The 57,671-nt window shown below is 56.4% G+C and carries 45 protein-coding genes and 1 riboswitch (1 of these 46 only partly in view); of the genes, 27 read left to right on the top strand and 18 right to left on the bottom strand.

Annotated features, from left to right (window positions below):
- Positions 1 to 13: 13 nt before the first annotated feature.
- The gene (locus tag AB1L30_RS17480) at positions 14 to 448 is read right to left on the bottom strand and encodes a response regulator (protein WP_367014691.1); all 435 of its coding nucleotides are present in this window, start codon (positions 446 to 448) and stop codon (positions 14 to 16) included.
- A 180-nt stretch (positions 449 to 628) separates the two neighbouring features.
- Positions 629 to 1,705, bottom strand: coding sequence for an ATP-binding protein (locus tag AB1L30_RS17475; RefSeq protein ID WP_367014690.1), 1,077 nt, complete (start codon positions 1,703 to 1,705; stop codon positions 629 to 631).
- Between the two features lie 588 nt (positions 1,706 to 2,293).
- On the opposite strand from AB1L30_RS17475, the gene AB1L30_RS17470 reads away from it, so the two are divergent.
- From AB1L30_RS17470 to AB1L30_RS17460, 3 genes are read left to right on the top strand one after another with little or no spacing between them, the layout of a single operon-like run.
- Entirely contained in the window at positions 2,294 to 3,904 is a 1,611-nt protein-coding gene (locus AB1L30_RS17470) for a hybrid sensor histidine kinase/response regulator (protein WP_367014689.1), read from the top strand.
- A gap of 30 nt (positions 3,905 to 3,934) precedes the next feature.
- Complete coding sequence (locus AB1L30_RS17465) at positions 3,935 to 4,321, top strand: response regulator (protein WP_367014688.1); 387 nt, start codon at positions 3,935 to 3,937, stop codon at positions 4,319 to 4,321.
- A 49-nt stretch (positions 4,322 to 4,370) separates the two neighbouring features.
- Positions 4,371 to 5,264, top strand: a complete 894-nt coding sequence (locus tag AB1L30_RS17460) for a response regulator (RefSeq protein WP_367014687.1) — start codon at positions 4,371 to 4,373, stop codon at positions 5,262 to 5,264.
- An 81-nt stretch (positions 5,265 to 5,345) separates the two neighbouring features.
- Here the strand turns inward: AB1L30_RS17460 and AB1L30_RS17455 are convergent, their stop codons facing one another.
- Positions 5,346 to 5,675, bottom strand: a complete 330-nt coding sequence (locus AB1L30_RS17455; protein ID WP_367014686.1) for a metalloregulator ArsR/SmtB family transcription factor — start codon at positions 5,673 to 5,675, stop codon at positions 5,346 to 5,348.
- Between the two features lie 457 nt (positions 5,676 to 6,132).
- Between AB1L30_RS17455 and AB1L30_RS17450 the strand changes: the two genes are divergently transcribed.
- The 5 genes from AB1L30_RS17450 (at position 6,133) to AB1L30_RS17430 (ending at position 11,909) form a co-directional block, all read left to right on the top strand.
- Positions 6,133 to 7,071 carry an SgcJ/EcaC family oxidoreductase gene (locus AB1L30_RS17450; protein ID WP_367014685.1) on the top strand — a complete coding sequence of 313 codons (939 nt, stop codon included), beginning with the start codon at positions 6,133 to 6,135 and terminating at the stop codon, positions 7,069 to 7,071.
- Between the two features lie 48 nt (positions 7,072 to 7,119).
- Positions 7,120 to 8,850, top strand: coding sequence for a hypothetical protein (locus AB1L30_RS17445; RefSeq protein ID WP_367014684.1), 1,731 nt, complete (start codon positions 7,120 to 7,122; stop codon positions 8,848 to 8,850).
- Positions 8,851 to 8,912: 62 nt separating this feature from the next.
- Positions 8,913 to 9,803, top strand: a complete 891-nt coding sequence (locus AB1L30_RS17440) for an ADP-ribosylglycohydrolase family protein (protein WP_367014683.1) — start codon at positions 8,913 to 8,915, stop codon at positions 9,801 to 9,803.
- A gap of 64 nt (positions 9,804 to 9,867) precedes the next feature.
- Positions 9,868 to 11,124: a hypothetical protein gene (locus AB1L30_RS17435; RefSeq protein WP_367014682.1), complete on the top strand. Its 1,257-nt coding sequence runs from the start codon at positions 9,868 to 9,870 to the stop codon at positions 11,122 to 11,124.
- 80 nt (positions 11,125 to 11,204) lie between these two features.
- Positions 11,205 to 11,909: a tetratricopeptide repeat protein gene (locus AB1L30_RS17430; protein WP_367014681.1), complete on the top strand. Its 705-nt coding sequence runs from the start codon at positions 11,205 to 11,207 to the stop codon at positions 11,907 to 11,909.
- Between the two features lies 1 nt (position 11,910).
- On the opposite strand, the gene AB1L30_RS17425 is transcribed toward AB1L30_RS17430, so the two are convergent.
- Positions 11,911 to 12,918: a hypothetical protein gene (locus AB1L30_RS17425; RefSeq protein ID WP_367014680.1), complete on the bottom strand. Its 1,008-nt coding sequence runs from the start codon at positions 12,916 to 12,918 to the stop codon at positions 11,911 to 11,913.
- Between the two features lie 174 nt (positions 12,919 to 13,092).
- On the opposite strand from AB1L30_RS17425, the gene AB1L30_RS17420 reads away from it, so the two are divergent.
- The 3 genes from AB1L30_RS17420 (at position 13,093) to AB1L30_RS17410 (ending at position 17,238) form a co-directional block, all read left to right on the top strand.
- Complete coding sequence (locus tag AB1L30_RS17420) at positions 13,093 to 13,851, top strand: ATP-binding cassette domain-containing protein (RefSeq protein ID WP_367014679.1); 759 nt, start codon at positions 13,093 to 13,095, stop codon at positions 13,849 to 13,851.
- Positions 13,848 to 15,584 (top strand): hypothetical protein, encoded by a 1,737-nt coding sequence (locus tag AB1L30_RS17415; protein WP_367014678.1) that lies wholly within the window; start codon positions 13,848 to 13,850, stop codon positions 15,582 to 15,584. The genes AB1L30_RS17420 and AB1L30_RS17415 overlap by 4 nt, the downstream gene beginning before the upstream one ends.
- Positions 15,585 to 15,672: 88 nt before the next feature.
- Positions 15,673 to 17,238, top strand: coding sequence for a choice-of-anchor I family protein (locus AB1L30_RS17410; protein WP_367014677.1), 1,566 nt, complete (start codon positions 15,673 to 15,675; stop codon positions 17,236 to 17,238).
- An 87-nt stretch (positions 17,239 to 17,325) separates the two neighbouring features.
- Here the strand turns inward: AB1L30_RS17410 and AB1L30_RS17405 are convergent, their stop codons facing one another.
- The 5 genes from AB1L30_RS17405 to AB1L30_RS17385 form a co-directional block, all read right to left on the bottom strand.
- A complete protein-coding gene (locus AB1L30_RS17405) occupies positions 17,326 to 18,939 on the bottom strand; it encodes a DEAD/DEAH box helicase (protein ID WP_367014676.1) in 1,614 nt (537 codons plus the stop codon).
- 384 nt (positions 18,940 to 19,323) lie between these two features.
- Entirely contained in the window at positions 19,324 to 20,082 is a 759-nt protein-coding gene (locus AB1L30_RS17400; RefSeq protein WP_367014675.1) for a phosphate ABC transporter ATP-binding protein, read from the bottom strand.
- On the bottom strand, positions 20,079 to 20,933 hold the full coding sequence (gene pstA, locus AB1L30_RS17395) for a phosphate ABC transporter permease PstA (RefSeq protein WP_367014674.1): 855 nt from the start codon (positions 20,931 to 20,933) through the stop codon (positions 20,079 to 20,081). The genes AB1L30_RS17400 and pstA overlap by 4 nt, the downstream gene beginning before the upstream one ends.
- Positions 20,926 to 21,777, bottom strand: coding sequence for a phosphate ABC transporter permease subunit PstC (gene pstC / locus AB1L30_RS17390; RefSeq protein ID WP_367014673.1), 852 nt, complete (start codon positions 21,775 to 21,777; stop codon positions 20,926 to 20,928). The genes pstA and pstC overlap by 8 nt, the downstream gene beginning before the upstream one ends.
- Complete coding sequence (locus tag AB1L30_RS17385) at positions 21,758 to 22,579, bottom strand: phosphate ABC transporter substrate-binding protein (RefSeq protein WP_367014672.1); 822 nt, start codon at positions 22,577 to 22,579, stop codon at positions 21,758 to 21,760. The genes pstC and AB1L30_RS17385 overlap by 20 nt, the downstream gene beginning before the upstream one ends.
- A 278-nt stretch (positions 22,580 to 22,857) precedes the next feature.
- Between AB1L30_RS17385 and AB1L30_RS17380 the strand changes: the two genes are divergently transcribed.
- Complete coding sequence (locus tag AB1L30_RS17380; RefSeq protein WP_367014671.1) at positions 22,858 to 25,395, top strand: LamG domain-containing protein; 2,538 nt, start codon at positions 22,858 to 22,860, stop codon at positions 25,393 to 25,395.
- A gap of 12 nt (positions 25,396 to 25,407) precedes the next feature.
- Here the strand turns inward: AB1L30_RS17380 and AB1L30_RS17375 are convergent, their stop codons facing one another.
- Positions 25,408 to 26,349: a DUF1731 domain-containing protein gene (locus AB1L30_RS17375; RefSeq protein WP_367014670.1), complete on the bottom strand. Its 942-nt coding sequence runs from the start codon at positions 26,347 to 26,349 to the stop codon at positions 25,408 to 25,410.
- Between the two features lie 153 nt (positions 26,350 to 26,502).
- Here AB1L30_RS17375 and AB1L30_RS17370 point away from each other — a divergent pair, with 153 nt between their 5' ends.
- Positions 26,503 to 27,216, top strand: coding sequence for an MBL fold metallo-hydrolase (locus AB1L30_RS17370; RefSeq protein ID WP_367014669.1), 714 nt, complete (start codon positions 26,503 to 26,505; stop codon positions 27,214 to 27,216).
- Here the strand turns inward: AB1L30_RS17370 and AB1L30_RS17365 are convergent.
- On the bottom strand, positions 27,207 to 28,559 hold the full coding sequence (locus tag AB1L30_RS17365; protein WP_367014668.1) for a sugar porter family MFS transporter: 1,353 nt from the start codon (positions 28,557 to 28,559) through the stop codon (positions 27,207 to 27,209). The genes AB1L30_RS17370 and AB1L30_RS17365 overlap by 10 nt on opposite strands.
- 236 nt (positions 28,560 to 28,795) lie before the next feature.
- Here AB1L30_RS17365 and AB1L30_RS17360 point away from each other — a divergent pair, with 236 nt between their 5' ends.
- The 4 genes from AB1L30_RS17360 to AB1L30_RS17345 all read left to right on the top strand — a co-directional run bounded on the left by AB1L30_RS17360 (position 28,796) and on the right by AB1L30_RS17345 (position 33,087).
- Positions 28,796 to 30,121, top strand: a complete 1,326-nt coding sequence (locus tag AB1L30_RS17360) for a UDP-glucose/GDP-mannose dehydrogenase family protein (RefSeq protein WP_367014667.1) — start codon at positions 28,796 to 28,798, stop codon at positions 30,119 to 30,121.
- Between the two features lie 42 nt (positions 30,122 to 30,163).
- Positions 30,164 to 31,132, top strand: coding sequence for a UDP-glucuronic acid decarboxylase family protein (locus AB1L30_RS17355; protein ID WP_367014666.1), 969 nt, complete (start codon positions 30,164 to 30,166; stop codon positions 31,130 to 31,132).
- Between the two features lie 17 nt (positions 31,133 to 31,149).
- A riboswitch (guanidine-III (ykkC-III) riboswitch) is annotated at positions 31,150 to 31,211 on the top strand.
- A 46-nt stretch (positions 31,212 to 31,257) separates the two neighbouring features.
- The gene (locus AB1L30_RS17350) at positions 31,258 to 31,581 is read left to right on the top strand and encodes a multidrug efflux SMR transporter (RefSeq protein ID WP_367014665.1); all 324 of its coding nucleotides are present in this window, start codon (positions 31,258 to 31,260) and stop codon (positions 31,579 to 31,581) included.
- 114 nt (positions 31,582 to 31,695) lie between these two features.
- Positions 31,696 to 33,087, top strand: coding sequence for an alkaline phosphatase PhoX (locus AB1L30_RS17345; protein ID WP_367014664.1), 1,392 nt, complete (start codon positions 31,696 to 31,698; stop codon positions 33,085 to 33,087).
- 85 nt (positions 33,088 to 33,172) lie between these two features.
- Here the strand turns inward: AB1L30_RS17345 and AB1L30_RS17340 are convergent, their stop codons facing one another.
- The 4 genes from AB1L30_RS17340 to AB1L30_RS17325 all read right to left on the bottom strand — a co-directional run bounded on the left by AB1L30_RS17340 (position 33,173) and on the right by AB1L30_RS17325 (position 36,621).
- Positions 33,173 to 33,997: a hypothetical protein gene (locus tag AB1L30_RS17340; protein ID WP_367014663.1), complete on the bottom strand. Its 825-nt coding sequence runs from the start codon at positions 33,995 to 33,997 to the stop codon at positions 33,173 to 33,175.
- 36 nt (positions 33,998 to 34,033) lie between these two features.
- Positions 34,034 to 34,846 (bottom strand): hypothetical protein, encoded by an 813-nt coding sequence (locus AB1L30_RS17335; RefSeq protein WP_367014662.1) that lies wholly within the window; start codon positions 34,844 to 34,846, stop codon positions 34,034 to 34,036.
- 93 nt (positions 34,847 to 34,939) lie between these two features.
- Positions 34,940 to 35,806: a hypothetical protein gene (locus tag AB1L30_RS17330; protein ID WP_367014661.1), complete on the bottom strand. Its 867-nt coding sequence runs from the start codon at positions 35,804 to 35,806 to the stop codon at positions 34,940 to 34,942.
- Positions 35,806 to 36,621: a hypothetical protein gene (locus AB1L30_RS17325; RefSeq protein ID WP_367014660.1), complete on the bottom strand. Its 816-nt coding sequence runs from the start codon at positions 36,619 to 36,621 to the stop codon at positions 35,806 to 35,808. Before AB1L30_RS17325 ends, AB1L30_RS17330 begins: the two co-directional genes overlap by 1 nt.
- Before the next feature lie 185 nt (positions 36,622 to 36,806).
- Here AB1L30_RS17325 and AB1L30_RS17320 point away from each other — a divergent pair, with 185 nt between their 5' ends.
- On the top strand, positions 36,807 to 38,408 hold the full coding sequence (locus tag AB1L30_RS17320) for a glycine--tRNA ligase (protein ID WP_367014816.1): 1,602 nt from the start codon (positions 36,807 to 36,809) through the stop codon (positions 38,406 to 38,408).
- Between the two features lie 83 nt (positions 38,409 to 38,491).
- Here AB1L30_RS17320 and AB1L30_RS17315 read toward each other — a convergent pair whose 3' ends face one another.
- A complete protein-coding gene (locus AB1L30_RS17315; RefSeq protein WP_367014659.1) occupies positions 38,492 to 40,741 on the bottom strand; it encodes a diguanylate cyclase in 2,250 nt (749 codons plus the stop codon).
- 267 nt (positions 40,742 to 41,008) lie between these two features.
- Here AB1L30_RS17315 and AB1L30_RS17310 point away from each other — a divergent pair, with 267 nt between their 5' ends.
- The 4 genes from AB1L30_RS17310 (at position 41,009) to AB1L30_RS17295 (ending at position 46,969) form a co-directional block, all read left to right on the top strand.
- Positions 41,009 to 41,869: a fumarylacetoacetate hydrolase family protein gene (locus AB1L30_RS17310; protein WP_367014658.1), complete on the top strand. Its 861-nt coding sequence runs from the start codon at positions 41,009 to 41,011 to the stop codon at positions 41,867 to 41,869.
- A 323-nt stretch (positions 41,870 to 42,192) separates the two neighbouring features.
- The gene (locus tag AB1L30_RS17305) at positions 42,193 to 44,001 is read left to right on the top strand and encodes a hypothetical protein (RefSeq protein ID WP_367014657.1); all 1,809 of its coding nucleotides are present in this window, start codon (positions 42,193 to 42,195) and stop codon (positions 43,999 to 44,001) included.
- Positions 44,002 to 44,147: 146 nt separating this feature from the next.
- Positions 44,148 to 45,740, top strand: coding sequence for a glutamate--tRNA ligase (gene gltX / locus AB1L30_RS17300; RefSeq protein WP_367014656.1), 1,593 nt, complete (start codon positions 44,148 to 44,150; stop codon positions 45,738 to 45,740).
- An 8-nt stretch (positions 45,741 to 45,748) separates the two neighbouring features.
- Positions 45,749 to 46,969, top strand: a complete 1,221-nt coding sequence (locus AB1L30_RS17295; protein WP_367014655.1) for a class I SAM-dependent rRNA methyltransferase — start codon at positions 45,749 to 45,751, stop codon at positions 46,967 to 46,969.
- A 10-nt stretch (positions 46,970 to 46,979) separates the two neighbouring features.
- Here AB1L30_RS17295 and AB1L30_RS17290 read toward each other — a convergent pair whose 3' ends face one another.
- A complete protein-coding gene (locus tag AB1L30_RS17290; RefSeq protein ID WP_367014654.1) occupies positions 46,980 to 47,768 on the bottom strand; it encodes a hypothetical protein in 789 nt (262 codons plus the stop codon).
- A 307-nt stretch (positions 47,769 to 48,075) separates the two neighbouring features.
- Between AB1L30_RS17290 and AB1L30_RS17285 the strand changes: the two genes are divergently transcribed.
- Positions 48,076 to 49,023 carry an isoaspartyl peptidase/L-asparaginase gene (locus tag AB1L30_RS17285; protein WP_367014653.1) on the top strand — a complete coding sequence of 316 codons (948 nt, stop codon included), beginning with the start codon at positions 48,076 to 48,078 and terminating at the stop codon, positions 49,021 to 49,023.
- On the opposite strand, the gene AB1L30_RS17280 is transcribed toward AB1L30_RS17285, so the two are convergent.
- Positions 49,020 to 51,977 carry a hypothetical protein gene (locus AB1L30_RS17280; RefSeq protein WP_367014652.1) on the bottom strand — a complete coding sequence of 986 codons (2,958 nt, stop codon included), beginning with the start codon at positions 51,975 to 51,977 and terminating at the stop codon, positions 49,020 to 49,022. The genes AB1L30_RS17285 and AB1L30_RS17280 overlap by 4 nt on opposite strands.
- A 243-nt stretch (positions 51,978 to 52,220) precedes the next feature.
- Between AB1L30_RS17280 and AB1L30_RS17275 the strand changes: the two genes are divergently transcribed.
- The 4 genes from AB1L30_RS17275 to alaS all read left to right on the top strand — a co-directional run.
- Entirely contained in the window at positions 52,221 to 53,123 is a 903-nt protein-coding gene (locus tag AB1L30_RS17275; protein ID WP_367014651.1) for a PfkB family carbohydrate kinase, read from the top strand.
- A 32-nt stretch (positions 53,124 to 53,155) separates the two neighbouring features.
- On the top strand, positions 53,156 to 53,728 hold the full coding sequence (thpR, locus tag AB1L30_RS17270; RefSeq protein WP_367014650.1) for an RNA 2',3'-cyclic phosphodiesterase: 573 nt from the start codon (positions 53,156 to 53,158) through the stop codon (positions 53,726 to 53,728).
- Between the two features lie 269 nt (positions 53,729 to 53,997).
- Positions 53,998 to 55,143, top strand: coding sequence for a recombinase RecA (gene recA / locus AB1L30_RS17265; protein ID WP_367014649.1), 1,146 nt, complete (start codon positions 53,998 to 54,000; stop codon positions 55,141 to 55,143).
- A gap of 258 nt (positions 55,144 to 55,401) precedes the next feature.
- Positions 55,402 to 57,671: the 5' portion of an alanine--tRNA ligase gene (gene alaS, locus AB1L30_RS17260; RefSeq protein WP_367014648.1), read on the top strand. The gene runs 547 nt beyond the window's last position; only the first 2,270 of its 2,817 coding nucleotides appear in the window; it begins with the start codon at positions 55,402 to 55,404; its stop codon lies off the right edge, out of view.

Here is a 57,671-nt window from a genome sequence, read left to right as displayed (position 1 = left end):
GGTGCTAGCCTGACTACCGCTCCGGTGGAAATTCGATATATCGCCAATACAGTTTCAACATGTTGAGGTGTTCGATAAACGGCTCACCGAACTTGCCTTTTTTCAAATAGCCAGCAACGTGCTTTTCATAAGCCTGCAGTACATCACGATCGTCGTCTGAAGTCGAAAGAACGAAGACGATACTGTCGTGCAGCTTCGAGTCGTCTCGCAGTTCATGCAGGAACTCGATGCCGTTCATTCGCGGCATATTGAGGTCTAGCAGGATCAAATAAGGCCGCAATAGCCGGCCTTCTGCTGTTTCTCCACGCAAGATCTCCAGCGCTTCGATTCCGTCGCGTGCCCTGACCATGGGGTTTGCAATGCGCTGCTTGTCGATGGCACGGCGAATGACGTCCGCATCGACGTCGTCGTCATCGACGAGCAGAATTCGCACCTGATGAGAAACCATGCCGACTCCTGTGGGGAAAAAATGGGTGCTTTCGCTTGCGATATCGTTGCAAAGCCTGGGGGGCAACGGCAAGAGGGGTAAATGTATATCTATGTGCTGTGTGTTTATCGGAAAACTATTATGTCCGATGCGCATTTCTATCGCCAATTGCGCGAAGCTCGCTAGTAGCCGCGCAATTATTTACGAAGTTGAGACGGTATCCGGAAACGACACATACAGAGTCGTCCCCTCGCCCTGCTTCGATCTTGCCCAGATCTTACCTTGGTGTTGGTCGACAATCTTGCGACAAGTTGCCAGACCAATGCCAGAGCCCTCGAATTCCCGCTGAGAATGTAAGCGTTTGAACGGAGCAAAAATCGTATCGATGTCTTTCTCAGCGATTCCTATACCATTATCGGCGATTTCGATTGTCCACTGCGAGGATTCATGCATCGCATTGATACGGATTTCGGGAACTCGCTTATCCCTAAATTTGATCGCGTTGGAGACCAGGTTCTGAAACAGCAGGATCAGCATGACTTCATCCCCCATGATCGAGGGCATTTCGCCTACGGTGACCTGCGCATTGGCTTCCTGAATTACGACTTCCAGGTTTTGTATCGCCGCTGCGACGACTTGTTGAAGGGAAACCTCGCGTAGCGGTGTCTCGGAAGAGCCATGCCGGGCATAGTCAATCAAGTTCTTCACCAGCGATTGCAAACGCGTCGCATTGGTGGCGATCATCTCCAAGTGCGTCGCTGACTTCTCATTCAACGAGCCTTCCAAGTCTTCCTGCAGAAACTCGGAGAGCTGCGCAATCCGCCGCAGGGGCGCTTGCAGATCATGCGCGGCCATGTGGGCGAAATCCCGCAGTTCTTTCTGCTGAGCCAAAAGATTACGGGTCATCGTCACTTTCTCGATCGCGTTGTGCAAGGCACGGTGGACTGTCTCGGCGGTCAGGGCGTCTTTCACCAGGTAATCCTGGGCACCAAGCTTCAGCCCTTCGACAGCAACTTGCTCGTTGCCATAGCCTGAAATGGCGATGATCGGAATGTCCATCTGAAGCTCGCGAATTCGTCGCAAGACGCTCCATTCAGCGGAATCTTCCAGGCGATAGTCGAGGAAGAGACAGTCGTATTCATGGTTCTGGAGTAGTCGAAGAGCTTCTGCGCCACTCGAAGCAAAGCTTACCTCGAATCCCTCTGGACAAGCTTGCCCCAACATTGCTTTGAGGACTCGCGCATCGGCGACGCTATCGTCGATAATCAGAAAGTGCATAGGGTCTCGGAGGAATGAGAGTGGAGGGGCACGGTACCTCGGTCTTGCTGATAACAGCATCTTCCGTGAGTCAGCAACCTGGTCAGGCACTCACTTCCCTAGAGCATATCGATTCCCCCATAGGTGACAAACAATTGAGTCGTCGATTTCAGAATCATTTGCTGGTGAATTATTCACTTCGAGCGAAAAGGTTCTCATCGAAGGGATCTCCCATGGGCGTTATCACGTCTAGAAATCATGGGCGCAAATTGTCCCCACTTCTGGTCGTCCGGCGACCATGCTGACTAAGGAAGTTCGTCGGTATGTGACGAGTCTGACGGTTCCCAAGCCCTCGGAAGCATGGTTGTTGTGCGCAAATCCGCAAACTCTTTTCGGCAAACTTCGACCAGATGAAAGCGGCGTAGGGTGTAGGTAGAGGCATTCATTGCAGGCAACCAATCCCAATACCATCTTGGGAAACAAGCCAGTTTACTTACCGTCTCAAGCGGACGCCTGCAAGCAATCCAATCATGAGATCGACGAGCTTTTCACAGGCTCGTTTCAAAGGGCGATTGTCCTTCTGACAACGATCTCGGTGTGAAAAGGGGCATGGCAATGGATTTGGAAAATCGAGTCTTCCATCTACTGGTCTTGGAAGACGATCTCGCTGATCAAGAGTTGATCGAACGACACTTTGTGCGATCACGTCACAATTTCCAACTGACTTGGGCAACCAAGTTGGCCGAGGCCTTGGCTCATCTGAAAGAGCAGCCTTTCGATGCGATTGTTTCGGACGTGAATGTTCCTGACAGTAGCGGTTTCGAAACGATTGCCCGACTTCGTGAGCATTGCGGTCAATCCGCCATCTTCGTGCTGACTTCGCAGGAAGACAATGATGTCGAAGACGAAATCTTCGGGGCAGGGGCCCAAGATTACCGCGGCAAAGAAGAACTGTCGAGCAACTCGCTGGGGCGTGCCGTGGTGCATGCTATCCAGCGACAAGAGCAAGTTAATCAAAACAAACGCCTGGTGCGTCGACTGAAACGCAATCGCATGCAGATGAACCTGCAGGCACAACAGCTCAAGCGAAAAAATCGCCGCCTATCGAAGCTCTATCGCACCACGCGCGAGTTCGTCGACAACGTGTCGCATGATCTTCGTACACCGCTGACGGTGATCAAAGACTACGTTTCGATCGTCCGCGATGGCATGGCTGGTCCGATCGGAGAAGAACAAAAGAAACTGCTCGGCAAAGTTGCCATTCGAGCCGACGACTTGAATCACATGGTCGACGACATCCTCGACGCCAGCAAGCTGGAAGCAGGTTTGCTGGGGGCGTGGCGTCGCACGGCGAGTGTTGCGCAAATCATCGATCATGCCTCCTGCGGATTACGCGAGCGCGCTTCGATTAAAGGGGTGGAACTGGTAATCGATTGCCCGCAGAACCTGCCCGAGGCGTATTGCGACTGCGAAAAAGCGGTTCGCGTGATCAACAACCTGGCGATCAATGCGATCAAGCATTCCAACGCCGGGCAATCGGTGACGATCTGGGCCAAATATTGCCCGATCGAAGGGGAGATCAGCATTGGCATCACCGATCATGGACCGGGGATCGAACCCGAGTCACTGCAATGCATCTTCGACCGGTTCGAGCAATTGGACGACAACGTATCGACGACCGTGCAGGGATTTGGGCTGGGACTGAACATCGCCCAACGGCTGACGCTCATCAATCTCGGCAAGCTGAGTGTCGAAAGCAAAGTGGGCGAGGGGAGCACATTCTCGTTCACCGTTCCGTTGGCCGATCCATCCGAAGTGTTCTCGCGTTGGCTCGATATCCGCAGCGATTCTAATCTTCCGCTGAAAGCCATCGAAATCGCCGTCGGCGATATGGTCACGGACAACGATGCCGACGACTTCGATCGCTTCGTGAACTGTTTGCTACGTCGACAAGACATCTTGTTCCGGGTTTCCAAACGCCATTGGCTGTTGGTGTTGGCAATTCCTGAGAATGACATGGTGCACTGGGAAGAGCGTGCCCAACGCGATTTTGTGCGGTTCAATCGGAACCGACCGCAAGGACCGCTGCCAGGATTTACCCGGCGACTGGTGCGGCAATGGGCCTCGAAGAGTTCGGCTCGGAAGATCCTGGGCGATTTCGATCATATTCTGCGTGAAGAGTTTGAAATGCCGGAGTATCACCAGTTGGCCGCTCACTAAATTTGAATCTCTTTCATGGGGCAAACAGAGATGGATGATTCAAGAAAAATTCTGATCGTCGACGACGAACACGACATTCGCGAAGGAGTTTCTTACCGACTTCGAGCTGCCGGCTACGCGACGCTTTCGGCTGAGAATGGCATAGAGGGAATTGCGTCGGCCCGGTTGCATCGACCCGATGCGATTTTGCTGGATGTTCAGATGCCAGAGAAGGATGGCATCGAGACCTTACGAGAAATGCGACGAGACACGGAAATCAGTTCCATCCCGATTGTCATGCTTTCGGCCAGTTTGCGTGACGAACTCCGTGCCTTGGATGCGGGTGCCCGTTTCTTTGTGCAAAAGCCTTACGACGGATCACAACTACTTTTCGCATTGGAAGCAGCCCTATCACCTGTCATGGTCGGAAGCGACTGACCTTCGATTCTTCCCCCGCCGATTGACCCACCTTGAGGAGACACCCACGATGAAATCGATCCTGATTGCGGACGATAACTGCGATGTCGTCGATATTTTAAAACGACGTTGCGAGAAACTTGGGCTGAACGTTGTGACGGCCGACAACGCGATGGACGCATTGAAACTTGCCGACTCGGTTCGACCGGAAGCGATCATTCTCGACATCCATATGCCGCAGGGAAATGGCCTGACGGTTGCCGAGATGCTGTCCAACCACGAACAACTGCAGTCTGTTCCGGTCATTATTTTAACCGGTAGCTCGTCGGAAGAGATTATCAAGCGATGCCATCAACTTTGTGCCTACTACATTCCCAAATCAACCGATATCTGGCGTCACATCGAGCCAGTCTTGTGTGAACTTTTAGAAATCAATGAGGATCCGATGGACGTTCCTGAAATGCCGAGTGATCAGAAGCTTTCCGAGTCGCTGGCAATCCTGGACCGCGTGTTTGCGATCCTGGGTGTTGAAGTCAACGACAGCCCTCAGCCTGCAGAAGGAAGCGAGCCCGTCGTCGAACAAAACACCCCGTGGGTGCTGACGATCGAAGACGACGAAGACGTTGCCATAGCGCTGAAGATGCGGCTGAAAGAAGTTGGCATCATTGCCGTGCATGCCGCGGAGGGAACGGCCGGTTATCGCAGTGCGTTCATGTCGGCCCCCAGCGCGATCATTCTCGACTACGAACTGCCACGCGGCAACGGCGACTACGTCTTGCGACGTTTGAAAGAATCGCCGGTCACCAGTTCGATTCCGGTCATCGTGTTGACCGGCCGCAAGGAACCGTTCATCGAACGGCAGATGCGAAGCATGGGAGCGAATGCCTTCTTTACGAAGCCGTTCCAGTGGGGACGGATCAAGCAAACGCTCGAAGATCTATTGCCGGCCGGCATGGTGCACTAACTTGGGGGCTGCTTTCCGAGTGGCTTGGAAACGGGCCACTCGGAGAGCACTACAAGTCGTGGCTGATACGCAAGAACGAAACTAGTTCCGCAGGTCGATCCGGCAGCAGCCGAAGTCGAGCGAAGAACTCGCGGCACGCGATTTCTTCTGGAAGTCGCAGTTTAACTGATAATAGATATGCCGTCCTTCGCGCTGCGTGCTGACCAGGTCGGCATGAAATAGCACCCGCAAGTGATGCGAGACGTTGGCCATCTCCATCTCGAGCAGCAGTGCCAGGTCAGAAACGCTCAACGGACCGGCCTGAAGTGCTTTCACAATCTGCAGCCGAATCGGATCGCCGAGCGCTTTCAGGTAGGTGGCGCATTCGGAGACGTCAGGAACGTCTGCCGAATGTTCGTTTTCCGTGGTCATCACCCTCCCTTAGCAGCCCAGCGTCGTGTCTTTGGCATTCGTAAAGCTCAGGCCTCATTATTCTCGCTGGCTTAGGGACCCGCAAGGTGAAGTCCCCTGGTCGGACCAAGTCGGTCTGGCCGAGGAAGCAGGTGGTTTGCGAAAAGCTGGCAAGTTCCACCTGACATCAAATTGCGGGATTTTCTGCCCCGATCCTTTGCGCAGCAAGCGAATCAAGCGGCTGTGATCGGACTGTCCGGCCGTCGGATATCAGGCAGTTGGTAACGATTTTGGCTCTCTAGAATGCCCGTTTCTTCAAGATTTCTCGTTTGGTTTGCTTGACTTTCGCAACTTCGGTGAAGTCATCATTTCTTTCCCTTCTTTGTAGCAGTGGCAAAAAATCGACTTCTATACTTCAGGGAGGCACCTCCGCCTCAGCGGCTTAGCAAACTACTTTATCAGGTCGGGGGACCGTCGGATGAATTTGTTTTCCTGGGGGCCAACCGCCCGTTGTTATGGTGCGCTGTTGGCGTGCTGCTGCGCTATGAGCCTGGCGAATGCAGTTCTCGCCGAAGAACCCGCTTCGCCACCGAGCGAGTTGGAAACGAACCTGAAGGCTTCGCTCGATCAGCTTCAAGCAGCCTTCAACTCGCACGATGCCCAAGCTGTTGCTTCGCTCTGGGAACAAGAAGGCATCCATCGCCAGGCAACCACCGGCGATCAAATCAAGGGGCGCGACGCCATTCTCAAGGCGTACACCGAATTATTTCAAAGCGAACCCAACGCCAGGCTGATCATCACGCTCAATGCCGTTCGCGAAGTTTCGCCCACGGTGGCCGACGTGAAGTGCTCGACCCAGTTGATGCACTCGGACCGCAGCATTAGCTACTCGAGATTTTCGGCTGTGCTGGTCAAGCAAGGCGACAAGTGGCTGTTGGACCATGTCGAAGAATTCGACGTCGCTTTGCCGGTGGAAACGTCTGCCGGAGCGCTCTCGAAGCTAGGCTGGCTGGTCGGTGTCTGGAGTGATACCGTCAAAGACGCCCATGTCAGCAGTAAGGTGCGCTGGGTTGGCGGTGGCAACTTTCTGATTCGCGAATACCACATGGTGACACCGCAAGGGATCGCCGGTGCCGGGACCCAGGTCATTGGCTGGGATGGCGAACATAACGTGATTCGTTGTTGGCAGTTCGATGGCGATGGGAGCTTCGGTGAAGGTACCTGGCAAGAGACGAGCAAAAACATCTGGCACTGCCCGATGGTCGTCAAGCTGACCGATGGCCGCCGAGCATCGTTTACCCAGATCATCGAACGGGTCTCAGACAAAGAGCTCAAACTGACCATCGTGAATATGGAAGTGGATGGCTTGTCCCTTCCCAACGTGGGACCAGATCGCCTGGTTCGACAGGGCAACTAGCAAGCAGCGTCCATCCATTCAACGAGACAGAATTCAAGAGACTTTCCCATGAAACGTAATCTCTTTCAGTTGTGCCTGGCGGCGGTTGCTGCGGTATGCCTGCCCGTTTCGGCCTATGCGGTTGGTTTCCATGCCGGCGGTATCGCAGGCGGGTTTCATCCTGGCGGGATGGGTGGTGGGTTTCAAACGCCTGGCCCGATAGGGGGTACTGGATTAGATCTCGCAAACGGAGCCAATTATGGTGGGTCTGCCATTGGCGGCCTGGGTGGCGGAATCAGTACCGGCGACTTTGGTGGCGGTAACTTCGGCGGGGGTGGCGTGCATCTGCCCAATGGCGGTGTTGATCTTCCATCCAACGATTTCCGCGGCCAGTTCGGTGGAGCAAGCTTCCCGAATATCTTGCCAAGCGGCAACGATTACACCGGATTCACTGGCGATCATGCAAGCATGCCCTTGTTTAGTCCTCAGTACCCAAACCACACCGGGCCTTCTCCCGGAGACAGCCAAGTGTTCGAGGGACTTCACCGTGGCAATAGTCCTCTGATCAGCGATCCCCAGTGGCCTTCGCATTCACCTGACGTTGCCAGCAAAGTGCGAGGACAACTCGGCAACGTTCTCGGCCCTGGCAGTGATGGCGGCTCCGAGATGGCTGACTGGTTGGATAACAATCCGGTCCGTGCTCAGCATTTGCAGAACTGGGCCGGAGAAGCACAGCGTCTGGGCTATTACGGTGGCCAGACCTGGGGTGATTACAGTCATTCGGGCATCAATGGTGGTTCTCAAAAGTGGTCTGGTAGAGATGGCCCCAAACCTGGTGACGGTGTGAAACCAGGCAGCGGCGACATCCTGCAGAACCATCCGAATGTCGACAACAAGATCGGCAACTATACCAACGTGCCGGGAAGCAACTTCTGGAACAACCATCCGAACCTGCAAGGCAACGTGCATAACTTCACTAACAATGGCGGCGACCATAAGCCACAGAACTGGTTGAACGATCATCCGCAAGTGCAGCAGAAGATTCAGGATCACTTCGACTGGACGCAGCCTGGAAGTCATTGGTGGAATACCAATCATCGGAGCCTCGGTCCGTGGTACTACCAGCACGACTGGAATCGTCATGACTGGTGGTATTGGTGGGACGGGGCGAACTGGGGCAGCATGACCGCGTGGTTCCCTGATTGGGGCTGGGCATCGCCGGTTTACTATGATTACGGACCAGGCGGTAACGTGGTCTATCAAGACAATTCCGTGTACGTGAATGGTCAGGACGTCGGTACGCAGGAAGAGTATGCCCAGTCGGCGGCTCAGTTGGCGGATACGAGTAGTGTCGCTCCGTCGACCAGCACCGACTCGCAATCGAACGATACGCAGTCGAGTGACTCTTCCAACCAGGAGCAATTCCTGCCACTGGGAACGTTCACGATTTCGACCAGCGAGCAAGATCCTTCGACGAATCGAGTGATCCAACTGGCCGTCAATCATGAAGGCCTCATTAGCGGTACGTACTATAACACGTCGACCAACAAGACTTACGTGGTGCAAGGTCGAGTCGACGAGAAGACGCAGCGTTGTGCGTTCACCGTCGGGGATAATACCACCACGGTCTTCGAGACCGGCATTTATAACCTCACCAAGAACGAGGTCCCGGTGTTGGTCCACTTCAGCACGACCCGAACGGAGCATTACCTGTTCATTCGGATGAATCCACCCAAGGATGCTGATAAACAGGTTAGCGACGCCGGCTCGGGCTCGAAGCAAGAAGGTCTGCCGTTCTAATTTTCTTCAGGGCCATTCACGGGATGACTGGTTGGCCCTGATTTATTTCTTGGATCGATCACGTGGCAAAGCTCTCTCGCTCACAGCGAATCGCCGGCTGTTTGCTGACCGGTGCCTTGGGAGACGCGATTGCGGCTCCCTACGAGACCTCTCCGCCCGGGCAAAGCCTGGTCGCCGGGAAGCAACTTCGCACGACCGACGACACGCAACTGACGTTGGCTACCTGTGAAGCGATTGTGGCTCGGTCCGCGGTCGATCCGGCGGCAATTGCCCAGGCGATGCTACACTGGTTTCAAGCAGGACGAATCCGCGGAATTGGTTCTAGCACCTTGAAGTCAATGCGCGATCTGACCGTCGGAGTTCACTGGGCCGATGCGGGTTCCACGGGCGAACGTTCGGCCGGCAACGGGGCCGCGATGCGAATTGCACCGTTGGCTTTTCTGCTTGATCCGGATGAAGCCGCGCAAAGAACGCTCATTCGAGACATCTGTTGGATCACGCATCATAACGACGAGGCCTACATCGGTGCCTTAGCAATCGTTTACGCCATTCGAATGGTCACCGCCGAAGATGCCGACGAACCCGATTTAATCACGAAGATAACCGAACGGTTGCCGGACTCGAATGTTCGTGATCGGCTGGGGGAAGTGGCGAACGGCGTTTCGTATCTCGACTACGCTCAGGCCCATCTCCCGACCGGATACGTGGTCGACTCGGTGCCAGCCGCGATCTTGGCGGCGACGCAGTACGCCGATCCGTTGGTCATGTTTCGCGACATCGTCACCGGCGGAGGCGATGTCGACACGGTCGCTTCGATGGCAGGACAGATCCTCGGTGCAGAGCAGGGGATTATGCCTTCGGTGGCGGAGCTTCTGCCGACAGTTGACTTATATGAAGAGATCAAAACGATCGCGGCACGTTTCGGCGAGAGTCGACTAGATTCTGCCGATTAGATTCGATAAGTTGGCGCCCACATCTTTTCTGTGCTCATCATTTCTTCGCGCGGGGGCCGTGGTCGTGTCGGACGCTCATCAGTTGCTGGAATTCATCGAGGAAGGCCTCAACATTCATGGCGAAGAGCTCGGTGGCTGGACCCAGCTTCTGGACGAGCAACTCAAGATCTTCGACGGTCGAGTCACGCTGTCGGCCGAAATCCACGAGATGGAAACGCCGCAAGATGGCATGGTCCATTGCCACGTCTTCGCTCAGTTACACGACTACGACGACGAAGTGCTAGATGCCTGTGTGTTTGGTATGGGGGATGACCGCGAGAAAGCACTACGCGAGGCATCGGTCTTGTGGATCACGCTTGTCGCTGGTCCCATCCGATCGTTTCTCGACAACCACCCGGTCTGCATGGCTTGCCAGATCGGTGTCGCTGGTGGTAACCCGGCCGAAGGTTTCATTCCGTCCGACTTTGGTTTGCCTCGACTTCGCGCGTACGTCGGTCCGACGGTCAGCCGAGGTATCGAAGGGAATCTCTTTCCCAGCGATGGCGAGACCAATTTGCCCTGGTTCCGTTATGCCTCGGAATCGGCCGCTCCACGCAGGGTCCATCTGGCGAAAGCGACCGTGCTGTCGAGCGGCAAGAACGGTTGGCATCGCGAATTGGAGATTGATGGGCACGATATCTCGCACCGCGACGACGATTGGCCGCTGCCTGCCAACGGACCAGAGTTTGGGTATATCGTCCGGTTTGCCGTATTCGAGTTCCCCCAGAACTCGAGCGAAGTCCGCGAGCGGGCCGAATTGGAACGGACGATCCAGCACTTCGCCGAGCATTTCACCGACCACGAATCAATCGATCAACTGATCGAGGCGATGGTCGAGCGTGGCTTCGACTCGCAGATCGTGCAAGAGGTCGAATCGATCTCAACAATTGCTTTTGGGCGTCTTTTGTTCGAGTCGACCGGCGTGCAGTACGCTTCGACCGTGATCCGAGCCAAGGCCGACGGAACGATTGAAACCGATGTCCCACTGATGTCGTTGCCGGCCTACAGCCGTGGCCGAGCCCTGGGAATTAAGCTCCGCGAGAGTCTACCGCCTGAAACCTGGGAGGCGTTGAATCTCTACAACGCCGAGTCGAACGCCATCTTGTCTGCCCTGGATCAAGGCGTCGCGGTCGAAGACCTGGGAGGCATGCGGATGGCCCCAAGCATCGTGCCGGAGGTTGGTACCAGCAGCGAAACGATGGATAAAGCCTTGAAAATCGTGAATGAGATCATGGAGCGGACACGTCCGCCAGCCAAGAAGCCTTGGTGGAAGTTCTGGTAGGACCGAAGGCCGCAAGCTAGAATTCAGGCACATCCTATCGATACGGTCGTAAATCCTTCTAGCTGCTCAGGTTCAACGCAATGAATATCGCTCGGTCTATCTCGGCATCCCTGCTGGTTCTGTTTCTTTTTTCGGGATGCGATGTCAACCAGAATGGTGACGTCATGGTCGAAAAGGCCGCCGCTTTGTACGAAGAAGGGGACTACGAAGCTGCCGTGCCGGTCTTCAAGAAGGCCCTGGACAAGCCGCTGAAGGAATACCCCAAAAGCGTCGCGCTGACCATGTTGGGCAACTGCTACAACGAGATGGGCGAGTACGAAGAGTCGATCAAGTACCATGAAATGGCGATCGAAGAAGATCCTCAGAATCACCGCGCCTACGTCAACAAAGGGGTCGTCTGCCGACTGATGGGAGAATTTGACGAGGCTGAGCGGATGTACAACAAGGCCTTGGAAATCGAACCCAACTATGCCGAGTTACATATCAGCCTGGGTGCCCTTTACATCCACCAGGAAAAGTACGACCAGGCCGTCGTCGAACTGGAAAAAGGGGTGAAGCTGGACGACACGCTGGCCGTGGGGCATTCCAATCTGGCGTTCGCCTATGCCACGGTCGGTCGCTTTGACGACGCCGATCGCGAGCTGAAGAAAGCGATTGTGCATGGCTACACCCAACCCGAGGTGATCCGCGATCGCATCGAAGCATTCCGTGCCGCCGCCGGTGAAGGTGCCCCTGCAGAAGAGCCTGTCGCTGAATCGAAGGAAGAAGAATCGAAGGACGAGTAAGCTATTGGTCCTCGAGCGTGAACGTCTGCAGTGAGAAGTCAGCGTTCCCTTGCAGCACTTCGGGCCAACTACCTGGTTGGCCTCCGTGGTCGATCTGCAGCGGCCCAGGGCTGTACAGCAAGAAGCTTTTCGGTTCGTTAGCCGACTTCGGTTGGTAAAGGAAAGCTTGGCCTGTGAATGGATCGCGTGGAATATCGGACAATACGCCTGGCCGCAAATGCTCGAGTTCGGCCGGGTACGTGCCGGTTAGAGCCTCGAATTGTTGCAAAGCCAAATCGAGTGCCAACAGGCGAAAGGCGGCGATGGTACGTTGCTCGAAGCAGGTATACATCGCCTGGTTGTCTTCCGGCAGATTCGACATCCCTTCCTGGATGATCTGTTGAAATTCAGCCAACTGCTCTGGCGATAGGTCGTCGGTCATCTCGGCCGGCAATGCCATCGCGTCGGAGTTGATTTCTTCGTCGGGGTAATCAACCAGTTCGGTCCAAAGTTCGTCGCGTTCCATGGCGACCTCAACCGGCTCATGTTCCGACTCGACCCGTGCCAGTTCGCGTAATAGACGCGATCGCTGCTCGGAATCCAACTGTTCTCGAACCGTGCTCAGCAGCGACGACCCCAACGCAATCGAGCGAACCGAGGCCAGGTAGTCGACCTGTAAGCCTCCCCGAGCCGTCGCATTGCCTAGATCGATCAACGTGAGTCCGGCTGTAATCACGTGGTCGTATTGCTGCGTCTGCAGCGCGAGAATCCCTTCGATGTAAAAGGCATCGGCCAGGTTTCTCAGCACTTGGATCTCTGGGCAATGACGTCGAAAGTAATCGGCGTCGTATTCCAAAGGAACGGCACACGCGGCATCGAGGTGATCACGTGCATCATCCAGCAAAATTCGATTCGCCGTGACGAACGATTGCAAGTTCGCAAGTTCCAGTTCGGCCGAAAAGCTGAGATCGTCCGGCGAAGGAAGTTGCAAAGCGATCTTCACCAGGCAGGTATAAGGGGGCAATGACATGAGTCGTTTTTGGGGAGTGATGGGAGAGGAGGTTCCACCTATCGTACTCCGTTCAGGTCGCCAGCGGAATCAAGGGACACGAAGGAACCATGAGTTGCCAAGATTATCGATCCGGGGGCGAATAGCCGCTAGAATATGCCCGCAAACCAATTCCCTCGCCCCAATGGTTAACTTGTGGAATCATCTGCCGCACCAACGATTCAGTTTCAAGACACCGGACGAATCTTCGCCGGAGCCTGGGCTTTGCGACAAGTGAATGCGAGCTTGCTGCCAGGCAGTGTCTACGCTGTGCTGGGGGCGAATGGCGCCGGTAAGTCGACTCTGCTACGGCTGGTGGCTGGATGGCTTCCGGCAAGCGAAGGACGAATCTACCTGGGGCCTTCTCCGATGCGTCCCACGGCCATTCATTTGCGACGAAAGGTCATGCTGCTGGACGACACCAGCGGAGATCGTCAGGCCACGCTCAGTAGTCCGGTCGACGATCTGTGCCAACTGGTACGCGACTATCATGCCGATCGGCCTGGCATTGAAGATGAGATCGCCAACTGGTTCGAAAGGCTGCGGCTGGTGCCGGTATCGCGGTCGAAGCGTGGCGAGATGTCGAAAGGGCAGGCCTACAAAATCACGATGGTCGGACTGTTCGCGATCGCTCCGCCGATCTGGCTGCTGGACGAACCATTCTCAGCTGGTCTCGATGCGGAAGGATTGCAGATCCTGGAGAAGCAGATTCGCGAACATGCCCACCGTGGTGGGACGGTTATCTTTTCAAGTCAATGGCCGGAACATGCTCGGCGTTTAGCCGATGGTGCGTTGGTCCTGCATGAAGGAAACCTTGTCTGGAGTGGTGTGCCTGACGAAAAGCCAAATGACGAGCTGACCGATACCGCGGCGCCTGCGTTACAGGCGGTGCTGCAAGGTCTGGGGCCATCATGAGCGAAGAGGTCGACCAGCGAATTGAGCGTAAGCTTCGGTGGCAACATCTACGATGGCTGGCGAAGAACAAGCCTGACACGTTTTGCTTTCGGGAACGCTGGCGACACTTTCGGCGGCGTTATGAAGCCACCATGCAATCGATCTTCCGATCGAAAGCGGGCTATTGGCTGACCCTGGTATTTTGCAGTATTGCCGTTGTCGCCATGTCGGGGCTACTGCTGTGGGTGATCGGCGCGTTGTGCTGGGGATCTCTGCAACTGGTCCCGACCGAATTCGGCGAGGTCACGCCAGGTGCCCTGCGTCACGTTGGCTTCATGCGTCTTTCGATCATGCAAACGATGGCCTGGGTCGTGATTGCACTGGTCTGCTTGCCAACCGACCAAGATGACAAACCAAAACGACAATGGTCGCGGGCCGCACCGCAGTGGCGGCAACGGGTTCTCGTGTTACGAATTGCTGTGGCCCTGCTCGGACTTTACTCCATGGCTGGCATCGGCATCTGTGTTTGGAACGTGACTTCACCGATTCAAGCTGCCTTGGCTGGGTTGTTGGTCGCGGGGCTAGTGATTGCGAACGCCTATTGCGTCAGCCTGTGGGCGACTTCGTTCCCGCGACTAGGATATTTACTGAAGCCGCAGGTGCTGGTGACGACTTTATTGTTGTCGTCGATGCTGCTTCCGTTTCTCTTCTTCATGACCTTGCTGAGCCTGCAGATCGCTCAGCACTTTGGCTGGTGGGGCCCGGTGGCCTGGATGCAGTGGCAGGTCATGCGAATCGGCGACGGCGACACTTATGCCTGGTTGCCGCTGCTGGTCGTACTGGCCATCGGAGCGGTGATAACGCTTGCCATTCGCGGGAGAGCCAATGCCTGGCAAACGAGACGAAAGGCTTTGGCCTGGCTTCGAAGTACGCCTCAGGCGGTCGTGGTGGAACGCAAAGTCGACAACGCCTCGATTGATCTTCGTCGCGAGCTACGGCGACGCCTGCATCGGGAACCGCGGCGGTGGCATGATTGGGTCTGGCCGCGTTGGATGAACCAAGGTGTTGCGTTCATCATGCCGGTCGTTTTGGTGGCGATCGGAGCCCAGGCAGTTCTTTACTTCTCGCATCAATGGGCGTTTCAAATCACCTCGGACGCTGATCATTCCGAGCTGTTACGAACCCATCTGACGATCCTATTGCCCACCATCGCGATTGTGATGGGAACGGTCGAAGCCGCCGGCTTCTTTGCGGATCCTTCGATGCAGTGGCTGTACTGGAAAAACCCTCGTTCGCCGTGGGCTCATTGGCGACAAATGCAATGGGCTGGACTGAAACGCGCGCCGGTAATCCTGTTGTGGACTTTGCCGACCTGCATCGTCCCTTGGCTTTGGGGAACAGAAGCATGGCAGCTTGCGTTACTGACCATGGGAATGACGCTGCTGGCCTGCGTAAGCGTGCGAACGATCGCTTGTGCCTGGATAACGATCCTCTGTTGGTTGGCGATGAAGCATACGAGCTGGGCGACAATCATTGCCCCGGCGACCACGTTGATGGCGATGGGACTCGGTGCGGTCGCCATGCTGACAGCCGTTGCCGATCCGAGTGGAAGCTTTCCCGATTGGTTCCGCATGCTTGCGGGACAAGCGGTCACACTGACAACCTTCACCGGAACTGCCTGGTTATGGAACACGCTCGGTTGGTTGCCAGTTGATCGTGAAGGCGAATCGTTGGTGGTGGAGTCACTTCAGTAATTCATTCTTCCTTCATCCGTTGTCAACAAACTTGGCGACACTGGGGACCTTAATGTTCTAACGCCCCCGCAGATGAAGGATCTCTTTAATGAAATTGCTACGCTTGGGCATTGCGATGATGGCGTCGCTGCTGATCGCCCCAACAGTCGTTGCTGGCCCGCTCGACTTTCTGTTTGGCACGCCGACGCTGGTGGAAGAGTGGCGATATGTGGCTGCCAGTGGTTCCGGTGCTTCCGAGATCGCTGCATATGACTCGACCTCGAAGAAGGTCTTCCTGACGAACGTGAACGATGGCACGATCGATGTGCTGGATGCCCTCACTGGTGATCTTCTCGAATCGATTCCGGCCGGAAAGGTGAACAGTGTCGCTGCTCACGAAGGTCTCGTCGCGATCGCCGTCGAAGCGGAAACGACCGGTGTGCGTGGCAAAGTGATGCTGGTCGACGCCGACGACTATAGCGTGATCGCGGAAGTCACTGCCGGTTACCTGCCGGACATGGTGACCTTTACGCCGAACGGCAAGTACGTCCTCGTCGCAAATGAAGGCGAACCGGATGACGACTACGTGATCGATCCGGTTGGTTCGATTTCGATTATCGATGTTCGCAAGCCTGCCAAGCCGAAAGTCTACGAAGCCGGCTTCGAGTCGTTCAACGCGGATGAAGCGACCCTGAAGGCAGCTGGCGTTCGCATCTTTGGCCCTGGTGCCACCGTCGCCATGGACATGGAACCGGAGTACATCGCGGTTTCGGCCGACTCGCGTACGGCTTATGTTTCCTGTCAGGAAAACAACGCGGTTGCTATTGTGAATATCGCCTCGAAGAAAATCATCTCGATCAATCCGCTAGGCTACAAAGATCACTCGCTGGCGAAGAATGCCATGGACGCGTCGAACCGCGACGATGCCATCAACATCCAGCCTTGGCCCACCAAGGGGATGTATCAGCCAGATGCGATCGCGTCGACCGACTTCCTCGGCTTCACGCTGATTGCGACGGCTAACGAAGGAGATGCTCGCGACTACGACGGCTATTCGGAAGAAGCTCGCGTGAAGGACCTGGTCCTCGATCCGGACGCTTTCCCCGATGCCGAGTTTCTGCAGGAAGATGAAAACCTGGGACGTCTAAACTCGACGCTGGCCAACGGCGATATCGACAACGATGGCGACTTCGACGAGATCTACAGCTACGGTGCTCGTTCGTTCTCGATCTGGTTGTTCACGCCGTTCGGGCAGACGGTTCAGTTGTTCGACAGCGGCGACCAGTTCGAGCAGATTACGGCCGCGCAGGTACCTGACTATTTCAACTCGCAAGAAGGAGACGCGGATGAATTCGATTCGCGTAGCGACGACAAAGGCCCAGAGCCTGAAGCGATTGATATCGGTACCGATCTGGGAGCGACTTGGGCGTTCATCGGTTTGGAACGGGTCGGTGGTGTGATGTTGTACGACATCACCAATCCATTAAACCCAGAGTTCGTCCAGTACGAGCGGAACCTGATCGATGCGGCTCCGGAAGGAATCGACTTTATCTCGCGTGGCGACAGCCCGTTCACCGAGCCCGCGATTGTGGTCTCGCATGAAGTGAGCGGCACAGCCACCATGTACAAGGTGAAGCGTGTCGGCGGATTGTTCTCGGATCTATTGAACGACTAAGCTGGCTCGCGGTGATCAAGAAACAAAAAAGCCGCCGGAAGCGAAGTTGCTTTCGGCGGCTTTTATTTTTAATCGATTGGCGTCGCGTTACGCACTCGCGGGACGGCGACGTTTGGGCTTGCCCTGGCCACCGGCCGCAGCCTGGCCACCGCCGATACGACGTGGCTTCTTCTTCGGATAGATGCGTCCGCCCGACTCTTGCGAGTTGTGAGCTGGCTCCGAGTGATTGCCTTCGTTTGCCTTCGGCTTCGAGTTGAGGCGACGTGGCTTCTTCTTGGTGAAGGTGCGACCCCCCGATTCCTGCGAGGTGTGGCCCGACGAGTCGGAATGGTTGCCTTCGCTGGCGTGTGGCTTCGAACCACTCGACCGACGAGGCTTCTTACCATATCCGCCGCCACCGCCACTGCTGCCGGACGACTTGTTACCGAAGCGACGCGAGCCGCCGGAACCATTGCCACGGTATCCACCACCGCGACGGTCATTGCGACGAGGTTCGTCACGGACAAACGGTTCCGTAGTCTCGAAACCTTCGAGGGCAGGTTCAACTGGAATTTCAATACGAGTCAGACGTTCGATCTGACGCAGCAGCCTCCGTTCGGCACTGGCACAGAACGAAACGGCCACCCCTTCGGCGCCGGCACGAGCCGTTCGGCCGATACGGTGCACGTAGGTTTCTGGCGACTCTGGCAGATCGAAGTTCACCACGTGCGAAACATCGTTCACGTCCAAACCGCGAGCGGCAATGTCGGTTGCGACCAGCACAGGAGGTCGATTGCTCTTGAACTGGGCCAACGTGCGACTGCGAACAGCCTGACTCTTGTTGCTGTGAATGGCCGCGGCACGCAGGCCATCCTTTTCCAACTGTCGGACAATCTTGTCGCAGTCGTGCTTGGTACGGACGAAGACCAGGGTTCGGCTGCGCGGCGTATCTTGCAGATAACGTGACAGCAGAGCACCCTTCATCCTTTTGTCGACGTAATGAACCGACTGGGTGATTCGTTCGGCAGGGGCTGCAACGGCAGCGACCTGAATGGCAACTGGGTTGGTCAGCCACTTCTGGGCCAACTCGCGAATTTCTGGAGGCATCGTCGCCGAGAACATCACGGTCTGACGCTGCTCCGGCACGGCGGCCACAATTCGCTTGAGTGCCGGCAAGAAGCCCATGTCGAGCATTTGATCCGCTTCGTCGAAGCAAAGGATCTCGAGCAGCGACAGGTCGATGTGACCTTGGTCCATCAGGTCGAGCAAACGACCAGGCGTTGCGACCAGGGTATCGACACCCCAGCGAAGATCGCGAACCTGAGGATGCTGCGAGACACCACCGAAGATCACGGTGTGCTTCAGCGGAGTTCCCTGGCCGTATTTCTTCAAGCTTTCGCCAATCTGGGCGGCCAGTTCACGAGTTGGGGCCAACACCAACGCACGCAACGGACGCGAAGGGGTCTGCTGTCCATTATGAACGCGTTTGCCCTTCACTCGCTCAGTTGGTGGCTTGGGGGGCAGGGTTTCCAGGATCCGGTGCAGCATCGGCAGCGCAAATGCGGCCGTCTTGCCGGTACCAGTCTGGGCACAGCCAATCAGGTCTTTTCCGTCCAACAAAACCGGGATCGCTTGTGCTTGAATCGGCGAAGCGGTTTCGTACTTCAGCTTGGCCAAAGCTTGCTGAAAGGGTTGAGCCAATTGGATTTCGGTAAACTTCATCTACAGTCATGCTTTCCAAAGATGGAATGGTAGCCCTACGAGGTACCTGTAGGGGGACCCTGGGCGCAAACCATCAGCCCGTATGTTTGGGCGTTGCCAAAATGTCGGCCAGCAAGCCTGCTTCCGATAGCAGGGAAATCGTCACGCAAATCACGTGTGCGTGGGAGTGGCCGTAAGGGGCAAGAGGATCAGTCGCGGTCGAGAGAACGAGCAACCTGGGATAAGCAAATGAGACTGCCAGTCTGATGGGCGTCTCGGTCCAGGTGACCGCTAATATCGAATCGAATGAACTTGAACGGCCTAATCTGCCGTTAAGTCTCACACCTTGTTGGCCTATATCTTACTCGACGCAGGCCCGGTCGGATAGGCGTGTTTTCCCGCAGTTTATCCCTGAATTCCACTCAAATAGGCGGCCGAGGTGGGATTGTCCGGGGTGGAAAAGACCTTTTCACTGGTCCCAAACTCGATCATTTGCCCCGATCCGTCCTGAACCCAGAAAACGGCGACATCGTCTGCCAATCGCCGGGCCTGAGCCAGGTTATGGGTCACAATCACGATGGTATACCGTCGTCGCAGGTCCTCGATCAGGCCTTCGACCTTGGCCGAAGCGATCGGGTCCAAGGCACTGCAGGGCTCGTCCATCAGAAGATAGGCAGGCTTTAAGGCCAACGCGCGGGCAATGCACAGCCGCTGCTGCTGGCCGCCTGATAGCTGCAGGGCAGGGCGGTCGAGCCGATCTTTGACCTCGTCCCAAAGTCCGACATCTTGTAGAGCCGTTTCGGTGATCTCGTCCAACTCGGCCCTGGTTCGGTTCTGTTGGGCTTTCAGGACAAGGTGAATGTTCTTCCGGATCGACAACGGAAATGGATTCGGCTTTTGAGCGATCCCGCCGACTCGCCGCCGAAGCTGAGCGGTGTCCAAGCCAGGCTGATAAATGTCCTGGCCGCCAATCAATATTCGGCCGGTCGTGGTCGCGTCTGGGATCAAATCGATCATCCGGTTCAAAGTCAGCAAGAAACTACTCTTCCCGCAACCTGACGGACCCACGATCGCCGTGACATGGCCGTCCGGAACCTGGAGCGATACCTCTCGGACGGCTGTCGTTTTGCCGTAATGAACACTCAGCGATTCGGTGCGAATCATCTTGCATTCCTCCCACTGATCCGATTCGATCCCAAGCGAATCAAGCTAACCACGGTCATGTTCACGATCAACAACATCACAATCAGGACCAGGGCCGTGGCGTAGGCCTGGGAGTTTCCGCCGGGGACGTTCATCGCCATGTCGTAGATGTGAACACTCAGCGATCTACCGGAATCCCACACCGAGCCAGGCATCCGTGTGACATAGCCGGCGGTGAAGATCAAGGCCGCGGTTTCTGCCAGGGCGCGACCAATGCCGAGAACCGCTCCGGCCGCAATCGCGGGGCCAGCGGTCGGCAGCGTGATGTGAAGCAGTGTCGTCGTCTTCGTTAAACCAGCTGCCGCGGACGCATGCTGAAATTCGGTCGGAACCGAACGGAGAGCTTCTTCGGTCACGCGAGTCAAAATCGGCAACAACATACAAGCCAGCGTGAGGCCACCGCTCAAGATCGAGTACTCCATGCCCAGCAAGACACAAAAGAAGGCATTGCCGAACAGACCAAACACAATCGAAGGAACCGCGGCTAAAGCGTCGAGGCTCATGCGTATAGCTCGCCCACCGAGCGATGTTTGCCGTGTCTGCTCGACCAGCCAGATTGCGGTACCCAAAGAAAGTGGAAACGCAATCGAAAGCGAAACGCAAAGGATCAGCAGCGTCGAAACGATCATCGGTGCGATCCCACCTTGCCGACCAGCATCGCGCGGTTCACTGGTCAGAAACTCCCAACTGACATGCGAGAAGCCACGCCAGGCAATGTCGCACAAGATCCATGCTAAAAGAGCCGTAATCAGAATCGCGATGCTCCACATGGCGGCAGTGGGGATGCATTCTTTCCAGCGGTGATTATTCATGGCGGTCACCTCGCAGCCATTCCGCGAGAAGCACGATCCCTGCTGCGGCAACCATCAGCAGCAGGCCACTCACAAATAGCACAGCGCGATGACTCGACGAAGCGTAGCCCATTTCGCTGGCGATGTTCGCCGTTAAGGTTCGTACCGGCCCGGTCAGGGAGGTCGGCATTTCGACGACGTTGCCAGCCACCATCAACACCGCCATCGTCTCGCCGATTGCCCGGGCCGTGGCCAGCATCACTCCGGCAGCGATGGCACTGCGTGCCGCGGGCAAAGCGACCTGGGTGGCGATCGTCCAAGGAGGTAGCCCCGACGCGGCGGCCCCTTGCAGCCAACTCGATGGCACGCTGCCTAACGCGACATCGGCCGTTAACGAGATAGTCGGCAAGATCATCAGTGCTAGAACGCAAATTGCGGTCAGTAGGCCTTGGCCTGTTCCGCCGAGGTGTGACATGATCGGCACCAGCACAACCAGCCCCCACAGGCCATACACCACCGAGGGAATCCCCGCCAACAGTTCAATCAGACGTCGATACCAGCGTGCCAGCCTCGGCGGTGCATAGAACTGTGTGAAGATCGCCGAGCCAATGCCAAGCGGCGTGGCGACAACCACCGCGCCGAGCGTTGTCGCCAAGGTTGCGGCGATCATCGGCACCAGGCCGAAGCGATCGGAAAGGGGATGCCAACTGGCATCGATGAAGAAGCGAACCAACCCCAGTTCATTCAGCGCCGGCCACGATTCTTTCCACAAGAAAACAATCACCAGCAGCACGATCGATCCCGACAGCATGGCCGCGGCGGCGGTTCCCCATCGCAGGCAGCGATCAGCGAGCGAGCGGGACAAAGTACTGCTCCGTGATAAGATCGTGAACCTGATCCGACTGGGCGAACGCAATGAAGTCAGCCGTGACCGGATCGATTTCTCCCTTCGTGACCAAGTGCAAAGGACGACTCATCGGAAACGTGCCATCCGCGACCGTAGCGGTCGAAGCAACAACACCAGCCAGGGGGAGCAAGCGAATCGGGAGGCCGGCCTGAATATCGGCTTCGGCGGTGCCGATCGAGACATAACCGATGGCACCAGGGGCACCGGCAACTGTTTTGATGCCTTGCTCGTTGTGTCCCACGATCACGTCCGGTTTGACTGCGGTGTTTTCGATTTTGAAGTACTTTTGGAAAACTTCCAGGGTTGCCCTGCCTTCTGCTTTGTGGACGACCTGAATCGGAAGGTCTGGCCCATCTAGATCCTTCCAGTTGTTCACTTCATCGCGATAGATGGCGATGATCTGCGAATCGCTGAGCTCGGCAATCGGGTTCTCTGCGTGAAGGATCATTCCTACGCCATCGGCAGCCAAGGGATGTACGGTCAGGTCGGACTCGTCTGATTTAAGTTCACGGCTTGCCATACCAATCTCGGCAACGCCTTGGCGGACATCGGCGATCCCTTTGCCCGTTCCTCCGGTTTGCACATCAATACGAACGCCAGGGTGTGCCTCTTCATAACGACGGGCAATTTCGGTTAACAGCGGAGCGATCGTGCTAGAGCCAGTCACAGTGATCCGGTTGTTCGTCGACGAACTTCCCAGCCCGCATCCGGCAAGCGGCAGCAGGCAGGTTAGTGCAACGCACGCAAGAACGCGTAGCATGAGCAGGTTTCTCAGGCAAAGGAGTGTGGTGGTTGTCTTCACGAGATCTTCGCATTGATAATCAAGTGAATGTTAGAGTGTCAATGCCCGCCCCCCGTTCCGGCCGAGTCTTTCTTCGTGGCACCATCGAGTTAAAAAGTGCCATTGCATCGCCCGTTTGGCGTCGTCTTATGCGGCTTTTGCCGGTTCTGTCGATTTGAAACCTATTTAGGTTGACCTATCTTTGAGAGCCCAAGTCGGGGTGGATCCTTTTTCGCGAGAATTCTTCAAAGGTTTCAATGTCGTTCTTGAACCGGTTTCGGCTGCTCCTGCTTATGCTGCTGTTGGCAGTGGGAAGCTTGGCTGCGCCGATCGTTCAGGCCGACACCATCTTGTTGGTGACCGCCAACAATGGATCGCTGACTGGGGAAGAGTCAGCACGACGATCTTCGTTTCAATCATGGGGCTACGCGGTCTCGACCATCTGGGCAGGTAGCTCTCAGGCCGCAATCGACTCGGCAACACTTGGGGCTCAAGTCGTTTACATTTCCGAAGAAGTTAACAGCGCCGATCTGGGGACCAAGCTTCGGACAACCTCGGTGGGCGTGATCAACGAAGAAAACTTCCTCGACGACGACTTTGGCTTTTCAGACGCCGTTGGTTCGGAACGTTCCGGCAGTTCGATCTGGGTGCTGGGTGCCAATCAAAACATAAGTATCACCGGCGCCGCACAGCAACTGACGCAGATGGAAGGCAATCTCGCTCCCGGTGCGCAGATCGTTGCCCGCACGACTAGTAACACCGGCAAAGTGACCATTGTTTCCCTCGAAAAGGGAGCCCAGTTAGCCAACAACATTTCGGGTAATTCGACCGCGGCCGGGCGGCGTGTGCGAATGCCTTTCGGTGGCGAACCGTTTCAGTGGAGTTCGCTCAACAGTAACGGTCTTTATATCGTTCAAGAGGCGCTGAACTTTGCCCGAGCGACCGCCGATCAAACGCTGCTGCATTGGAGACTCGACGAAGGTACCGGTGGGACGATCTACGATGCGTCAGGTGCGAATCGTCACGGTAGCTTCCAGACCGGAACACCGACCTGGATAACCGGGCCGCGGAATGGGGCACTCGACTTTAGTGGTGGAAACGACGTGCGTTCAAGTGCCGCTTTCGATCCACCTGCCCAGGGCAGCGTCGCCTTCTGGATGAAACGTGACGACGCGGTGACCAGCACCGAACGGATCCTCGGAACCGGGGACGACTGGGAAATACGGATCGAACCGAGCGGCATCGTCGCCTTCGATCTCGGGGCGAACAATACCTCAGGTTCGTTTGAAACTACCACGGCACTTAACGCGATTAATCAGTGGTATCATATTGTCGCGATCTACGATTCGATCGGCGATACATTCACGATTTACGTGAACGGCAAGCTTCATCGCTCGGGCTCCGTCGGGTTGAACGACCCTTCCGGCAATTATCTGTCGCTCGGGACACGCACCGGCACCGCGGATCGCTTTGACGGGACGATCGATGATCTGAGAATCTACAACTACCAGCTTTCCGAGACGCAAGTCGCGGAACTATATGGATTGATCGGACATTGGAAGTTCAACGAAGGAAGTGGTAGCGTCGCCAACGATAGTTCGGCGTTCAAGAACCACGCCAACATAAGCGGAGCAACCTGGACGACCGATTGTGCAGGGAACGTCGCTCTGGCCTTCAATGGTTCTGGCGCGGTGGCAACGACAACGTCGAGCGTGACTCCGCCCGAGCAAGGTTCGATTGCCTTCTGGTTCATCAGCGAGGCGCCCTACGCCAGCAATCAGCGGCTGTGGGGGATCGGCGACAACTACGAGATCCGTCAGGCAGCCGACGGCGTGGTTTACTGCGACGTCAGCGGCAACGGAATCGATGGCGGCTTCTTCACGACCGAGCCTCTCGATGAAACGATGAAAGCGTATCACTTTGTCGCCAGCTACGACAACGCCGATGACACCTATGCGATCTATATCGATGGCGAACTTCATAAGAGTGGCGTTTCGAGTGTTGATCTGAGCACCCAGGCCGGAGGCATCCTGTCGTTTGGCACACGAACCGGTTCGACCGAATACTGGCAAGGAACGATGCGTGATTTTCGACTCTACAATCGCAAGATCCTCGAGTCGGAAGTCCTGCAGTTGGCTGGTGTGGCGGCGCACTACGAACTGGATGAAACGAGCGGCTCGATTGCCTACGATTCGACCGCTGCGAATAACGATGCCACCTACTACGGGGCACCGACGCTGGGAACACCTGGACCGGACAGTTCCACCCTGGGGACCGCGGTCGAACTGGATGGCTCGACGCAATACATTACCAGCAACAAGAGCCTGTTGAATTCATTACCGCAATTCACGATAGCTGGCTGGATTTACCTCGACACATTGAATGCCAATCAATCGTTCTTCGGCCAGAACGACGTGATCGAATTTGGCATTCGGGGAAGGACCGGGCAAGTTCATTTGTGGACAGCGAATGGTGGCTTCTTCTATGTTGGCGGAACGCTTAAGGCTGGGCAGTGGATACATGTGGCAGCGGTTGGCAATGGCACCGAAATTGTCGCCTATGTAAATGGACTTCCAGTGGCTTCGTCAAGTCGCAGCACCACTTCATACGGAACGAGTAGCTACAGCTTCAAAATCGGCGAAGGCGTTTATGCCCCAACTGGCGACTACCTGGATGGTCGCGTTGATGACGTGCGGGTGTTTACGCGTGCTTTATGTCCGGCGGAAATCCTGGCTCTGGCGTCAGGACATGAAGAGAAAGGGATCCGCATCATCAAGTGGGTGGAAGTTCAGTAGCTTCCGCCGCGTCTACGCCAGTAAGTCCGCCAAGGCAGACTTCACTTCCGGAAATTGAAACGAGAAGCCATCGTTCAGCAGTCGCTGCGGAATAACGTAGCGACCAAGCAGTGCTAGTTCTGGATCCGTATTCAACAGCCAAGGGGTACCGATCTGGACCATCCACCGGAACGCAGGCAGGCCGATGGGCATACGCACTGCTTCACGCAGCCCTCGCATGAATTCGACCTGAGGGACCGGATTGGGCGAAGAGGCGATATAGGCTCCGCTCATCGAGGGATCGGTGAGAGCTTTCTCGAATAAGCGGTTCATGTCGGCTTCGTGAATCCAACTGATGCCTTGGTGGCCCGAGCCGATCTTGCCGCCGAGACCCCAGCGAGTCAGCATTGCCAAACGAGCCAAGGCACCGCCGCCGACACCGCGGTCTTTGCCAATGACGAAGCTGGTTCGCAAGACAATGCCGCGCTGATCAGGCAATTTGGCCGAAGCGAATTCTGCTTCCCAGGCCTGTCCAACCATCGGGGCAAAGCCGATTCCAAATGCCGAGCTTTCATCGCAGCGACTGACAGCCGGATCGCCATAGATATGAGCCGTTCCCATTTGAACCCAGACCGGTGGAGGTGCGGAGAGTGTTCGCATGGCTTGGCCAAGTGACCGTGTCGATTCGATTCGCGACCGCAATATTTCATCTTGATGGGCAGGCGTCTTGATGCAGTCGACCGTCCGGCCGGCGAGATTCACGACACCGGCCGCTCCTTCCAAGCAATGGCTCCACGGCCCCGGTTTACGTCCATCCCAAGACACATGCGTCCAGTTGCCGTCAATGCGAGGTACGTTGCGTGACAAGATAACGACCGGTTGGCCTAGTCGGGCGAGATGATTGGCCAGCGAGATTCCCAGAAAGCCACTGCCACCGGCGATAACGATTGGTCGAAGATCGGTTGATGTTTCCAAGGTAGCTTCCAGCGGCAATGACTGATTAATGTGTCACGCAGGTAACCGCAGAGAAGGGGGAGGTGATAACTTGATTTCAGGCTCCTTACCGAGCGGGGCCAAGGGATTTATGTTGAAGGATAGATCCGAGTAGCTTCGTAAATGAGTTTTTCGATGCAAGTTGTTCATCCTGGAATCTTGCAAGTCCGCACGCCGGCGTTGAACTTTTATGTTCTGCGAGACGAGGAAGGTCTGTACGTGATCGACGGTGGTTTCGTCGGAGGCGTGCGAATCCTGCAGAACACGCTGCGGCAGCATGGCTGGAACGATCTGCCGATCCGAGGCATTCTGGTCACGCATGGTCACCTCGACCACATCTTCAATGTCGCCTATCTGGCGAAGACGACCGGTGCATGGATCGCCGCGACGAGGCTCGATGCACCGCATTACGCAGGGAAGCCGCATTACGAAGGGAATTCACGGGTAACCGGCTGGCTGGAAGCGACCGGCCGTTTCGCGTTGGGGTACCAGAGATTCCAGCCGGATCGCTGGTTGGATGATGGCGATCGGATCGAGATTCTCTCCGGGATCAAAGCCGTTCACTTACCCGGTCACACCCAGGGGCATATGGGCTTCCTGCTGGAGAAAGAACGGCTGCTGTTCACGGCCGATCTGTTCGTCAGCTATCGGGCAGGGGGCCGGCTGCCGCTCGAGATCTTCAACAACGACTCTGCAGAAAACGTCCGTAGTATCGGCAAAGCTTTGGGGTTGAAGCCGGCTGGCGTGCTGCCGAATCATGGCAGCGACGCTCCGCCAGACGTCCATCTGCAGCGGATGGAACGTCTTTTTGAGCGTGTCAAATGTGCCGGGCACGAAGACTATTCGTGAACACCGAGCTGGCGTTCGATTTCTTCCAGAGGAACGCCTTTCGTTTCCGGCATGAAGACAATCGCCCAGATTAACTGCAGGATCATCATGCCGCAGAAGATCGCGAATACAGCACTGGCCGGCATTACGGCGACCATCGTCGGGAAGCAGAGTGTCAAAGCGGCCGCAAAGAACCAGTGGGTAAAACTGCCTACGGCCTGACCACCGGCGCGATAACGGTTCGGGAAGATCTCGGAGATGAACACCCAGATCACAGCACCCTGACCGACGGCATGGGCCGCGATGAAAGCGAAGATGCACGGAGGCACGACCGAGTAGTTCTCGGTTGCGAAAGCCAACGAGCACAGGCCAAGCGAACCGATGTAGCCGAGCGAACCGATGACGATCAAAGTCTTTCGCCCCAGGCGATCGATCAGGGCGAGGCCGACGAACGTGAAGATCAGGTTCGTCACTCCGATTCCGACCGACCGAAGCAGAGCCGCCTCCTCTCCGAGACCGGTCATCTCGAAAATCCGCGGAGCGAAGTAAAGCACCGCGTTGATACCGGACAGTTGGTTAAAGAACGCGATCAGAAACGCCAGCATCAGAGGGACCTTAAGCTTGCCTTGCCAGATGCTGCCTGAAGCAACTGTTTGCTGGGCTCCGATCTCGATTTCGTCAGCCAATGCTTCCACCTTGCCGGGCGAACCGTCTGGGACGATTTGTTTCAGAACAGCAATGCCCGCTTCACGATCCCCCTTGCGGGCAATCAACCAGCGAGGACTTTCGGGCAGGCCAAAGCAGAAAAACGAATAGATCAGCGCGGGAATTGCCTCGACGCCCAGCATCCAGCGCCACGCGACGTCGTCTTGCAGTTCGACCTGGGAGGCGGCGAACCAGCGAGCGATCAGGGCATTCGACAGGAACGCTATGAGAATCCCGAAGACAATATTGAACTGGAACATGCCAGCCAGCTTGCCACGGTTGTTGGGTGGCGAAATCTCGGAGATATAGAGCGGGGCCGCCACGGTCGAGATTCCGACTCCCACGCCACCGATCCAACGCGCGATCATGAACGAGATCGGATCGTTGGCCAGCGCAGACCAGATTGCCGAAACCAAGTACAGCACGCCGACCGAAAGCAGTGTTTTCTTTCGGCCGAACCGATCGGTCGGCCAGAATCCCAGCATCGACCCCAGCACGGTACCCCACAACGCGGCACTCAATGCCAGCCCGTGATAGAAGTCTTGCAGCCCCCAAAGCGACTGGATGGTCTTCTCGGCACCCGAGATCACGACAGTGTCGAAACCAAACAAAAAGCCAGCCAATGAGGCAGTAACCGACCAAAAGATAATTCGATACATGATGTGGGAATGGGGGAGATGGGATGAAGAGCGGAAGAGGTTGCCCGGTCACAGGCACACCTGTTATTGATTTTCTAACACTCTAGCAGGTTAAAAAAACATTTTCCTGCTTCAACGGGAGAGAAACACCCCTCAAGGGACGCCGAGCGGCAACTGGTTCACCTGTTTTCAATTAGGAAGTGCAGGTAAACTATCCCGATTACCGTATTGGTCGATTTCCGCCTAGGAAGATTTAGATGAAGCTAGCAGTCATTGGTACAGGTTACGTTGGACTGGTCACAGGAACCTGTTTTTCCGATCTGGGAAATGAAGTTACGTGCATCGACGTGAATCAGGCGAAAGTCGAAGGCTTGAAGCAGGGGATCATTCCGATCTACGAGCCCGGTCTTTCGGAACTGGTTCTAAGAAATCACGAAGAAGGTCGCCTGAACTTCACCACCAATGCTGCCGAGGCGATTCCTGACGCCGACGTAATCTACATCGCCGTCGGTACTCCTCAGTCCGATAGCGGAGCCGCTGATCTTTCCGCCGTCTGGAAGGTGGTTGAAGGAATCGCCCCGCTGCTGCGAGAAGACGCCCTGGTGGTGGTAAAGAGTACCGTTCCGGTCGGTACCAACGGCAAGGTCTACGACATGCTGAACAAGCTGTGCGGCCGCGAAGTGAACGTCGCCAGCAACCCCGAATTCCTCAAAGAGGGTTCGGCTATTTCGGACTTCATGTACCCAGACCGCGTCGTATGCGGCGTCCGCAATCGAGAAGCCGAGGCACTGTTAAATACGCTGCACGCACCACTGCTGCGGACCGGCAAGCCGATTCTGTTCATGAGCCCTGAAAGCTCCGAACTGACCAAGTACGCTGCCAACGCACTGCTGGCGACGAAGATCAGCTTCATCAACGAAATCGCCAACCTGAGCGAAAAGGTCGGGGCCGATATCAACGATGTCCGTATCGGCATGGGGCACGATCAGCGAATCGGTTTCCAGTTCCTCTTCCCTGGCCTCGGTTACGGCGGAAGCTGCTTCCCGAAGGACGTTCGGGCATTGGCTTCGCTGGCCGACTCGTTGGAACTCAATCCTTTGATCATGCGAGCGGTCGACGAAGTGAACGTCCATCAGCGAGCTTCGCTGGTCCGCAAGATCGATGCCTTCTATGGTGGCGAAGTCGCCGGCAAGACGTTTGGCGTTTGGGGGCTGGCCTTCAAGCCGAAGACCGACGATATTCGCGAGGCGCCGGCGCTGGAACTGTTAAACTTCTTGGTCGAAAAGGGAGCTAAGATTCGCGTTCACGATCCGGAAGCGATGGATAACGTGAAGGAAATGTACGGAGATAAGATCTCGGCCTATTGCAAGAGCGAAATGGAAGCGGTGGATGGTGCTGATTGCCTGGCGATTAATACCGAATGGAATGAATACCGCACGCCTGACTTCAAAAAGCTGAAAGGTAAGATGAAGACGCCAACGGTCTTCGATGGCCGCAACTTGTTCGATCTGGCAACCTTGGAGAAGCACGGATTCACGTACTTCTCGGTAGGACGTCGTCCGGTTGATTCAGGCTCGAACTAACCACCTGAATTATGCTTTGCACCTCGGAAGGGCTCGTAGGAAATGGCTCAGATCAAACGTATTTTGGTGGCTGGCGGAGCTGGCTTTCTTGGCTCGCACATCTGTGAGAGGTTGGTTGCCCAGGGGCACGATGTGATCTGCGTCGACAACTTCTTCACGAGCCAGAAGTCGAACATCATTCACCTGTTGAACGAGCCCAATTTCGAGATCATCCGTCACGACATTATCCACCCGCTGTGGCTGGAAGTGGACGAGATCTACAACATGGCTTGCCCCGCAGCGCCTGGGCATTACCAGTTCAATCCCATTAAGACGATGAAAACGTCGGTCATGGGGTCGATCAACTTGTTGGGCATGGCCAAACGTTGCCGGGCTCGTTACTTGTTTGCTTCGACGAGCGAGATCTACGGCGATCCGGAAGTTCATCCACAGCCAGAGACCTACCGAGGTAGCGTCAACACGCTCGGTATCCGTGCTTGCTACGACGAAGGCAAGCGAGCCGCCGAGACGCTGTGCATGGACTATCACCGGATGAACAAGGTGCCGGTCCGGATCGTACGTATCTTCAATACGTATGGTCCTCGGATGCATCCTTACGATGGCCGCGTAATTTCCAATTTCATCCGCCAGGCCTTCACCGGCGAACCGATCACCATCTATGGCGAAGGTTCGCAAACCCGGTCGTTCTGCTTCCGCGACGACCTGGTCGAAGGGATCATTCGGTTGATGGGCTCGGATCAGGTCGGTCCGATCAACATCGGAAACCCGAAGGAGTTCACCATCAAGCAATTGGCGGAGCTTGTGGTTAAAATGACTGGGTCGAAATCGGAGATCATCTATACCGATCTGCCGGCCGACGACCCAAAACAGCGGCAACCCGACATTACGCTTGCCCGCAAGCACCTAGACTGGGAACCGCAAGTTGAGTTAGAAGAAGGGCTTCAGAAAACTATCGACTGGTTCAAGTCGATCAACCTCTCGGCGTACCGACCGCCGACGCCTAACTACTAAGCTAAACTATCTTTGATTGATTGGCCTCGCTGGCCCCGGACGAGACGCGCCGTACCCGGTTAAGACAAGACGACGCACGACGTTTTTTTACTTCGTGTGGTCTCTTGTTGATGGATACCGATTCAATGGCGTGGTGGATTTTGTTTCTTGCCGGACTTCTGGAAGTGGTTTGGGCAGCAGGGCTTAAGTACTCCGAAGGCTTTACCCGATTCTGGCCGAGCTGTATCACGGCGGTCGCTTTGGTGGCCAGCATGTACCTGCTCTCGGTCGCGGTTCGCGATCTACCGATGGGAACGGCCTACGCGGTTTGGGTAGGGATCGGCGCCGCCGGAACTGCCATCTATGGGATGACCGGAATGGGAGAACCTGTGACAGGCATGCGTTTGTTTTTCCTGGGGATGTTGGTGGTAGCCATCCTGGGGCTCAAGGCGAGCATGCCGGTCTCTTGATATGCGAGCGAAATATTAAGAAATAATGAAGCTTCTTGTGGGTTCGGGGGCTTCTTCGGTAAAGTTGCGTCTTTCCCAATTTCGTCCTTACCCAATCTTAAGAAGATCCCTTCCATGGCCGAGTCGAAGTCGCGTCGTGAGTTCCTCAGCGATACCTTTTCCGCGTTTGGGGCATTTGCCGTCGGCAGTGCTTTGTCGACGCTGGGGGAACGTGTGGCGTTGGGGGAAATGGCGAAGCAGTCGTTCCCGCTGATTCCTACCAAGGACGAAGCAACCGGACTGCCGCTCTTGAAGTTGCCGGAAGGCTTTCGCTACATCTCTTACGGATGGACTGGCGACGAAATGTCGGATGGCCAGCCAACGCCTCCGGCCCACGATGGCATGGGCGTGATTGCCAAGTCAGGCAGCCAACTGTTGCTGACTCGCAACCACGAAATGAGCAACCCAGGCCCCGCTTTCAATTTCAAAGATGGCGAACCGTTCGATCGCTCGGCAACGGGTGGCTGCACGCAGCTCACTTTCGATACCGAACGGGAACGTTGGGTGTCGGCGTACGGGGCGATCTCAGGCACGGTTCGCAACTGTGCCGGTGGTGTGACTCCATGGGGAAGTTGGTTGACCTGTGAAGAGTCGGACGCCAGCACGGCCGATGGCAACGACATCGCTCACTTCGAGCAGGACCATGGCTGGGTGTTTGAAGTTCCTGCGGAGGGAACCGCGACCGCCAAGCCAATCAAAGACATGGGCCGCTTCGTGCACGAAGCCGTCGCGATCGACCGCAAGACAGGCTACGTCTATCTGACCGAAGATCAGCGTCAGTCAGGTCTCTATCGCTTCCGGCCGACCAAGCCAGGCCAGTTGGCCGAAGGGGGCGTGTTGGAAATCGCGGAAGTCGTCGGCCAGCCTGACCTCCGTGGTGGCTTCCAGAACGGAGCCAGCTTCCCGGTTCGTTGGCACAAGATCTCGAACCCACGTCTCGAACTGACCGCTGCCGGTACCAAGCCTGAAACGGTCTTCGAGCAAGGCAAGAAGCTGGGAGGCTCGACCTTCTCGCGTCTGGAAGGTTGCTGGTATGGCAACGGCTTGATCTACTTCGACGCGACCGATGGCGGTGCCGCGAAGGCTGGCCAGATCTGGCAGTTCGATCCGCAGAACCAAACGGTCACGCTGTTGTATGAATCGCGTGACAAGCGCGTTTTGAACATGCCTGACAACCTTTGCGTCAGCCCTCAAGGTGGTTTGATCTTGTGCGAAGACAACGATTACGAAGGGGAAGACCCGCTACCACAGCGTCTGCTGACCCTGACGAAGGATGGTCGCCTGAATAACTTCGCGGAAAACAACATCGTGCTCAACGGCGAGCAAAACGGTCTGACTGGATCGTTCGTCGACAAGGAATGGGCCGGCTCGACCTTCAGCCCTGACGGAAAGTGGCTGTTCGCCAACATTCAAACCCCAGGCGTGACGTTCGCTATCACTGGCCCATGGAACGATTTCCTGCGGTAACCTCACGGAACCAAAGCAAGAGGCCTGACGACCGCGCGTTGTCAGGCCTCTTTTTGTTTCTTGGTGCAGCGAAGTCGCCGAATGACTACGATGCCATTTCCGGGCGTATTGGTTCGTCCGGAATGTTGGGCAACGAGTAGATCTCTTCCGCGATCTCTTCGGCTCGCTTCCGTCGATAGCGACGAACGAAGATCCGCCACGGATTGGTATCGCTGGCGAGAATGCAGAACTCGCTGGGCCCGGTCAGGGTTTCGCAGGCAATCCGCACGACCGGTGTCCAAGGCGTGTGCAGCGTGATCTGGCGAACGTCGCAGGCCAGCAGCGAAGCGCGCGGAATCCGATACCGTCGCAGGTCACATTCTAAAATGATTTCCCCGGTCTCGTGATCGAGTCGCAGCAAGCCGATGTCGATGATCTCGGCGTCGTTCGTGCCAAGTTGGAACGAGGCCATCGCTTGCGGTTTCGATGAAGTCAACGTGACAAATTGACTGCGGTAGGTATCGCTGACGATCCAAGGGGAAGGACGCCGGTCGACCTGGCGCCGCATCATCACCTCCCACCAGCGGTCTTCACACAACGCATTGATCAGCAGGAAAACGACCGTGAAGACGCCGATCACCATCGCGGTCAACGCCAGCGAAGCGAGCCCGCCCAGGTTCATCCACTCTGGGGCATAGCGAATCAAAAAGTAGACGGCACCCACGATCGGCAGACGAATCATGACATTCGCCAGGCCCACCATAAATCGATTGACCAACGTCCGAACCTTGCCGGCGTAAGGAGCTGGGACCTCTTCAATTTGAGCGATCGCCGTGGCCTGAAGCGGAAACGTGGTATCGGCCTCTGGCTTGTCGCTGCCAGGCTGGTCCGCCTCGGGGGAAGCATAAGGATTGAATTCGGGAGTCGTCATGCACGCGTCTTCGATCGTTGCAAGTCTTGCTGCGGATTACGAGCTTTGTCGCAAAGCCAGGATACGCTGAACGAAAGCTGCCGCCAATTGCTGACGGCGTTTGTTCCAGCGAGGTTCCCCCAAACTAATCTGGCTCATGCCGAATAGCAGTTCCACCGGGCCGCTTTTTGTGTTCAAGACCAGCCGAATGAGCCAGTGCTGGGTCGCCTTGTCGATGGGGTGATAGAAACACTCTTCTTCACAGTCGAGCAGGGCGTCAACCGGAATAATGTAGCGATGATAATCCCCTTCGATCCGAATCGAACGCTCGGCCTTGTCGAGTTTCAAAAGCCCTACGTCGCTGGCTGTATCGAGCTCGATGACTTTCCACTTCTCGCGCGGCGTGATCCCGATGAACCGATGATCGTCTTGGGCCAGAACGATCGCTTCGGGACGCAAGGCAAAGTTACGTCGCACGCGTCCATAGGTGTAAAGGTCTTCCGGCAGCAGTTGATAGAAGGTCGACAAGATCCCGCCAGCCACTAAGCCGATGGCACCGATACCCAGCAGAGGCAAGCTCCACGCAGAGTCCCACCGATCTTCCAGTGGGTTCTCGGGGAGTTGCCACGCCCCCACCGCCATCAGGCCGAGGCCGCCAAAGAACAGCAATGCCGGAGTCAGCCCAATCACATTGATCATGATGCGATGGCGGAAGTTGTAGATCTTGCCACGATCTTGTTCGCGAATGTCTTCGATCGTTGCTTCGGCGGTGGCATGCAGCGGCCACAACGGCTGGACAAGTTCGTCCTCCGGAAGTGGAGTGACGAACGAACCAGGCGAAGCGAACGGATTCAATTCAGGTTCAGACATGCAACTGGCTCCGAACATGCCTAACGGGGGCCAACGAGGTAACCAGGATTCTAGGGCAGCGAACCGGCAGATTCGAGCAGATTTTGTGGGAAGTTAATCTGCCTTCTTCTGCTGGCGATGTTTGGCCTCGGCAATCAGTAATTCAATCCGGTGAAAGAGCTGTTCGGCAGCAGCCTGGCGTGTTCGATTGAAGACGCTCAGGAAGATGCCGTTCTCGCCTGGACGGAGGAAAAGTTCGAGGGGACCATCGGCGGTGCGAAATGTGAGGTGGACATACCAGACCTGCGTGAGATGTTTGCAAAAGTGATCGCATCTCAGCTCGAGCAACGAACCGATCGGAATGTGATACCGCAGGCGGTCTCCTTCCAAGAAGATCTGCGAACTGTAAGGATCGATCCACATGATGGCGATGTCGTCGGAAAGACGGTTGCGTGGTTTCGTCCAGCGATCTTCTGGAATGACGGCGACGAGCTGACAGCTCGTCGATGTGGGCCTCTCGATATACGACTCGGTTCTCGACCCGATGTTTTTGATGAGCTTCTTGCCGAAGAAGCGATCCTCATAAGTAAATGGAACATACAAGTTCACAAACGCCAATATTGCGAACATGATCAAGAAAGCGACGACAGCTAAAACGATGGAAGTGATGACAGCCGAAGCGCTGGTCGAAAGTGAAATCTGTGGATTTTGCAGTGTTGACAGTGAACTCATCGTGGACATCATCGCGAAGACCACCAGCGGGAAGCCTGTTATAGAAGCAAGGAACCGTAGGAAGACTGCGACAACAAAGTTTCGTTGGGTCAGAACCTGATTGGCCCACCCTTCGGCGACCGGCGAAACGACGGCGATTGTCTGGTCGACAGGTGTCGTTGGTTGCGAGAGATTCTCGTGCTTCAGTGCCGGAGCTTCTTCCGAATCGATCTGTGGCGACTGATACGGGTTGATGGGATCGTTCGACATCAACGCTCCTCCTGCGATGCTTGCAGCCAATGTTCGCACTGCTCGAGCAGCTTCACGACCGTTCGTTGTCGCGCCTTGTTGGAAGTCCCCATGGTCGAGTTGTCTTCACACGGCCTGAAGACCACGGCGTACTCTCCTTGATCGGTCGCAAACGAAATCTGCATACACCAGACTTGGGCCAGGCGATGAGCAAACGAACCGGCCTGCAGTTCGGTGATCGAGCGGAATGGAATCTGGTACCGGAAGCGGTCTCCCTCCAGGATCAGTTGTTCCGATCGAGGCGAAATCTTTAGCAACGCAACATCATGCTGCAGGGGCGAGTGCTCTGGCGACAAGCTCCGATCGGCTAGAATCTCGACGGCATGGCAAATGCGGATCTCACGTTTCTGAAGCGGAACACCATCTCGCTTGGTGAGTGACTTGCGAAGCTGCCGAGCGAGTTGATGATCTTGGGTATGAAACGGTGACCAAATCGAATGACCCAGCGTTATCAACACGACGCTAATCAGCAACATCATTCGCCCGCTCCAGAACGGTTGCGATATGTAAGGATTTTGAAATACCTCGGGAATGGCAAGGAGGATGTCGATCGTTAACGCGAACGGAACCAAAAAGGTCGCCAGATAAGTAACGCTTCGGAGGATCTTGCTCGATCGCGAGAGAACGTGATTGCGGAAGGGAGACGGGATCGGTTCGATCGAAGCTAGCGTCGGAGTAGGGCCTCCTTGGTAGGTCTGAAAGACGTCGAGCCGCGGCTGCTGTGCGCAGGCTTCGATCGAAGGTGGCTGGAACGGATTGGGGATTTCTGGGGGCATCAAGGACTCGGCGAACCTCTTTCCAGTGGTAACCGTCCAGATTCTAAACCAGTTTCCCGCCCGGTTCGACCAAATTGCCCGTCCGACCCACGTAGACGCGAAAGGTAGGGGTGCGGTAAACTAAGGGGTTTATCGCTAAAAGACTTACGCCAAACACCCATTTCAAAGAAATCGACGCCATGGAAATGGAAAAGCTCGTCTCGTTGTGCAAGCGACGAGGCTTCATGTTTCAGTCTTCCGAAATCTATGGGGGCATCAACGGTTTTTGGGACTACGGCCCACTCGGTGTCGAGCTGAAGCGGAACATCAAAGATGCCTGGTGGCGCGATATGGTCACCGGTCACGACGACCTGACCCAGTTGCCAGGGGCCCCTGGTTCGTACGAAATGACCGGGCTCGATTGCACTATCATCATGCATCCTCAAGTCTGGAAGTGCAGTGGTCACTACGACCTGTTCCACGACTATATGGTTGACTGCCGCGAGTCGAAGCGACGTTACCGCCACGATCAGATTCAAGGTCGTTGGGTCGAAGCGAAGGGAAAGAAAATCTTCGCCACTGCTGGCTCCGACTCGGAAGCTCCAGAAGCGGACCTCGAACGTCAGGCCCTGAAGTTCTTCGGCATGCGATCCAAGAATGCCGACGAACTGAAATGGGATGGTCCGTTGGTCTCTCTGACCACCGTCGACGACTTCGAGCTGGTCCTCGGTCCCGATGCCAAGACGCTCGGCACGCTGACCGCCCCACGCGAGTTCAACCTGATGTTCAAGACCACCATCGGTGCTCTGGGTGGCGAAGCCGACTCGGCGTTCCTCCGGCCAGAAACGGCTCAGGGGATTTTCGTGAACTTCAAGAACGTCGTCGATAGCAGCCGCGTTCGCGTTCCTTTCGGGATCGCTCAGGTCGGTAAAAGTTTCCGCAACGAAATCACGCCGCGTAACTTCACCTTCCGCTCGCGTGAATTCGAGCAAATGGAAATCGAGTTCTTCTGCCATCCTGATTCGTCGGCCGAATGGTACACCTACTGGCGCGATCGTCGTTTCAAGTGGTACCTCGATCTGGGCCTGGATGAAGGCAAACTGCAGCTTCGCGATCACGATCAAGACGAGCTAAGCCATTACTCGCGCGGCACCGCCGACGTCGAGTACGCGTTCCCATTCCTGCCAGAAGGCGAGTTTGGCGAACTGGAAGGGATTGCCCACCGTGGCGACTTCGACCTCCGAAGCCACATGGAAGGCAAACTCGATCCGGCGACCAACCCGCTGACGGTCGAATTGAACGAAGATGGCAAGCCACGTCACCGAGGTAGCGGCAAAGATCTGTCGTACCGCGACGACCTGACCGGCGAGCGTTTCATCCCGCACGTCATCGAACCTTCCGCAGGTGCCGACCGTGCCACGCTCGCTTTCCTTTGCGAAGCCTATACCGAAGACGAGGCTCCGGACGACAAGGGCAAGATGCAGAGCCGCGTGGTGATGAAGCTTCATCCACGTATCGCTCCGATCAAGGCCGCGATCTTCCCGCTGGTCAAGAAGGATGGCATGCCAGAAATGGCCCAGGACTTGTACCGCACGTTGAAGAAAGACTGGAACGTCTTCTACGACGAAAAGGGTGCCGTGGGGCGTCGTTATCGTCGTCAGGACGAAGCAGGCACGCCGTTCTGTGTTACGGTCGACGGCGACAGCATCCAGGACAACACCGTCACCATTCGTCATCGCGACACGCTGGAACAATGGCGCGTGAAGGCGGACGACCTGACGGATGAGCTGCGAAAGCTGATCGGTTAATTGCAACCGTCACTGTTCGAAACAAAAAAAGAGCCGCGAGGGAAGTCATTCCTTCGCGGCTCTTGTCGTTGAATCAGGTTGCTTTATCGCGACTCGCCCATCTTTTGCGAGGTTCCACCCCAGAGGCGACTCCACCACGACGAGTGATCGTCCATCGATGCGACCGAGGTGTCGACGAACTCGTAAGCCACCATGTACGATTGAAGGCTTAACAACAGATGCCGGGCACGTTCGACAGCGTCCCGCTTGCGGCGGTCTCGATTGCGTCGCGGCGAGATCGAAATCTGAACCTTCGTATGCTGACTCCCGTTCTCGACCATCATGGCACTGAAGTGCAGGTCGAGAATCAACGGCACGGCTCGATCAGCAACGCGACGCTGCAGCGGAAGGGATTCGCCATCGATCATCACTTTGATCGAGTTTTCGGTCACTTGCAGCACTTCGGCACGATGATCGGCCACGAAGCCTCGAATCTTCTCAGCGGCCAGGTTCAGCGGCACACGGGTCTTCATCGCTCGCTTGAGCAGCACTTCCGGCTCGGCCGGCTTGAACATGCGGGTCCACCAACTACGACGATCACCGATCTGCGGGGCGTTCAGCCCGCCACCGATCTGGGTGACGATGTTGCGCCCCATTTCTTTGGACTGTAGCAGGGCCCGGTCGGCTCGGTTCAGGATCGTATCACCGGTGTCGCCTCGTTGAATTTCGGTCACACCGAAACTGGCAGTCATGTGCTTTCCGCCTAAGGCCGAGAGAGACGTTGCAGCGAGATCGCTGCGGATCTGTTCGGCTAATGCGGCGGCCATTTCGTTGTCGCACTGTGGGCAGAGGATCACGAACTCTTCGCCACCATAACGAGCACAAATGTCGCCGGGACGTGCCTTGTCTTCCAGCATCTTGGCAAAGACGATCAAAGCTTCATCGCCTGCTTGATGGCCGAAGGTGTCGTTGATCTTCTTGAAGAAGTCGATGTCGCAGATGATCACGCTGCAAGGCCGGCCGACGGTCGTATGGCGATCGACCATATCGATCAGGCTGCGGTCCATTTCGGCTCGATTGAACAACCCTGTCAGTGGATCGCGAGTTGCCTTGTAGTGCAGCGATTGAACTTGTTCTTCCAGCGATTCGACACCGGTAGCATCGTGCATCTGGATCGTCAGGCCGAGGCTGGCGCCATCTTCGCCAATTACCGGAACGATGTGGGCAACCACGGCGACGAAGTTGCCGGCCGCGTTGCGAATCGAAAGACGGTACTTGCCCTGGGTACGCGAGACCAAAGCGGCCCGGATCGGGTCTTTGCCTTCGCCAAACTTGCGTCCCTTGTGATCGGTCAGGCCTAGCAGATCGGGCGTCCAGCTATGTCCTTCGACGACATCACGGGGCAAACCAGTCAGGCGTTCGGCACCCTGATTCCAACCGATGATTTGCAGGCTGATATCCAGGAAGATCAACGCGTCGTGGCTGTTACGGACCAGACAGTCCTGAAACGCAGCATGCGAACGGCTGAGCTGTGGTGCGATACTTTCGGCGTTGGCTTTCCAGCGTTTGTTGGCTTGTTCGGGAGAAAGCACTCGCAACCAGCGGCGGGTTGAGTCGGTGTTTGGAGTGATCGTTCGCGATTGAAGTTCGCAGAATTGTTGGACCAGATCTGGATCGAACTGCGTACCGGCATACGAATTCAGTTCGGCCATGGCACGTTCTTTCGAGCGGGCACGACGGAAGATCTGATCGACGGTCATCGAGTCGTAGGCATCGGCGATCGCCAGCATGCGAGCTTCAATGGGAATGTCTTTGCCCGATACGTCGCTGTTCTTCTTGCTGCCATCGTACCAGGCATAGTTATAACGAATCAGGTCAACTATCTCTTCGCCGTCGCAGCAGGCCGAAAGGATCTCGAGGCCAATCTCTTGGCTGCGGTCCATCAAGAATTGCTCGTCGGCCGACAACTTGCCAGGGCTGGTCAGTACGTAGTCGGGGACACCAATTTTGCCCACATCGTGCAGCAAAGCGGCGACTTCCAGCTGATCGCGCTGGAAAGGTTCGAGATCGAGTTCAACCGCCCAACGCGAGCACAATTTGGCGACACGCAGCGAGTGCGAAGCGGTCGGGAAGTGCTTAGCCTGAAGTGAATAGAACAAACCGGAAGCGATTCCAAGACTGACCTGAATCAGTTGGTTGTCGGTGTCGTCGAAGTGGTCGGCGATTGGTTCATCGTACGGCTCGTCGGCCCAGGCAATCAGGTTCGAAATTGCGTGGATGGGATCTTCAACATGGTCATGCGAAGTCCCTGGAGGTTCGTACGATCCGGGGTTCGAGGTTGGGTCCATAGCCATCTGGATTTGCTGCCCCAGGTAGTCACTGGTGTGGTCGTTGTGAATTGTTGCGCTGAAAGTTACGTCGAAATCCGTCGGTCAGCAAATTGGCTCGATCCGCCAGCGCAGAAAAAGGAAGAAAAGAGACCGAACAAACGCACAATGCCTGGGAGAGGCAACCGCTTTGGCTCGTTGTCGCGGTGGGGATTTTCCGATAAGTTGAACTCTGCGCATTCTATGTGAGATGCAGATGACAACGGTTATTCCCATGAGAAGGTTCCGACCCCGATGCGATTGATTAGCTACCAGAGTGAAACCGGACCACGTACCGCGGTGGCTCGCGGCAATGGCTATGTCGACTTGCATCAGGCCGATCCGCTGCTTCCCACCCAAATGAAGCAGTTGTTGCCGATGCTGGCGGTTCATCACGAGTCCATTCTCGAAGCCGCCCAGACCGGCAAGTTGCTCGATCCGGCCAAGGTGCATCTCCTGCCGCCCGTGGTCGAACCGCAGAAGATTTTGTGTATCGGTTTGAACTACGCCGACCATGCCGCCGAAACGGGGGCCACGGTTGGCGACGAGCCGGTCGTCTTCAATAAGTTTCCGACATGCTTGCGGGCCCATCGTCAGGCGATCGAACTGCCGGCAGTCAGCGATCAAATCGACTACGAAGCAGAACTGGTCGTGGTGATCGGTCGGGCAGGGAGGAACATCCCCCAGGCCGAAGCGATGAGCCACGTCGCCGGCTACACCATTGGTCACGATGTCTCTTGCCGCGACTGGCAAAAGGGGAAGCCTGGCAAGCAGTGGCTCCTCGGCAAGTCGTTCGATAGCTTTGCTCCGCTGGGACCCGAGATCGTCACGGCTGACGAGATCGAAGATCCCCACAACTTGCGGATTCAATGCCGACTCAATGGCGAAACGATGCAAGATTCGTCGACCAGCCAGTTGATCTTCCGCATCGATTTCCTGATCTCGTACTTATCGCAGGTCTGCACCTTGAAGCCTGGCGACTTGATTTACACCGGCACTCCGCCGGGCGTCGGTATGGCTCGCAAGCCACCCGTCTTCCTCAAGCCGGGAGACATCTGCGAGATCGAGATCGAAAAGCTCGGTATCCTGTCGAATCCTGTTATCGCAGGGTGCTAGTTTCGCGATCGCTTTGGCACGTTCAACTCGCAAGGGAGGCCTATTTCTGGTCTCCCTTGTTTTGTGGAAGGAACCTGCATTCCACGTGCAGCGTGGAGTAATACAAATGTGCTGGCAACTTCGGATGTCCGCTGCTAGCCATGCCATCAACCATGGTGAAATGTGCCGGCTTTTCGTACTGCGGTACGTGCCAGCATGGGGCTGATCAAAACCTGGCCATCATTCATTCAGGACGCCTCGATCGATTGCCGAAATCTGTTCTATAAGGATGATTAAATGCCACAGGGACGTGGTCATTTCTTTCACCAGGGATGGGATTGAGAATGCAATTCAGGCGGAACGGTCTGCGCGACGAGCGTCGTCGACGGGCCTTGATGGACGATCGCAACAGCGATTCCAGTAACCAGTCTGCTTCGAACGAGTCGGCGAGCATCATGCGTCGATCGGCTCGCTCTTACTCGAAGACAGCCGTGGATGAACGTCGAATCCGTATCGTCGATGCGGTTCCGGTGTACGTTGTCCACGTCGCACTCTTCTACGCCGCCATTCTGTTAACCGTAGCCGGTTTGCTGGCACTGCATCACTATGCTTCCAGCGTCGTTCGTTGGGCTGACTTATCGCGAGTCGATAGCCTGGGAACTTATTTGTCGGCCGGAGCCCTGTTCGTCGGCGCATTGATTGCGTTTTTAACGTATCGTATCCGTCGCCATCGCTTGGACGACTATCGCGGACGCTATCGTTGCTGGCTCTGGTTTGCCGCACTGCTGCTTTTCGCCAGTGTCGACTTCATGCTCGACTTCCGCAGCGACGTCGCTCGCGGGCTCGAGGCGGTCACGCGTGTCCGTCTGCTGGGTAAGACCGAAGGCTGGTGGATTGTCGTCTGGAGCGTTGCTTATGGCTCGATGGCGCTGCGAGCGATCTTGGAAGTACGTCAAAGTGTCGGCACGCTGATCGTCGGTCTGCTCGGGGCCACGCTCATTTTCCTGGGCATGGCGGTTCAACTGGATCTACTGCTGGTCCCTGGTAATATGCCGGTCGAACTGGCTTACCATGCCGTTCAGCTCACAGGGGTCGGCCTGCTGATGGCCAGCCTGGTGCAGTATGCCCGCTTCGTCTGGATGGATGCTCAGGGCCTGATCACTCGCGGCTCGATCGAAGTTGCGGACGAAGAGGAAGAGTCTGAAACCAAGGCCAAGAAGCCAGCCCGTCGTGCACGAGCCGCCGTGAAGAAACCAGCCGCCAAGGCTGCCGAGCCTGCGAACGACGACGACGAAGAAGAAGCGGAAGCCAAGCCACGCCGCGGATGGTTCGGGTGGGGACGGAAGCAGGAAAAGACCGACGAAGCCGAAGAGCCTGCCAAGCCGGCAGCGGCCAAGTCGCGTTCGACCAGCAAGCCTGGCGAAGAAGACGAAGCCGAAACCAAGCCGAAACGGGGCTGGTTCTCATTTGGCAAAAAGGCCGCCGCCGAGGAAGAGGGCGACGAAGCACCTGCTCCGGTAAAGGCGAAGCCAGCCGCCAAGAAGCAACAGCAAGAAGCCGAATCGGAAGAAGCGGCCGAGCCAAAGCGGGGCTGGTTCTCGTTCGGTAAAAAGGCCGCTGCCGAGGAAGTGGAAGCCGAAAAGCCTGCTCCATTGAAAGCGAAGATCGCCGCGAAGAAGCAGCAGGAAGCAGAGGCGGAAGAAGCCGCCCAGCCGAAGCGAGGTTGGTTCTCGTTCGGCAAAAAGCAAGCCGACACCGACGAGGCCGAAGATGCCCCAGCCGGCAAGAAGCCGAAGGTAGTCGCTCCGGCAGCGACTGAGGAAGAAGCGGAAGCGAAGCCAAAACGAGGCTGGTTCTCGTGGGGTAGCAAGGATGCCGAAGCGAGCGACGATGAAGACGCTGCCGATTCGGACGAGCCACGCACCACGATGACGCCTCGGGTCAAAACGCGGCCCAAGCCTCCAGCAACGGCCCCCGCGCCTGCTCCGCAGCAGCCCCCGACCATCACCGGCAAGTACAACGAAGAGGACGACGACGAGTCGAACTCGGCCGAAGATGAAGAAATCTTGCGACTGGAAGCCAAGCCAGATCACATGCTGAGCAAGGCAGAACGTCGGCGTTTGAAAAAGCTGAAGCGTCGGACGGCGGCCTAGTCCCCGACGAATCGGAGATACGCCCCTTTGACGCGGTTTGCTGCCAGCGTCTAAGCTTAGGGATCGTTCGGGGCGTTTCCCACCTGACAAGGGGGAGACGCCGTTCGTCCATCGATACCCCAATCAAGGCGTACGCCCGCTAGATCATGGCAACAGTTCGTACCCGATTCGCCCCAAGTCCTACCGGTTATCTGCATATCGGTGGGGTTCGCTCCGCACTGTTTAATTGGCTGTTTGCCCGCAAGCATGGGGGACAGTTCATCCTGCGGATCGACGATACCGATCAGCAGCGCAACGTCGACGAAGCCCTCCAGCCGATCCTGGATGGTTTCCGCTGGCTGGGAATCGACTGGGACGAAGGCCCCGATGTTGGCGGTCCTTGCGAACCTTACTACCAGTCGCAGCGCCTCGAAAAGTACCAGGCCGCCGCGCAGAAGCTGATCGATGACGGCTTCGCCTACTACGACTATTCCACGCTGGAAGAAGTCAACGCCGAACGCGATCAGGCCACCTTCGATAAGCGACCGTTCCAGTACAGCCGCAACTGGATGGCCACCACGCCTGAAGAACGTGCCAAGTTCGAGGCCGAAGGACGCAGCTTTGTCGTGCGTCTGAAGATGCCGCGTGAAGGGGCCTGTCAGTTCACCGACGCGATCCGAGGCGATGTCTCGTTCGACTGGTCGAAAGAGAACGATCACGTCATCCAGCGTAGCGACGGCTCGTGCTTGTATCACCTGGCCAGCGTGGTCGATGACTACGATCTGAAGATCTCGCACGTGATCCGTGCCGAAGAACATCTGCCAAATACCCCGCGCCAGATCTTCATCGCCCAGTCGCTTGGTTACGAATTGCCGACCTATGCTCACTTGCCGTATGTGGCCGAGCCTGGCAGCAAGAACAAGCTGAGCAAACGTAAGCTTGAGAAGTACCTGAAGAACCCGGACTTCAAGCGAATCAACGAACATGGTCAGGACATCGCGGCCCGGATGGGCGTGCAGATGTCGGCCGAGACGTTCAATCCCGTGATCGTTGACTTCTACGAAGCGACCGGTTACTTGCCGTCCGCCATTCTGAACTACCTGGTGCTGCTCGGTTGGTCGCTGGACGACAAGACCGAAGACTTCACCGTTGAGCAGATGATCGAGCACTTCAGCCTCGAACGCGTCACGAAGGCTCCGGCCAGCTTCGATGCCAAGAAGCTGTGGGCGTTCCAGGATCGCCACATGCAGAATCTGTCGGTTGAAGAAAAGGCCGCCGGAATGATGCCGTACCTGCACAAGGCCGGTCTGGTCGCCGATCCGAACGCCGCTGGCGAAATGGATAAGTTGAAGCTGATCGTCGCCGCGTGCGGTGACCGCTTGAAGGTGATGGGCGACATCCTGGCTTACGCCGATTACTTCTACGTTGCCGACGACAAAATGGAAATGGACGAGAAAGGTTTCGCGAAGCGACTTTCCTCGCCCGAATCACAGGCCATCCTCACAACCTTCCGTCATCATCTGGACGGAGTCGAGGACTGGACGGTCGAACATCTCGACAAAGAAATGCATGCCTTCGTGGACGAGGCCGGCATCAAGATCGGCGACATCATTCATGGTGTTCGTTTGAGCGTGACCGGCAAGACCGTTGGCCCAGGCATGTTCGATTGCCTCGCTATTTTGGGCAAAGAGTCGTGTCTGCATCGCATGGATATGACTTTGCAACTTGCCGCTGAAAAATTCCCCGCTGAATCGGAATAACCCCCGCAATGCCCGAAGAAACGAGCTCGGTATCTTCCTCCATTCCTAAAGTGAAGCTGCGCCCCCGCAAGGCCCAGCCATTCTTCGGTCGCCACCCATGGGTTCGCGACAGTGGAATCGAAAAAGTGGAAGGGAAGGTCGAAGATGGCGATATGGTCCAATTGATCAGCGACAAAGATCGCTTCATCGCGTATGGGCTGATCAATCGGAACAGTCACCTGCGGGTTCGACTTTATTCGTGGGATCCGGAAGCAAAGCTGGACGATCGTTTTTGGAAGGCTCGTCTCGAACGTGCCATCCTGATGCGGCGCGAAATGGGTTTGCTGTCCGAAACGACCGGCTGCCGCCTCGTTTATAGCGAAGCGGACGGGCTGAGCGGCTTGATCGTCGAGCACTTTGCTGGCCACTTGATGATTCAAGTGACTTCGCTCGGCATGTATCGCCGGCTCGATTCGATCGTCACGATTCTGACCGACTTGATGGAGCCCAAAAGCATCTCGCTGCGTGGCGAAGCCGGCATTTTGAAGCTGGAAGGTCTGGAAGTTGAGTCGCGCCTTTTGGCCGGTCAATTGCCCGAAGAACCCATCACCATCGTCGAGAACGATCTGCACTACGAAGTCGATCTTTCGGAAGGGCAGAAGACCGGGTTCTATCTCGATCAACGAGACAACCGTCGGGTGGCTGCCCGGTACCTTCCCTCTGGGGCGAAGGTGCTGGATATGTTCTGCTACAGCGGTGGCTTCGCGTTGAATGCCGCCAAGCATGGTCAGGCCGCCTCGGTCCATGGCGTCGATGGCAGCGGACCAGCCGTTTCGGCAGCGCAGCGAAACGCTCAGCGAAATCAGCTCGACAACGTATCGTTCGAGAAGGCAGACTGCTTCGATTACTTGAAGGCACGTGTTGACGCCGGCGACAAGTACGACGCCATCGTGCTCGATCCGCCGAAGTTCACCAAAACGCGTCGTACGATCGACGAAGCACTGCGGGCCTATTTCCACATCAATCGTCACGCCACGCAGCTGCTGCGTCCCGGTGGCATCCTGGTGACCTGTAGCTGTAGTGGTAACGTGAGCCGCGACGAGTTCATGATGATGCTGCTAGGCGTCGCTCAGAAGTCAGGCCGCGATCTTCGCTTGTTGGAACAGCGTGGTGCCTCGCCCGATCACCCGGTCAGTGCGACCTGTCTGGAGAGCGAATACCTGAAGTGCTTCATCGCCAGCGTCGGCTAAGACCTGGCGACTAGCGGAATACCGAGAGGTTTCCGAATTGCCCGTGGTGATCGTCATCGGGCAGATCGTCCGATCGGCCTTCGCGCTCCGGCGGGCCGACATGCCGGCGAAGTTCTTCGACCAGAATCTTCCGGTCGCCCGGGGCCATGAAGACTTCGATCGGGCCGCGTCCGCGAATATCGAACGAAACCAGCGATGCGGCATCGTCCCAGACGCTATAGCTTTGGATGCGATTCCAGCGGCATGGATAAAAGCCGCCAATCATCATCCCTTCGTCATGCACTTCCAGATCGTGCCCTTTGACGTTCAAGAAGAACTGCACCAGCCACGGAATCGAGGCCAACGCGCCGAAGGTGGCCATCACCACGAACGGCGTGAATGTGACCTCGGCCTTCTCTTGGTTCTGCTGAAGAATTAGCGGAATCCACAGGACGAAAATAGCCACCGTGTGGAGTCCGCCTCCAAGGATCAAGTTGCGGTAGAGCGACGATTGAAAACCGTCGACGGTGAACTGCCACTCTCCAAGGCGGCCGGCGGCCAAATTCCGCCACGTCAGAATCAACGCGACAAAGCACAGATCGAGCGCCAATACCGAAACCAGCATTAGCAGGTAGGTGGTCGTTTCACTCGAAGAAACGTCTGTCGAGAAGAACAGCGGGGCGAAGGCTACGGCGACTGAAAGGCCAAGCACAATTCCGCCGATCCCGCGAAGCCATCTTGCCTGTCGCGAGGGGAGATCGGGATCCTGGTTAATGCGCAGATTTTCCGACGAGTCGGAATCGTCAAAGCGACTGGTCATGGGTGTTTCGTGAGGGGGCAAGGCGAACCATGATCGTCCTATTGCTGCCATGGGGCAGGCAAACGAGGTACGATCGCTTTATCATTTAAAACGAACGACAATCAGGCTCGGACGTCCACTTTCCATCTTGCGGGATCGGATGGCCCCGCAAAACGCCGCCTTGCAGAACGCGAGCCAACCGAACTTGGATCGAAGATCGGTGCCCGGCCAATCATATCAGGATCGTCCCCATCGCTGACCAAAAAAATGGTGAATTGAGGATTTTCCTAGACTCGTAATTATACCGCTACCCTGGCGACAAAGAACCATGAAAGTCATTGCCTCGCACAACGGTTTGGAAGCGACTCAACTTACGTGGCAACTGCTGCTTAAGAAGACACTTTTGCTGGACGCATGTGTCGAAGGTGTCGCCCTGGTCGAAGATGATCCGGATGAGCACACTGTGGGCTATGGTGGGCTTCCCGATGAGCAGGGAGAGGTCACTTTGGATGCAGCTGTGATGGATGGCCGCACCCATCGCGGCGGTTCGATCATCGGACTTCGCGAAGTCCGACATGTTTCGAAGCTGGCGTTGCGGCTGATGAAAGAATCGCGCCGCGTAATGCTGCAAGGGGACGGCGCATGCGAGTTCGCGCGGGCCTGTGGGTTCCCGAAAGAGAACCTGCTGACTGATAAGGCACGTAAATTGTGGCGACTTTGGAAACGCACCTACCAAAGCAATATGGAATGGCTGCCTCCACCCGCCGACGAAGAAACAAAAGCGTTGATGAAGATCTTGAACCGCTTCTATCAGCATCCCGCGGGAACGGTTCATCTGGCTGGGCAAGACGAACATGGAGACCTGGCTTGTGTTACATCGACCAGTGGGCACTGCTTCAAGACGAAAGGCCGCGTCGGCGATTCACCCATCTTCGGGGCCGGGCTGTATGTCGAAAACGACAAAGGGACCTGCGGCAGTCTCGGGCACGGAGAAGCCAATTTGTTGAACTGCTCCAGCTTTCTGGCAGTTCACTTGATGGGGCAGGGGATGTCACCACGCGATGCCGGGATGGAAGCAATGCAACAGGCCGCTCGCCATGCACCTCCGTTTGAGGTGGATGCTCTCGGCCGACCCAACTTCCATCTGCAGCTTTATCTGCTGGCGAAAGATGGAAGCCACGCCGGCGTTTGCATGCGGGGTGACTGGAAGTTCTCGGTCACCGATCAAAACGGAACGCGTCACGAAACCTGTGAGCCATTGTTTCGGGCCGACTAGTTTTCGCCGCGTTTCAACTTCTCCCAGTTCTTTGACAGCGGATGAGCGATCGTCAACACAGGTTGTCTGTTCGGTGCCTTGCCAATCACAAGGCCGGCGACCTGATGGTTCAAGTCGATCGCAATCGCCCCGACTTCACACTCGAACTTGTCGGGCATGGTCAAGATTTCGGTGGTCGAGGTATAGGTCATCGGCTGGCTGACATCCCAGTCGAGACCATCACCGGCTGCGTTGGGGTGCAGCAGCATGAAGGCAAACCGCGGATCGAAACGCTCCGCACCGGAAAGGTTATATTGCGCCCACTTACCATCCTGCTGGATGTTCTCGATCTGAATGAATCCGAGTCGTGATTCGGCATCGATTCCCCGCCGCTTGGCCGTGAACGTCTGGCCATCGAGACGAGTCAATTCGACCTTGGAACCTGTCTTCCAGTTGTCGTCCCCCAGCATCGCGAAGATCCCTTCGCCTTGATTCACCATCACGGCGGGGCGTTTCAACTCGGGCGAGAGTTGCACTTGTACAATCGCTTGCGGCAAACGCTGCAGCAGGTCTTCCGAACGCTTCTGCCAATCGTCCCAGTTGTTGTGATACGGAGGGATCGTCGTGAGGCAGTTGAATTGATACGGATGTGTTGACGCCAAGGCCAGGAAATGGTCCCAAATGGAAGAGCCTTCGCCGACCGATTGAATCGCGATGCCGGTGATCTCGACTTCGCCCAGGCTCGAAAACAGATCCGGCGTGACTTCGTGCCATTCTTCTTGGACTTTCTTCGGATCGAGCTCGATGATCCCTTTCGGAGCCTTGTTGGTTCCGACGGAGTAAATCACAGGGGACTCGGCGTCGTCGTTGTGCAGGAACCGAATCAGCCCGTGACCTTCGCCACGCTTCGAGAAGTTGAAACGGATCTGACGGAACTGGCCTGGCATCGGACGCTCGCGGATTTCCAGCGGAGGATCGAAGCTGGCAATCTGAATCCAGTCTCCACCGTCGGCTACTTCGATGGCTGGCCGGCTAACTAGTCGCAAGTCATTTCGCCACTTCACTTCGCCTGGCTCGCCATTCAACGTTGTCAGGGCATCGACTTCCACTTCGGTAGGTCGATCAAGGATTGGACGTATAAACGAAGGCTGCGTCAGGAAATGGATCCCACGCCAATCGACCGGAATATCGGCCGGGCCTGGCGACTGACTGATCTCGATGGTGACCTCGTGCCCTGCGAAAGGCAACATGTCGACCAGCAGCGGCGACGGTGTGTTGACGTAGTCGTGAACGTTGACGTTTTGCAAGCCTTTCGACAGAACCAGGATGCCATCGATCGTAACGTCGATGACCGGCTGATCGTTGCCATCGAACTTGGCCGTGACGATCTCGAGCCACCGTGTCTCGGGGGCGATATCGCGTCTCGTCGAGAGCTTCAGCGGCTGGTCCTTGGCGACAACGGTTGTTCGCCAGGATGGGGCCTCGTAGCTGTACTCGACGCGGCGGCGTGATGTTTGAAACTGCAGCTTTTCAGGATCGGAAGTGACCGTCCAATCTTTCCAGGCCAGGATTGCCTGGGGAGTTCGCTTGCGGATCTCGGCCAGGAGTTTCTCGCGATCCAACAGCAAACGTGGCTCGATCCAGTTGGTCATGTCGCGGATGTCGAACGGGTCGGCATCGGCAGGACGCCCTTCTTCGGCCATGTCCGCTTCCAGGATTAACTTTCCATCGGCTGGCACGTCGTTCCAGTTGATGTTGCCTAGTTCGACCCTCTTTTGCGAGCCGATGATCGGTTCCGATTGAAACTTCGGTTGGCTCTCCCACGAAACGAAGACTTTGCCACGGATGCAGCCGCGGTCTTTGGCGGCCTGATCGATCCCGACCGAACCACGGAGCCCCTTGGCCAAGGGGGGGAGCTCGAATGACATGCGGCTGGGAGCCATCACGCCGAAGTTCCAGCCGCTGATGTGATCGCCTGACTTGGCGGTGCCAGCGAGGACGCCACGATTCACACGAGCCGGAAACCCATTTCGCGAGAACATTGCCCCTGCGCGGCTCTCTTGATAAGGCAAGCGAAACAGAGGAATCTCGTCGATTGGCCAACTTCGTCGCATCCAAGTCGAACGACATTCGACCCAGATCGGATCGAGCGACCAGGCTGGCTGGATGCCGTGAATCCAGCGATCCGAGTTGTTGTTGTCGCCTCGCGAGTCAGCATCGATTCGCTGCACGCTCGTTGTCGCGACCAGGCCTTCTGAAGTTTCCCATTGGACCAATCGCATTCGATCGGCAGGATCGGTTTTGCCGCCAGGGAACAGAATGGCTAACTCGCGAAGTTGCGTCTCCCAGGGAGATTCGTCGGACAGATGAAGCTCGGCGATTTCATGGAACCCAAACGACATCCGTTCGCGACCGGAAAGCAAGTGGATTGCTCCGTCCGAGAAGCGAATGGCCCGGAAGCTGATCTCACGACCGTTGGTCAGATAGACGGTCGAAGGAACATAACGATCGACTAACGCGGGAATCTGTTGCCAGACGATTTTGCGAATGAAGTCGCGGCGGACACGCAGGTCGGTGCGGTATCGCGAGTCGGACGACTTGCGATACGAAAAGCTGGGAGTCAGCGTGAAGTGCTCGGGCTGGTCGGCCTGATATTCGATTCCTTCGGCCATGTAGCTGTCGGTATGGCCCGGCAGGCGGTCGCCAGACAGAAGTTCGATGTAGGCGTTGGGCATCTCGGCCGGACCGAGCGAACGGTCGATCATCCACCGTATGGGGTTGCCGCCATCGATCAGGCTTTGGCCAGCCAGTTGCGGCATTGCATTGCCGGAGTACCAGTTGCGCAAGACGTTGTCTTCGACCACGCGACCATCTTCCAGCAGCGCTACAAAGCGTTTTTCTTCATCCCCCAGGGCCACGGAAGTCAGCAGGCAACTGGCGAGCAAAAGGCAGAGCAGGGGAGTGCGAAAAGGCAATTTAACGACCTTTCAAGCGGGAAAGCGAGAATCGGGAAATGGCGCAACACCACAAGAAAATGACCGAGAGGCCCGTTTGGTTTCGTGCATCACGTTGCAGAAAGGACCGATTCCCTGATAATGAGGCGTTTTGCGAGGTTCATTATGCCCTGAAAGGGGCTTTCGGCCCAGCTTTGGGCGAAGAGCGTCGTGATTTGTGAAAATGAATTTCCAAAGCCTAAGCTAATTACGAAAGACGCCCCCATGTCACTCCTGGTCGTCGGATCCATCGCTTTCGATTCCATTCATACCCCTACCGAGGTTCGCGAGAACATCCTGGGTGGGTCGTCCGTGCACTTCTCGTACGCCGCTAGTTTCTTCAGCGGAGTTCGCATGGTCGGAGTCGTCGGTGAAGACTGGCAGGAAGAGCATACCCAACTGTTGACCGAACGGGGCATCGATACCTCGGGCATCGAGATCGAAGAAGGTGGCAAGACCTTCCGCTGGACCGGCAAATACCACTCGAACATGAACGACCGCGACACGCTGGAAGTTCACCTGAACGTGCTGGAAACGTTCAACCCAACATTGTCGGAAGAATCGAGCCGCTGCCCATTCGTCTTCCTGGCCAACGGTTCGCCGACGACCCAGTTGAAGGTGCTGGAGCAGATGACCGGGCCACGCCTGGTGGTGGCCGACACGATGGACCTGTGGATCGAAATCGAACGCGATCAGCTCAAGACGCTGCTCAGCCGAGTCGATGGCCTGGTGCTGAACGACAGCGAAGCCAAGCAGTTGACCGAAGAAGAAAACCTGGTTCGAGCCGGCCAGAAGGTCCTGGAAATGGGCCCGAAGTTCATCATCTTGAAGAAGGGTGAACATGGCGCAATGTTCTTCTCGAAGAACGAAACCTACGTGATGCCAGCCTTCCCAACGCCAGACGTGGTCGATCCGACCGGTGCCGGCGACAGCTTCGCAGGCGGCATGATGGGCTACCTGGCTCAGCAGAACAACTTCGACCCGAAGACGCTGAAAGAAGCGATGGCTTACGGCACCGTCGTGGCCAGCTTGATCGTCGAAGACTTCAGCTTGGACCGCCTGAAGGGTACCAACCGCGAAGAAATCGACAGCCGCTTCAACCAGTATCGCCAGATGCTGACGTTCTAGTTGTCCTGTTCCAAGAAGGGAGTCTCTCCGGCATGGAAGCGACTCGTTGTTTTCTGGCCGTGAGAATCTCGACGGACATTCGCCGCCGCGCCGAGAAGCTGATTAAAAAGCTCTCGGCGTCCGGGACGGATGTGAAATGGGTCGAGTCCGAGAATCTGCATATCACGACCAATTTTGTGGGCGATGTTACCAGCCAGGACCTGGTCGACATCTCGCGGACGACGATCGATGTCGCCAGTGCCCATGATCCGTTCGAACTCGAGATGGTCGGGGCCGGGGCTTTTCCTGATATCGAAAGTCCACGCACGCTGTGGGTGGGGGCCAGTCGAGGTGCCGAGCAACTCATTGCGTTGCAGGAAGATCTGACCGAGCAACTGGCCCAGGCCGGCTATCCACCTGATTCTCGCAAGAAGTATCATCCTCACCTGACGTTGGGCCGCCTAAAACGGTTCAACGAGTCGGTCGAAGGCCTGAAAGCCTTGCTCGCTGAAAACGAAGAGTTGCCGATGGGGGAGTGCAGTATTCGCGAAGTTTGCATTTTTGCTAGCAAGCTTGATCGAACCGGCCCCAAATACACCCTGATCGGGCGTGGCAAGCTCGGTTAGTCGTCGCCGTGGCTCTTATTCGCGACGAATTGGCTTTTTCTGAAAGCCTTATCTTGTAAGGCTTTTTGGCGAAATCTGGGATTCCGGAAATTTCTTTTCTGGGCTGGGACCTAACGTGTCCCGCGCTTCGCCGATCATTTTTTTCAGAAGCAAGCCAGAAACAAGATTGCATTCCTAGTGCAAACTTGTACACTGTTCATCTGTGCACTCGATACCGCAGGGCCCGCTTGCAGTGCCTTCGGTCATTCCGCATAAAGGAGCCCAACGAAATGGTCACGGTCGCAACCAAGAGCAACGGAAAAATGGCAGCCAAGAAAGCTAAGTCGTCCGGGAAGGACGTCTCGTCGAAAGGCGAAGATGCCAAGAAGGATGTGTTTGCTGGGAACACCACCCTGAAAACCACCCTGGCTCAGATCGAGAAGTCGTTTGGCGAAGGGGCGATCATGCCCCTGGGTAATAACCACAAGGCAATTGAAGGGATTCCGACAGGATCGCTTTCGCTCGACATGGCCTTGGGAGGCAGGGGAATTCCACGTGGTCGAATCATCGAGGTGTTCGGTCCGGAATCGAGTGGTAAGACGACCCTGGCGCTCCACTGCATCGCTCAGGCCCAAAAGTTGGGAGGGATCGCAGCCTTCGTCGACGCCGAACACGCACTGGATCCTAGCTGGGCCAAAAAGCTCGGAGTTCAGCTGGAAACATTGCTGGTCAGTCAGCCTTCCAGCGGTGAAGAGGCGATGCAGATCACCGAAATGCTGGTGAAATCGAACGCTGTCGATGTCATCGTTGTCGACTCGGTGGCCGCCCTGGTCCCCAAGGCGGAGCTCAATGGTGAAATCGGCGATTCGCACGTTGGTTTGCAGGCTCGTTTGATGAGCCAGTCGATGCGTAAGTTGACGGGTGCCATCTCCAAATCGAAGACCTGCGTGATCTTCATCAACCAGATCCGCGAAAAGGTGGGGGTGATGTTCGGCAGCCCCGAAACCACCCCAGGTGGCCGTGCCTTGAAGTTCTATTCTTCCTGCCGTATCGACGTCCGTCGAATCGGTCAGTTGAAGGATGGCGAAGACGTGGTCGGTCAGCGTGTCCGTACGAAGATCGTCAAGAACAAGGTCGCTCCTCCGTTCCGCGTTGCCGAGTTCGACATGATGCACAAAGATGGCATCAGCTACGAAGGGGACGTGCTCGATCTGGGGCTCAATCACAAGATTGTTGCCCGCAGCGGGGCCTGGTTCCGCTATGGCGACATGCAGTTGGGTCAAGGGAAAGAAAAGGCCCGGGTGTTCCTGGTTGAGAATCCTGAAATCACCGAAGAGATCAAGCAGAAGGTGATGGATGTGATGGAGCCGAGCATCGGGCCGGTTTCTGCTTCCGAAGATGACAGCGACGGCGAAATGCCGGAAGATGATCTTTAATCCCCCCGAATCCCCCCGGGATTTGAATTAGCTTGCAACCGAAACAGGGTTCCGAGGTCGGCTGTCTCTGCACAGAGGGATGGCCGGCCTTGTTTTCGTTCTTGGAGGGACGCCGAATCGGGGCCGTCAGTCACCTTTGCCCAGATTCGCAAAGAACCTAGAATGAAGGACTTGTGTCCCAATGATTGGGGGAAACGAGTTCCGCGGCCGAAGGAAGCAGCGGGACCCCAGACCATCGAACACTGAAAATTGATCCCAATGAAAACCGACGAACTACGCGAGAAGTACCTCAGCTTTTTCGAGACCAAAGGACACACCCGTCGCCCGAGCGACGTTTTGGTTCCCACCTGGGATCCGTCAGTTCTGTTCACGCCGGCCGGGATGAACCAGTTCAAAGATCACTTTCTGGGACGCGTGAAGCTCGACTTCACCCGGGCAACGACCTGTCAGAAATGTCTGCGAACCGGCGATATCGACAACGTCGGTCGTACGGCCTATCACCACACGTTCTTTGAAATGCTGGGCAACTTCAGCTTTGGCGATTACTTCAAAGAAGAAGCGATCCACTGGGCGTGGGAATTTCTGACCGACAAGAAGTGGCTGGCGTTGAACCCCGACCAGTTGAGCGTGACCGTCTATAAAGACGACGACGAAGCCGCCAATATCTGGCACGAAAAGATCGGTCTGCCGTTCAGCCGGATCGAACGTCTCGACGAAGACGAAAACTTCTGGCCTGCCAGCGCTCCGAGCGAAGGACCCGACGGCGTTTGCGGTCCGTGCAGTGAAATCTATTTCACGCCGAAGGATGGCAAGAAGGTCGAAATCTGGAACCTCGTGTTCACGCAGTTCAACCGTGTCGGCGATCCACCGAACAACCTGGAACCGCTCCCGAGCAAGAACATTGACACCGGCATGGGGCTCGAGCGTACTGCGGCCACGTTGCAGGGTGTCACCACCAACTATCACATCGACATCTTGCGACCTATCGTCGAAGCCGCAGGCGAAATCTGTGGCGTGAAGTACGATCCGGACTCGGACAATGGTCGCCGCCTGCGTCGTATCACCGACCACATCCGCGCTTGTACCATGGCCGTTCACGAGAACGTCTACCCAGGTGCGAATAAAGAGAAGTACGTCATCCGCCGCTTGCTGCGACGTGCGGTGCTCGATGGTCACCAGATGGGCATGCACCACGCGTTCGCCTATCAACTGGTCGACAAAATCGTCGAGATGATGAAGGCTCCTTACCCTGACCTGCAAGACTCGGTCACCCGCGTTAAGAGCGTGATCAAGAGCGAAGAAGAGAACTTCCTCCACTCGCTCGATGACGGGATTGCCCGCAGCGAAAAGATCTTCGCTGGCATGCGTTCCGCCAGCCGTACTGTCGTCAGTGGTGACGAAGCGGCTGAACTGTATCAGACCTTCGGATTCCCACCGGAACTCTTTGAACAAGTCGCCATTGAACATGGCTTCACGTTTGACTGGGCTGGCTACAAAGACGCCATGGTCGCGTTCGGTGAACGCTCTGGCGGCGAACAGGTCAAACTGTTCGAAACCGGTCCGATCGAATCGCTGAAGAACTCGGTCCGTTCGACCGAATTCATCGGCTACGAAACCGATTCGACCGAAGTCGAAGTGAGGGGGATCGTGGTCGGCGCTGAAGGGGACGAAGAGTCGAAGCTGGTCGACGATTTCGACAAGATTGGCCCAGAGCACGAACTGATTGTCGTGATCAACAAGACCCCGTTTTACGGCGAGTCGGGCGGTCAGATCGGCGATACCGGTCGCATTTACTCGAGCGATTTCGAGTTTGTCGTGACCGACACCCAGAAAGACAGCGACTTGTTCCTGCATGTCGGCTATCTGGCCAAAGGCAAGATCTCGACCGAGGCAACCGCGACCGCGGAAGTCGATACCAACCGCCGTGCCGCGATCAAACGAGCTCACTCGGCCACGCACATTCTGCATCATGCCTTGCAGAAGACGCTCGGTTCGCACGCCCAACAGCAGGGCTCGAAGGTGGAAGACGACTTGCTGCGATTCGACTTCACGAACATGGAGCCGATTGCTCTCGATCAGTTAACGGTCATCGAATCGGACGTGAACGAGAAGGTCACCGATGGCGGCCTGGTGAAGTGGGAAACCGTTCCACTGGTCAAGGCTCGCGAACTGGGAGCGATGATGCTCTTCGGCGAGAAGTACCCCGATCCGGTCCGCATGGTCACCATGGGTGATTTCAGCCGCGAACTGTGTGGCGGTACTCACCTGACCGATACCAAGCAGGTTGGCGCCTTTGAGGTGATCAGCGAAGAAAGCGTATCCGCCGGCGTGCGTCGTATCATCGCCCTCACCGGTGAGAAGGCGAAGGAATACCGCGTCAAAGTCGACCAGACTTTGAGCGAAATGGCCAGCACTCTCGGCTGCAGCGTTAACGATGTACCGGAAGCGGTGAAGCATATCACCGGCTATGTCCGCGACTTGAAGAAAGCGGTCAACGGCAGTGGTAAGGCTCCCGATGCTCCGACTGC

The sequence above is a fragment of the Bremerella sp. JC817 genome (genome assembly GCF_040718835.1).
Lineage (GTDB): Bacteria > Planctomycetota > Planctomycetia > Pirellulales > Pirellulaceae > Bremerella.
Note: the sequence above shows the minus strand (reverse complement) of the source record. Positions and strands in the feature narration are given on the sequence as shown.

What these genes read in the sequence shown, in the direction of transcription:
- AB1L30_RS17480 (WP_367014691.1), bottom strand. Translation starts at nt 448, where the DNA reads ATGGTTTCTCATCAGGTGCGAATTCTGCTCGTCGATGACGACGACGTC.
- AB1L30_RS17475 (WP_367014690.1), bottom strand. Translation starts at nt 1,705, where the DNA reads ATGCACTTTCTGATTATCGACGATAGCGTCGCCGATGCGCGAGTCCTC.
- AB1L30_RS17470 (WP_367014689.1), top strand. Translation starts at nt 2,294, where the DNA reads ATGGCAATGGATTTGGAAAATCGAGTCTTCCATCTACTGGTCTTGGAA.
- AB1L30_RS17465 (WP_367014688.1), top strand. Translation starts at nt 3,935, where the DNA reads ATGGATGATTCAAGAAAAATTCTGATCGTCGACGACGAACACGACATT.
- AB1L30_RS17460 (WP_367014687.1), top strand. Translation starts at nt 4,371, where the DNA reads ATGAAATCGATCCTGATTGCGGACGATAACTGCGATGTCGTCGATATT.
- AB1L30_RS17455 (WP_367014686.1), bottom strand. Translation starts at nt 5,675, where the DNA reads ATGACCACGGAAAACGAACATTCGGCAGACGTTCCTGACGTCTCCGAA.
- AB1L30_RS17450 (WP_367014685.1), top strand. Translation starts at nt 6,133, where the DNA reads ATGAATTTGTTTTCCTGGGGGCCAACCGCCCGTTGTTATGGTGCGCTG.
- AB1L30_RS17445 (WP_367014684.1), top strand. Translation starts at nt 7,120, where the DNA reads ATGAAACGTAATCTCTTTCAGTTGTGCCTGGCGGCGGTTGCTGCGGTA.
- AB1L30_RS17430 (WP_367014681.1), top strand. Translation starts at nt 11,205, where the DNA reads ATGAATATCGCTCGGTCTATCTCGGCATCCCTGCTGGTTCTGTTTCTT.
- AB1L30_RS17425 (WP_367014680.1), bottom strand. Translation starts at nt 12,918, where the DNA reads ATGTCATTGCCCCCTTATACCTGCCTGGTGAAGATCGCTTTGCAACTT.
- AB1L30_RS17415 (WP_367014678.1), top strand. Translation starts at nt 13,848, where the DNA reads ATGAGCGAAGAGGTCGACCAGCGAATTGAGCGTAAGCTTCGGTGGCAA.
- AB1L30_RS17410 (WP_367014677.1), top strand. Translation starts at nt 15,673, where the DNA reads ATGAAATTGCTACGCTTGGGCATTGCGATGATGGCGTCGCTGCTGATC.
- AB1L30_RS17405 (WP_367014676.1), bottom strand. Translation starts at nt 18,939, where the DNA reads ATGAAGTTTACCGAAATCCAATTGGCTCAACCCTTTCAGCAAGCTTTG.
- AB1L30_RS17400 (WP_367014675.1), bottom strand. Translation starts at nt 20,082, where the DNA reads ATGATTCGCACCGAATCGCTGAGTGTTCATTACGGCAAAACGACAGCC.
- pstA (WP_367014674.1), bottom strand. Translation starts at nt 20,933, where the DNA reads ATGAATAATCACCGCTGGAAAGAATGCATCCCCACTGCCGCCATGTGG.
- AB1L30_RS17385 (WP_367014672.1), bottom strand. Translation starts at nt 22,579, where the DNA reads ATGCTACGCGTTCTTGCGTGCGTTGCACTAACCTGCCTGCTGCCGCTT.
- AB1L30_RS17380 (WP_367014671.1), top strand. Translation starts at nt 22,858, where the DNA reads ATGTCGTTCTTGAACCGGTTTCGGCTGCTCCTGCTTATGCTGCTGTTG.
- AB1L30_RS17370 (WP_367014669.1), top strand. Translation starts at nt 26,503, where the DNA reads ATGCAAGTTGTTCATCCTGGAATCTTGCAAGTCCGCACGCCGGCGTTG.
- AB1L30_RS17365 (WP_367014668.1), bottom strand. Translation starts at nt 28,559, where the DNA reads ATGTATCGAATTATCTTTTGGTCGGTTACTGCCTCATTGGCTGGCTTT.
- AB1L30_RS17360 (WP_367014667.1), top strand. Translation starts at nt 28,796, where the DNA reads ATGAAGCTAGCAGTCATTGGTACAGGTTACGTTGGACTGGTCACAGGA.
- AB1L30_RS17355 (WP_367014666.1), top strand. Translation starts at nt 30,164, where the DNA reads ATGGCTCAGATCAAACGTATTTTGGTGGCTGGCGGAGCTGGCTTTCTT.
- AB1L30_RS17350 (WP_367014665.1), top strand. Translation starts at nt 31,258, where the DNA reads ATGGCGTGGTGGATTTTGTTTCTTGCCGGACTTCTGGAAGTGGTTTGG.
- AB1L30_RS17345 (WP_367014664.1), top strand. Translation starts at nt 31,696, where the DNA reads ATGGCCGAGTCGAAGTCGCGTCGTGAGTTCCTCAGCGATACCTTTTCC.
- AB1L30_RS17340 (WP_367014663.1), bottom strand. Translation starts at nt 33,997, where the DNA reads ATGACGACTCCCGAATTCAATCCTTATGCTTCCCCCGAGGCGGACCAG.
- AB1L30_RS17335 (WP_367014662.1), bottom strand. Translation starts at nt 34,846, where the DNA reads ATGTCTGAACCTGAATTGAATCCGTTCGCTTCGCCTGGTTCGTTCGTC.
- AB1L30_RS17330 (WP_367014661.1), bottom strand. Translation starts at nt 35,806, where the DNA reads ATGTCGAACGATCCCATCAACCCGTATCAGTCGCCACAGATCGATTCG.
- AB1L30_RS17325 (WP_367014660.1), bottom strand. Translation starts at nt 36,621, where the DNA reads ATGCCCCCAGAAATCCCCAATCCGTTCCAGCCACCTTCGATCGAAGCC.
- AB1L30_RS17320 (WP_367014816.1), top strand. Translation starts at nt 36,807, where the DNA reads ATGGAAAAGCTCGTCTCGTTGTGCAAGCGACGAGGCTTCATGTTTCAG.
- AB1L30_RS17315 (WP_367014659.1), bottom strand. Translation starts at nt 40,741, where the DNA reads ATGGCTATGGACCCAACCTCGAACCCCGGATCGTACGAACCTCCAGGG.
- AB1L30_RS17310 (WP_367014658.1), top strand. Translation starts at nt 41,009, where the DNA reads ATGCGATTGATTAGCTACCAGAGTGAAACCGGACCACGTACCGCGGTG.
- AB1L30_RS17305 (WP_367014657.1), top strand. Translation starts at nt 42,193, where the DNA reads ATGCAATTCAGGCGGAACGGTCTGCGCGACGAGCGTCGTCGACGGGCC.
- gltX (WP_367014656.1), top strand. Translation starts at nt 44,148, where the DNA reads ATGGCAACAGTTCGTACCCGATTCGCCCCAAGTCCTACCGGTTATCTG.
- AB1L30_RS17295 (WP_367014655.1), top strand. Translation starts at nt 45,749, where the DNA reads ATGCCCGAAGAAACGAGCTCGGTATCTTCCTCCATTCCTAAAGTGAAG.
- AB1L30_RS17290 (WP_367014654.1), bottom strand. Translation starts at nt 47,768, where the DNA reads ATGACCAGTCGCTTTGACGATTCCGACTCGTCGGAAAATCTGCGCATT.
- AB1L30_RS17285 (WP_367014653.1), top strand. Translation starts at nt 48,076, where the DNA reads ATGAAAGTCATTGCCTCGCACAACGGTTTGGAAGCGACTCAACTTACG.
- AB1L30_RS17275 (WP_367014651.1), top strand. Translation starts at nt 52,221, where the DNA reads ATGTCACTCCTGGTCGTCGGATCCATCGCTTTCGATTCCATTCATACC.
- thpR (WP_367014650.1), top strand. Translation starts at nt 53,156, where the DNA reads ATGGAAGCGACTCGTTGTTTTCTGGCCGTGAGAATCTCGACGGACATT.
- recA (WP_367014649.1), top strand. Translation starts at nt 53,998, where the DNA reads ATGGTCACGGTCGCAACCAAGAGCAACGGAAAAATGGCAGCCAAGAAA.